Genomic DNA, 57,671 nt, shown 5'->3' on the forward strand with positions numbered 1-57,671 from the left:
CTCTGGAACGTCTGGGTCGCTAATGCGGAGCCCTGGGATACTAGTCATCAGCCATGGCTCTAGAGAGCCATATTGGGTGGAACAGGTGGATCAGGCAGTTGCAAAGCTTCAATTGCTGGAAGAAATGCCGGTAGAGGTTTCATTTTTGGAAACGGTTAAAGGAAGATTGATTCAAAATGGGATTGACCGTCTGGAAGCCTTGGGGGTAACAGATTTACTGGTTATTCCTTTGTTCGTGTCGTCAGGCAGTACGCATGTAGATGAAATTAGCTATGCGCTGGGAGTCAAAGCTGCGCCAGACAAAGAAACAGATTTGGAGCCGTTTCGATTGAAGGCACGTGTGCATTTTGGTAGCCCATTGGATGACGGCGAAGATGTTGCCCGCATGGTGTGGGACAAGGTTCGCCCGTTGTCGGTCGATCCTGCGCGCGAGGTCATTTTACTCGTAGGACACGGCAGCGCGCACAACGGCTTTCTTCAGCGCTGGGAGCAAGGGATTTCCTCGTTGGCTCGTACGGTGCAAAACGTGAGTGGCATCATTACGGACCACGCTTTGCTAAATCCTGAGGGTGTGCATGACAAGGCGGCGTACTGGAATCAGGAGCGGGGGCATGATGTTATTGTGGCACCGCTGTTTTTGAGTTCGGGATATTTTACAAGTCATATGATTCCTAAACGCTTACAGGGGCTGGATTACCGTTATTTAGGTGATCCTTTATTGCCGCATCCTTTGCTCACAAGCTGGATGGACAGACAGATTCGTGAACTGATGCAGAATATGCAGAAGCAAGCAAGGATCGATAATAAATAGACGGAATTCGGGCGCTAGTGTCTCAACCTGAAATTCCCTTATTTGGATAGTGACTGGCTTCTTTTATTGTAAAAGAGGCCTTTTTCCAGTATGATGATATTTTGTACAGACTGAATGTGATGAACTGCGATGTGAATATAAATATCATTAAATATACGGGTGGCGTAACGGAATGAAAAGAGCTAGATTAATCTACAACCCGACCTCTGGGCGTGAGGAAATGAAGCGTCGCCTTGCGGATGTCTTGCAGCGCCTGGATGAAGGTGGTATTGAGGCCTCTTGCCATGCAACTACAGGGGAAGGGGACGCAACGCGTGCCGCAACAGAGGCCGTTGAGCGTGGCTATGATATGATTATTGCCGCTGGTGGCGATGGTACATTGTATGAGGTCATTAACGGGATGGCTGAAAGGGAAAACCGCCCGCCTCTGGGTGTGTTTCCTCTAGGAACGACGAATGATTTTGCCAGAGCACTGGGCATTCCCAGGCATTGGGAGGATTATTGTGACCTCGTTATTCGTCAAAATCCGAAGCCGTTGGATATCGGAAAAGCCAATGACCGCTACTTTATCAACATCGCAGGCGGTGGAACTTTAACCGAGCTTACATATGAAGTTCCAAGCAAGCTCAAAACGATGATTGGCCAATTGGCCTATTATTTTAAAGGTATGGAGAAGATGGTCAGCCTTGCTCCACAGGAGCTGATCATCAAGGCATCGGGTCAGGAAGTGATCCACGACGAATTTATGCTTTTCCTAATCGCAAATACAAATTCGGTCGGCGGGTTTGAAAAGCTTGCTCCTGGGGCGACAATAGATGATGGACTGCTCGATGTCATCGCTGTGCGCAAATGCAATCTGGCGGAAATGATCCGCTTGGTTACACTTGCGCTGCGCGGAGAGCATATGCAGGACAAGAAAATCGTTTATTTCAGAACAGATTACATGGAAGTGACCTCACCTGGCTATGTTCAGCTTAATCTGGATGGCGAATTAGGAGGCACCTTGCCAGCGACCTTCCGAAATTTACCGCATCATTTGAATGTGTTCCGGTGAGGAAATCAACGGAAATAGTTCTGTTTTTGTTGATTTGAGCAGTTCGATATACAGAGCGTAGAGAAGATCGTTGTTTTTTGTAGGAAACATATCGGTCCTTGCCGTTCTCCGTGGGGAGTAACGGCATTTTCGAGTTGATGTTAAACGTCGTCTAGATGACGATTTGAATGATATGGCTGATTGAAGATAAGTGAGAAAAGAAGAACAGAAAGAAGTGACAACCATGACAAATAACCGTAGCGGACGTGGAAAAAGCCGCCGGAATACAGCAACAGCAACTCCAGTTCCAGGAAAGCAGCACAACAAGACCATGCAGGCGAAAAAAGACAGAGAACTGGAACAGTCACCAGTTGGAGCTGGGAATAGAATGCTTCGGGCTGGAACCGAAAATAAAAATGGAAATACGGACGATTTTCCTCGGAAAAAAGGGGAGAATGAACGAAAACCTCGTCGTTTTTCCAAAAATGAACGGAGTAACGACGGACGGAGTCAGGAAGCTTCCAATCGTAAACGGTCTAGTGCAGAGCGTAGCGATCTGCCTGTGCAAAAGAACGATGAGGCCGTGATAGACATCATCGGCATGAACCATGATGGCGAGGGTGTAGGGCGTGTCGAAGGGTTTACGCTGTTTGTTCCAGGCGCGTTACCGGGTGAAAAGGTACGGGTCAAGGTGCTGAAAACGAAAAAGCAGTACGGCTATGCCAAGCTGCTGGATATTGCGCAGGCTAGCCCCGACCGAATTGCAGCTCCGTGTGCCATCTATGATCAATGCGGCGGTTGTCAGCTCCAGCATATGAGCTACGAAGCGCAGCTGGGCTGGAAGCGGCAACATGTGGTGGATGTGCTGGAGCGTATAGGAAAGCTGAGTGTGACTACGGAGTCCAGTGAGCGTACTGCAGAGGTTTTGGCTGACTCTGCGGATGGAAATGCAGACCACATGTCGCGTGTACAAGGCGTAGTTGTGCATCCTACACTCGGTATGAGTGAGCCGTGGCGGTACCGCAACAAAGCACAGGTGCCGATTGGTGTCGCCGAGGGCGGGCTTGTCGGCGGTTTCTACGCACGTGGCAGCCATCGCATTGTGGATATGAACACCTGTCTCATTCAGGACGAGCGCAATGACGAAGTGGTTGCACGTGTCAAAGAGATTGGCCGAATGCTGGGCATCAGTGCATATAATGAAGAAACCGGACGCGGACTGTTGCGCCATGTCGTGGTGAAGACCGCTTTTCGCACAGGTGAAATGATGCTGGTGCTCGTCACGAATGGACGAGATATTCCGCACGCAGATGCGTGGATCGGCAGTATTCGTGAGCATATCCCACACGTGGCAAGTATATGCCAGAACGTGAATACGAAGCGAACGAACGTTATTTTTGGCGACGAGACTCGTGTACTGTGGGGGCGTGACGTGATCTACGATTACATTGGAAACGTCCAGTTTGCAATTTCCGCACGATCCTTTTATCAGGTGAATCCCGTACAAACGGAAGTACTGTATAGTAAAACCGTTGAGTATGCTGGACTCACGGGCAAAGAAACGGTTATTGATGCGTATTGCGGCATCGGTACGATTTCTCTGTTCCTCGCTCAGCATGCGGACCAGGTGTATGGGGTCGAGATCGTCAAAGAAGCCATCGACGATGCACGGAGTAATGCGCTATTGAATGAAATGCGTAATGTGAAGTTTGAGGTAGGCGCATCCGAAGATGTCATTCCTGCATGGAAAGAACAAGGCATCACCGCCGACGTTATCGTCGTCGATCCACCCCGCAAGGGCTGTGATCCACGCCTGCTCGACACCATTCTGGAGATGAAGCCAGAACGCGTGGTGTATGTATCCTGTAACCCAAGCACACTGGCGCGGGATTTAAGGATACTGGAGGATGGCGGGTACAGTACAGTGGAAGTACAGCCTGTAGATATGTTCCCGCATACGGTTCATGTGGAAAGTGTTGCTCTGTTGGTCAGAAAAGACTAATAGTTGAGGTGTATTGGCGTTTGAAAAAGGTAAAAATCAAAACAAACTTACTGATAAAAACATCAATAAGATTATCGAAACGTACCGAAATCGTGTAGATGTTGATAAATATGCTCACGTGGCATCACTTTAAGAAATAGAGCAAGATAAACAAGAAATCGCTGAACTTGAAGCCAAAATCAATGGACAGCTGAAAATTTTGGGTATTCATGTGTAGAATTTGACGAAAAGGGTCAAGGATATTATTCCTCGGCTCTTTTTTTAAACCATTCGCATGGGAATGGCGTAGGCTGGGGGAAGTTATGCCGTACAGTATTTCTATGAACTGCGGCGCAGTACGTTATAGAAGATGGCAGGGAGGGGCGGCGCTCTTCCTTTTTTTGCGAGCTTTTGGGGAGTATGCTCTTCTATTGAGTATGATATACTCATTTAGATGTCTATGCTTAACATATACTGCTGTTTGAACTACGTTGCTTAAACATGTTATATGTGAAGAAGAAGCAAGGACATGAACAGGTTAGCTTTACCATTTTGGGACCAAAGATTTGTCCTGGTAATTATAGAGGAGTTTTTGATATGATGAATAATTTTTGGCGTGAGTTGCCACGACCTTTTTTTATACTGGCACCGATGGAAGATGTGACGGATGTTGTGTTTCGCCATGTCGTAAGTGAAGCAGCCAGACCGGATGTGTTTTTTACGGAGTTTGCGAATACAGAGAGTTATTGTCACCCGGAGGGGAACAAAAGTGTACGCGGGCGTTTGACTTTTACAGAGGATGAACAGCCTATGGTGGCCCATATCTGGGGAGATAAGCCGGAATATTTCCGTGAAATGAGCATTGGTATGGCGAAAGAAGGCTTCAAAGGCATCGATATTAATATGGGTTGCCCCGTAGCGAATGTAGCCGAGAATGGGAAGGGAAGCGGTCTGATCTGCCGTCCCGAAATCGCAGCGGATATCATTCAGGCCGCCAAAGCCGGGGGACTGCCCGTCAGTGTAAAAACAAGGCTCGGTTTCACTGCCGTAGACGAATGGCGCGACTGGTTGACCCATATTTTGAAACAAGACATTGTGAATTTGTCCATTCATCTGCGGACAAGAGAGGAAATGAGCAAAGTAGACGCTCACTGGGAACTGATTCCGGAGATTAAGAAACTTCGTGATGAGGTGGCACCAGATACACTGCTGACCATTAACGGAGATATTCCGGACCGTCAGACTGGCTTGAAGCTCGCTGAGCAATATGGAGTGGATGGCATTATGATTGGGCGTGGTATTTTCCAGAATCCATTTGCGTTTGAGAAGGAGCCGAAGGAACACAGCAGTGAAGAATTGCTTGAACTGCTGCGGCTTCATCTAGATCTCCATGATCATTATTCAGCACAGGAGCCACGTTCGTTTAGCCCTCTCGCCCGCTTCTTCAAAATATATGTCCGTGGATTCCGAGGGGCAAGTGAACTCAGAAACAGCTTAATGAACGCCAAATCAACAAGTGAAGTGCGTACATTGCTTGATGAGTTTGGAAGCAAGGATCATGATGAGGTAGAGGAACGAGGAAATTAAATTGCCAAGTTAGGGACGGGCTGTTAGCAGGCATTGAAAACATAGGAGGATATATGTCCTGGAGTAAATTGAAGCAACAACTGGAGAGCTTCCTCTCTCCTGCGTTAGACGGAAGGGTCGAATACCGATCTACCAGTTACCGTTATTTTCCTGATAAATCTGGAACTTGTTATATAACTGTAGATAAGAAGAACATACTCAATATGAACGATATCACTAGTCCAATCAAGTGGTATCAGACGGAGTTGGAAATCAAAAATGATCCAGATATCCAAGTTCCTATCAGCAATGAAGAAATTGAAGCGATCAGAAAAGATACTAATGGGAATGTTCCGGAGGATCGTCTACAAGTAATAGCAAGAGGTAGAAAAATATCAGAGCATGCAAAGGAGCTTTTGTCAGCACAGGCCTTATTAAGCAAGTCTAATTTTAATGTTGTAGCTAATAAATTTTTAACTACTTCTATAGAGGACAGCTTAGAGAGTAATGACATCTTATTGAATATTCTAGCTTTAGTGGACAGACGAGTAGGAAAAAAGCGAATTTTAAACATGTCTGAGAAGATGAAGTTAAAGCATCCGATTGTGCAGTATTTTTATGAGTTACGGCGCAGTACGTTATGAAAAAAATAACTTTCATTAATGGGGACACTTCGTGTCAGGGTTGTTCTTACTGAAAACATGAATGAAGACTTGAAAGAAATCGGGGAAAAGTGGAGTGGAAAACAGGGCGAACCGGCTTCCATTATCATGTCTTTTCCCTGTTTTTTATATCGGGCTATACTGCATCGATTCCTACTTTGCAGGCTGGGTATCCCATTGCGAAATTGGATACGAGCCTAACGAAGGTGAATGAAACGGTTAAGGGAAATTCGCGGCTTGTGTACGACTCCATGCTGAAGGGGCTGCGTCAGGCTGTAGAACATGAGATCAAAATTGGAATTGGAACGGATGCCGCAATGTCTTACGTCACTCACTATGATATGTGGCGGGAACTAGACCACTATATGAGACAAACGAAACTGAATGCGGGTCAGGTCATCGAACGGGTAACAAAGTCTAATGCGGAGATCCTAGGCATTGATCATCTTACAGGGAGCATTGATATCGGAAAACAGGCAGATTTAATCGTGCTGGAGCACAATCCTTTGGACAATATAAAAGCTTTGTCGAATGTAGCTATGGTTATGGTGAGAGGCAATCTTATACAAACACCATCGGTGACCCGAATTCAGGAAGTGGACGAGCTGCTGGATTCAGTTTGGTAAAATTAAACCCACCCCGTAAATTCCAGTATAGACGCTTTCGCTGATTGTGCTTCGGATTGCGCTCCTTTACGCCATTCTTTAGGCGGCTCTCCGATAAGCTTGGAGAAGCATCGATTGAAGCTGGAAATGGAACGATAACCGACTTGCTCGGAGATGGAAAGAATGGAGTCATCTGTGCTTTTTAACTGCTTGCAGGCTTCTTCGATTCGGGTGCTGTTTAGGAAATAGAGAGGGGAGGTTCCCATAATCTCATGAAATTTTCTGCGAAAATGAGTTGTACTTAAATGGCACAGGTCAGCCAAAAAATCAATGTTAACAGGTGTCATATAATTTTTAGTGATATACTCCAAAGCTGGAGAAATGGCAAAATCACTTTTCCGGCTATGTACTGTTTCTGCATCTTTCAATGATTCATTCCTGGAGTGAATTCTGAGAAGTTCTATATAAAGGGATAGCAATAAGCCGTAGGCGCTTTCCTGGTAGTAAGGATTCTGTTGTTGTAATTCCTCTACGATCGAAGTCGCAAGTGTATACACCTTGGGATGCTGCTCCTTGTTTAATATACAGTTCGTTCCCTTCATCACCCACAAATTGGGCTCAAAGTTTCTGTAAGCGCTTTTAAAAGAATGTTGGAAAAGGTCTTCTGGCGAAAAAAAGATATAAGACCAAAGGCTGGCTGTATTTGGCGAACTATACGTGGTGTGAGGAAGATACCTAGGAATGAAAGTTACATCCCCGGCTTTGAAGGGGACAGTTTCTCCTTTGATCTCCATGAAACCGCCATCCGAATAGCAAATACCAATCTCCAAATGGTTATGAAAATGGAGGTGCTCACTTTTAATATCTGAAATCTTCCAACGTTCACCGCTTAACAGCAAGACAGGGAAGTTTATAGGCAAGCTGTAGTGTCGGTATTCTATAACGGGCTTCTTTTTTCTGGGCATATTCGATACTCCCATAACTTGGATTTGAGTAGATTATAGGTGAACGCTATGTCAAGTTTAGCCAGCAGGTATACATATAAATGGTTGAAATTGCGCAGTTTTGTTGCGAATGTGCTTAGATTGAGACTATTTTACTGCGTACAATGGAATAAGTAAAGCGTTTCCAAAACAGTGGCGAACCGCTCTCAAGCGCCTTTGGGGGCGTGTGCACTATGAGAGGGGAATAACAATGCTTCAATTAACTTATGACAAGGAAGAGATATTAAGAGTTATTGATAAAGTCGTCAGAAAAACGATGGCGATGGATTTAACATGGGATTGGCCCTGCGGTGTGGCTTATTATGGTGTATCCAGAGCCTATACCCAAACAGGGAATAAAGAGTATCTAAATATGCTTGCCCAGTGGGCAGATGAATACATCGAGCTGGGTCTGCCGCACTGGACGGTAAACACATGTGCCATGGGCCATATGCTGATCACATTGTATGAAGAAACAGGGGACCAGAAATATTGGGATATTGTGATGAGCAAGGTGGATTACATCCAAAACCATGCTCTCAGGTTCGGAGACCATGTTCTGCAGCATACGGTATCCGTTGCTAATGATTTTCCAGAACAGGCATGGGCAGACACATTGTTTATGGCGGCATTCTTTCTGCTTCGTGTAGGAACCAAATTAAAGGACGAGAAAATGATCCAGGATGCCTTAAATCAATATTACTGGCATATCAAATACCTGCAAGATCCTAGTAGCGGCTTCTGGTACCATGGCTACAACAATGTCAAACAGGATCACATGTCCGGATTTTTCTGGGGAAGAGCGAATGCTTGGGGAGCATATACCATGTCGCAAGTCAAAATTCATTTGAAAGACTGGTATTTGTATCCGCCGTGTATGGACGTGGAGTGTTCCCTTCGGGATCAACTGGCGGCATTGAAAGGTGTTCAAACAGAGAATGGCTTGTGGCGGACGGTACTGGATGACGAGGAGTCCTATGAAGAAGTATCTGCATCATGCGGTATTGCGGCGGCCATGATCAATAACGGCAATCCACTGCACACCAAATACGTGCAAAAGGCATTGAAGGGCATCTTAAACCATATTAGCGAAGACGGACGGGTACTGGGTGTATCGGGCGGCACAGCGGTTATGAAAGATCGGGAAGGGTATCGCAATATTCCTAAAGACTGGATTCAGGGCTGGGGACAAGGCTTAGCGTTGGCTTTTCTATCCGATATGTTGAATTAGGAGGGATCGAAGTTGTCTAAACAAACAACGGGGGCCTTTACGCTACCAGGAGAATCTGGTTATGAGGCGCTGACCCTGAAATTAGCTGAACGATGGGGCGCTGATGTCATCCGTGACAGTGACGGCACGCAGTTGTCCGATGAGATTATAAACGCTGGATACGGCATTTATTCTACAATCTGTATCATCAGAGATCATAACGAGTGGGCGTCCCGCAACCTGGATAAGCTGCAGCAATGTTTTTTAATTACAAATCCAAAGGTAGCTGTACAAGATTATGTATCCATCTATCTGATGGAGGATTTTTTTGCTGAACAGTTCAAAGTGAATGATTCCAAAGAAGCGTTTAACTATTGGCAGGTTTTTGACAGAACGACCGGAGAGGAAGTTCCAAGAGAACAGTGGAATTATGAAAGGGAATCCGGAAATGTGGTCATTACCGGAATTGTTCCTTGGCATAAATACACGGTAAGCTTCATGGTCTACCGGATCTGGGAAGAGATTTCCATGTACAATCACACCACGAATCATTGGGACAAAGAGCATTTAATGCAGATTGATCCCATGTATACAGAAACGCAACAGTATCTGCTGGATTGGATGGAAGATTGGTGTCTTCATCATAAGGAAACCACAGTTGTCCGGTTTACCTCCTTATTTTATAACTTCGCCTGGGTTTGGGGCAGCAATGAGCGCAATCGCCATCTGTTCTCTGATTGGGGGTCATACGATTTTACGGTAAGCTCAAGAGCGCTGGATCTATTTGCCAAGAGATATGGGTATTCGATGACTGCCGACGATTTTGTGAATGGCGGGAAGTATCGCGTCACACATATCCCGGCTGAGCAACGAAAGCTGGACTGGATGGCATTTATCAATGATTTTGTAATCGAATTTGGCAAGAAATTAATTGACATTGTGCATAGGCACGACAAGCTGGCCTACGTGTTTTATGATGACAGTTGGGTTGGCATGGAGCCTTACAATGACCGTTTCCAAGAGTTTGGTTTTGACGGATTGATCAAATGTGTGTTCTCAGGTTATGAGGCGAGGCTGTGTTCAGGTGTGAAAGTGAATACGCATGAGATTCGGCTGCATCCATACTTATTTCCGGTTGGCTTAGGCGGGCTTCCTACCTTTATGGAGGGGGGCGACCCCACGCTAGATGCCAAAAAGTATTGGATTAATATCCGACGCGCACTGTTGAGGGAGCCTATTGACCGGATTGGACTGGGGGGATATTTGCATCTTGTAGAGCCTTACCCGGATTTTTGCGATTACATCGAAAAGATTGCCAATGAGTTCAGAGAAATCAAAGAACTGCATCATGAAGGCAAACCCTATCACATCAAGACGAAGGTAGCTATTCTGCACAGCTGGGGAAAATTGAGATCGTGGACCTTGTCTGGCCATTTCCACGAAACGTATATGCATGATTTGATTCATATCAATGAGGCTTTATCCGGATTGCCGGTTGAAGTTCAGTTCATCGATTTTGAAGATATCCGTCAGGGTATACTACAGGACTGTGATGTAGTCATCAATGCAGGCTCTGCCGGTTCAGCATGGAGTGGTGGGGAGTACTGGAATGACAACAAGTGTGTGGACTTACTGACGAAATGGGTTTATGAGGGTGGTACCTTTATTGGCATCAACCAGCCCTCTGCGGTTGAAGGCCACGACAGCTTTTTCAGAATGGCACATGTTCTCGGACTGGATGAGGATACAGGCTCCAGAGTAGGTCATGGAAGATGGGCATACGAGGCTAGGGATGAGCATGGTTTGGTGCCTGAGGGAGCCAGTATAACGCCAAAGAATAGCATTTATCTTACCGATGGGTCAGCTGCGGTAGTGGAGGAAACGAGTGGTATGATAGCATTGTCTACTCATGCCTTTGGTAAAGGAAAGGGGATCTACCTTCCTTCTTTCGAATTCAGCTGGGAAAACACAAGGTTGCTACTGAATATAATTCGGTTTGCAGGCAATGAGTTACATGAAACGAAGTACATTACAGATAACCTATATACAGAATGTGCTTATTATCCAGAAAGTAAAATGTTGGTTGTTATTAACAATAGTGATCAACTGCAAAGAACGACGATTGAAACGGACTATGGCAAACAAACCATGGAGTTAGAGCCGTATGACACCATGATCACCCATATCGGCTTAACAAAATCGGTATAGAAACGGAAAATAATAAGAGTAGCGGTGTCAAGCCCTCCTTTTTTTAAGGAAGGGCTCTTTGTTTTAGCACCTCCAGAAAATCCAGCCAATTTACCGGGGATTTTGTCCATTCAAAAGTATCTACTCCATCATTAACTATAAGTAAAACAATGAAGGAGATGATTTCTTTGAGAAAGGCAACCTTAATGAAAATTAAAAATGCGGAAGCCAAGTTGGGAAGAAAGTTAAAAAAAAGAAGTCACGTGGTTATGAATCTTAAAAAAGCCATTCGTGTAACTCAACTTGGAGATGGATTTGCGCGTTTCACTTTCGCTGCGGTTACTATCCCCCCAAATAGCTTTAGAAGCACTACGATTAACGGTAACGCCTACAATCTGATTAGCGGTTCATGGATTTTCTCTGGAAATCAGCAAGGATTTCTTCTCGATAACTATTCTGCGGCCGAGGACAGATGGTTCTTTACTGCATGGAATCCAACTGGAACCACAAGAACGGTATCCTATGCTGTTATCGCCAAACGGAAGCCATAATTCCAATGTCATCGTTAGCAGGGAAAAGGAGCTTGAGGCTTCTTTTTCTTGCTAAATGTAGAAAAAATTTTAAACAAATCTTCGATGATCTTATAATTTTTGATAGTGGTTTAAGAGGTGCTCAACTCTCTCCTTAATAATCTGTTTTAAAGATTCAGGCTTCACTGATTGTACATAATGACCATATCTCATAAAGTAATGAGCGATAAACTCCTCCTCTCCAGGATTGTAGAATCCTTTTATGACTGTTTTATGACCCTGCTGTATTTTCATAGAGGGATAATGTTCTTTATAAAAAATATCCTTGGCTTGTTCTACAATCTCTACTTCAAAGTCGATGCTCTTCTCAGTTTGATACATCTCTAATGAACGGCTAAGAAGTTCGTCTATAGAAAAGTGAGAATTGATTTCCTCCTCTTCTACCAAGGTGATTCGATCACATCGGAAAACCCTATATTTATTCGTATTTAACTCTATTCCAGTAGCGTACCATTGGCCAAACTTAGCGGAAATCTTAAAAAATTGAACATGGTAACTTTTGTTCTGGTTATTTTTTGAATATTGAACCTTACAGTACGTCTCATTAAGAATACTGGTTAGTATTTTGTCCAAATAGAGACTAACATGATTATGTTGATATATTTCAAATTGTAGAACCTTTTTCATTTTATGAATCTGGTTTATTTGTATTTTAGAAAGACAGTGTTCAAACTTTTCATTGAGTTTATTAACACTTAAATGAAATGGTGTAGATTGATAAGCTTCTAACGTCAACATTGCAAAGTACAGAGCATATACTTCATCCATCGTAAAAATAATAGGGGATAACAATCTATTTTTTAAGATACCATATCGTCCATGTCGGCCATGTTCCGAATAAATAGGCATACCTAATTGTTCTAATGAACTAATATCACGTAAGGCTGTACTTTTTGAAATATGGTATTTATCCATGAGATCATTTAAATTAAAGTACTCTCGACTGTTTAAGTACCTAATCATGTCATTTAATCTTTCGGATTTCTTCATACATAAATCTCCTTATAAAAGGTGTCATGTTTTGAACCCTTTACATATGATAATAGGTTCAAGGTGATATATCAAATCTATAAGATATCTACCTACAAGCATGATATAAAAGGAGATTGAACCCATGAGTACAACACTGGAAATAGCTATTTTCTTATCCATGAACGGAAAAGCAAAGGAAGCTATAGCTTTTTACAAAAAACATTTTAACGCCGAGGAACGATTTCTCGTTACTTATCAAGACATGGCCAAACGTGACAGTTCAATACAGCTTACTGCTGAAAATAAAGATTATATTTCTCATTCTGTCTTATCGATCGAAAGAACAAAGGTTATGATAGCAGAAGAACCCATGAATCCCAATGAGGAATATACCGTAGGGAATAATACTTCATTATGTATTCAAAGTGCTGACATAGAAGAAATTGAACATTTTTATCATAGTCTAATAACAGATGATCGAGTGAAAATCATTGTACCTTTATCAAGTAACGTGTTTAGCCAAGCCTATGGTATTATTGAAGACCCATTCGGTATTCAAATACAATTCATGTTTGATCATCGGTTACAATAAAAAAGTAGGCTGAAAGGTACAACAGCATGGTGAAATGTGGATAATAAATGGATAGAAGTAAAAACTAAAATGGAAAAATCCAAGATACCACAGCAGAAAAGGAGACACTATGACAGAGAAAAAAGAAATAGCAAATAAAATAGGGTGGAACTTCGACAACAGTTATTCTCGTCTGCCGGAATCCATGTTTACGAAGCTCAATCCAAATCCTGTTCGCTCACCAAAGCTGATCATTTTAAATCATCCGTTGGCAGTCTCACTGGGTTTGAACGAAAATGCGCTGCAAAGAGATGACGCCGTAGCAATGTTGGCCGGCAATCAGGTTCCCGAAGGTGCTACGCCTCTTGCTCAAGCTTACGCAGGACATCAATTCGGGCATTTTAACATGCTAGGAGACGGGCGTGCTCTACTGCTCGGCGAGCAGATCACTCCCTTGGGTAAACGGGTTGATATTCAGCTCAAGGGCTCAGGCAGAACGCCGTACTCTCGTCGTGGTGATGGCCGAGCGGCACTTGGGCCGATGCTCCGCGAATACATCATCAGCGAAGCGATGCATGCGCTAGGTATCGCTACCACCCGCAGCTTGGCGGTGGTAACTACAGGTGAGGCGATCATCCGGGAAACTGAGCAGCCCGGCGCCATTCTGACTCGTGTGGCTGCCAGTCATCTTCGTGTCGGCACCTTTCAATATGTCTCAGCATGGGGCACGTCCCAAGATCTGCGTACTCTGGCTGATTACACATTGGAACGACACTATCCAGAAGTTGCCAATGACGAAAACCGTTACCTTTCACTGCTTCAGGAAGTGATTAAGCGTCAGGCGAAGCTGATCGCCCAATGGCAGCTAGTGGGTTTTATTCATGGAGTGATGAACACCGACAATATGACCCTTAGCGGAGAAACCATTGATTATGGTCCTTGCGCCTTTATGGATACCTATAATCCTGAGACGGTGTTCAGTTCCATCGACATGCAGGGCCGCTATGCTTATGTCAATCAGCCGCATATTGCTGCGTGGAATCTCGCGAGATTTGCAGAGACCCTCTTGCCGCTGCTACATGACAACAGAGAGCAGGCTGTCCAACTGGCCGAGGATGCAATTTCAGATTTTGCAAACATGTTTCGCCATCATTGGCTTACGGGAATGCGGGCCAAGTTGGGGATCTTTAACGAGGAGCTAGAGGATGAATCCCTGATTGAGGATCTTCTTAAAATCATGCAGAAGCATCGCGCGGACTACACCAATACCTTCCGTGCTCTAACTTTAAACAAACTGGAGGATGCGGATTTGTTCAGCACTGCGGATTTTACCCAGTGGAACAAGCAGTGGCAGGCGAGGCTGGACAGACAACAGGAATCCGAAGCCTCCTCGCATCAGCTGATGCGCAGCAGAAATCCTGCAATCATCCCGCGCAACCATCGGGTAGAAGAAGCACTGGAAGCTGCGGTGGAACGAGAAGATTACCGTGTGATGGAGAAACTCCTTGAAGTTCTTTCGGACCCTTATGCTTATTCTACTGAACAGGAAGTTTACTCTACATTGCCTGAGGAACCCACTTGTCCTTACCGAACCTTCTGTGGTACCTGATCTGTAGTAGTCATGTTGAACAACTGGCTGATAATCTATTTCATGCGTTGGTGGAGAAGAACGACTTTCTCTCACCAACGCATTTTGCTTTTATTTTGAACCTGTTCATTTACAGATGAGATCCACCACTTGCATCAATCAATTGACCAGTGATCCAACGGCTATCCGATGAGGCAAGAAAGGCAGCTATATCTGCAACATCCTCAGGCTCGCCCCAGCATTTAAAGGTCGAAAGGCCAGCGGCAAATTTCTGCCCGTTGGGATCTTGTAAGGTTCCGCTATTCATCTCTGTATTGATAATGCCAGGTTGGATGGCGTTGACTGTAATATGACGGCTCCCAAGTTGATGAGCCAAAACGCGAGTCAGTGTGTCGATTGCCCCCTTTGACATGCTATATGCAAAAACACTAGGGGAGGCCACGCGTGTAACAAACGATGAGAGATTGATAATGCGGCCTCCATTTTTTAGACGCGGCAAAGCTTGCTGGGTAACAAAAAGAGGTGCTTTGACATTCATGTTCATGACTTCGTCAAAAGATTCTTCTGTTGTCTCTTCTAGGGGGACAATTTGACCCATTCCAGCGTTATTGACGAGAATATCAAACCGATTATCGCCTGTACGTTCCCGAAGCGCTTCATCCAATTTCGCATATAAATCATAAACGCCGTTCAGGGCACTGAAGTCAGCACCGATCGTAAATGCAGCCCCTCCAAGTTGCTCAATTTGATGAACCACCTCATCTGCTTCTTTATGCCTTCTTCCGTAATGCACTGCGACAATGGCCCCCTCCCGAGCCAGACGTAATGCAATGCCACGACCGATTCCTCGACTTGCACCAGTTACTAAAGCGATTTGACCTTTTAACTTACTCATGTCTTCATCTCCTTGTTTGGAATTCATGCATAGTTATAGCACAAGGTAATGTTTGAAATGTTGCTCTTTCATTCGGAGTTCATGTTTTGCACTGTAGGGATACAGGTTTTAAATAAGCTTAATATCGTGATATTTATCATTGAAAAAATACGCATGTTTAACGCTCTAATGCATTACATTGAATTGACCAATGTTCAGAAAAATGAATCTCCTTCCTTTCCATTTCATGTCTAAAAATGTCTGCTAATTAGCAGTTGTATTTAGACGTTTTTTGTCATACAATGCATCTAATGCTACGGACTCGGTCTTAGAAACAGTAAGGTTTGGACGGCAAATAGGACGTGGTTGACTTTGTATATTTACGAATCGTGGAACTACTGTGTAGTCGTTCGATCAACCACGTCAGTCTGAAAATTAATAATGTTTGGAGGCAGTTTTCCGGATCATTAGCATTTGATGACGAACATATACGAAGGGGAGCGTTCTTTTGGAATCGAAACAATTAACAAGAGGGCTGAAGCCACGGCACGTTGAGTTGATTGCGCTTGGAGGCACGATTGGCGTCGGCTTGTTTATGGGATCGGCAAGTACGATAAAATGGGCAGGTCCTTCGGTGCTGTTGGCTTATCTCTTAGCTGGGATTATTATGTTTTTTGTCATGCGGATCATGGGGGAAATGCTGATTCTTGAACCGGTGACGGGCTCATTCGCTACCTTTGCTCATAAATACATCAGCCCTTTGGCCGGTTTCTTGACCGCTTGGAGCTATTGGTTCTTATGGGTTACTGTAGGGATGGCGGAGGTCACTGCGATTGGGGTATATGTGGCCTACTGGTTCCCGGATATCCCGCAATGGTTGCCGGCTTTGGTAGGTGTAATTATTATTGCGCTGGCCAATTTGGCGGCTGTGAAATTTTATGGAGAATTTGAATTCTGGTTTGCGATGATTAAGATTATCGCAATTATCTTCATGCTAGTGGTTGGTACGGGGATTATCTTTTTTGGCCTCGGTAACGGCGGACAGCCGATAGGTCTATCCAATCTAGTCAGCCATGGTGGTTTTTTTGCAGGAGGGCTAAAAGGGTTCCTATTTGCACTCTGTATTGTAACGGCGGCTTATCAGGGGATTGAGATGGTGGGCATTACAGCGGGTGAAGCAGAAAATCCGAAAATGACCCTGCGAAAAGCCATTAAAAACATCATCTGGCGTATTCTGATTTTTTACGTAGGGGCAATCTTTGTCATTGTTACGATTTATCCTTGGAACCAAATTGGCGAGATTGGCAGCCCGTTTGTTCTGACTTTTGCCAAGGTAGGAATTGTGGCTGCTGCGGGTATCATTAACTTTGTTGTACTCACAGCTGCGATGTCAGGTTGCAACAGTGGTATTTATAGTGCGGGCAGAATGTTATATACATTGGCTAAGAATGGACAAGCTCCTAAGTTCTTTGGGAAAGTTTCGGCAAGCGGCGTCCCTAGAAATAGTATAATAACGACCATTTCTTTGCTGCTGGTAGGGGTATTATTTAACTACTTAATGCCTGATTCCAAACTGTTTCTGTATATTTATAGCGCCAGTGTTCTCCCAGGTATGGTACCGTGGTTTGCATTAGCCATTAGTCAATTTAAATTCCGGAAAAAGTGGAAAAACGAAATGGAAGGTCATAACTTTAAGTCTCGGTTTTTTCCGATTAGTAATTACATCACCATTATCTTTCTGTTGCTCGTAATTGTTGGAATGTGGTTTAACCCGGACACACGCTTATCGTTGATTGTCGGGGCAACATTCATGGCGATCGTCGTTGTTGGATATTTTATCTTTGGTATAGGAAAGCGGCAGAGAATTGAAGAGTTAGAAAAAAACGAATAGGCTGCTCAAGATGTAGTATTTGCCGAGCGTAATTCAGATTACCTGAGTTGCGCTCGGCTTTTCTTTTTATATGAAGAGGAATAGAGCAATGGAAAGGCTGTAAGTGAGGTGAAAAAGTGTGTGGCTAACCTGTTCGCACTACAAGGGTGAATATAAATACAAAGAAAGTGAGAAGGGAAACGGAGAAGTTCATTATTGCCATACTCTTACGATGAGCCTTAAATTCTGAAATGCCGGACAATAAAAATACAAGTCCTATAAAAAATTGTGCGATGGTGTATGCGTGCTTATAAGTATCCGGGTATGCGAGGGATAAAAGGGACGAAACCATAGCAATTACAGCAAATATTAAAGTGAGAATTCGGTAGATATCCATTTTCTTGAACATAGATAAGTGCACCCTTCCTTAAATAACGCCAAGTGTATTATCTATTCTAAAGGTCAGACCGTGGGACTTCAAATAAATAGAAAAAAAAGAGTGGGCAGAATGCTGCTAGATAAAACAAGAACCATTCGGCTGTGTGTGAAGTTCCTAGGTCATGAGCTTCGTTTTTTGTTTTCGGGTTAGAAATTATAAGCGTGCAGGAGTAGTACCGAGGATCGCAGTATTCTAAAAGTCAACAGGAAATTTGCCCATTTTCAGCGTGATAATCACGTCTTTAGTTCAGAAAACAACGTATTACTATAAAACAAACCGAGCTTAATCAGGAGGATGGTCCAGTATTCCCTCATTTTTATTTCTGATAAGATGAATTCCATATTATTGAAGATACCATTGGCCTGCGAGGATACATGTGAAGCTTAGTCTATCGTAGGTATGGATGGCAGAATGATACACCAAGAAATGAGGAAAACATCAGATGAAGGTAAAGAAGTATATTATTTTGATGACTGCTGTCATGAGTTTATCTGCTATGCTGGCAGCATGCGGTGACTCCAAGAAACAAAATGAAGGTGAGGCTACGACTGGAGCGACTATTTCTACAGTTGCCACAGCTACACAGACACCCAAAGTGGATCAAGATGTTGCAGGACAAGTGAGTGCGGAAGCTACTGCGAGCAGTACAATGGACAAAGCGACAAAAGCTGGGACCAACACAAAAACGTATGCAGACATGGCTAAAGAAGCAACGAAACTCGACCAGCAAGCAGGCCAAATAGGACTAAATACAACACAAGAGCAGCTCCTTTCCTTTGCGGATCGTTATGGGCTGGTACGGGTGCCAAACCATCCCATTCGGCGGGTTTCCGATCCAACCGGAAAACATATCAACATCGCAAATTACAGCGACTCTGTTGTCAATTTATATACAGAAAAGCCAATTCACCCGAATACGGATGAGTTTATTCATGAGGCTTATACCTATTTTACAGAGGGAGTTGCTCCGGGAGAGACCTACAAGAAATGGGAGGAAACTTCTAATACAGAAAGAGGGCTCATCAAAATGCTCTACCTGTCACGCGAGGGACTTCTTATTTTAGAAGAAGCGATGAAGACGCATGATTACTCTACTCCATCAGTCCAAAATACGCTGGGCTTCTTTAAGGTTGCTTCGAAATTTGAGTCTATGATGCCTGTTGCACAGACGCCCACAGACATCAGTTTGTACAATATGTATGATCAACAAGTTAAACCAGAGTGGAAGAAACTGAGTGATATTAAAAACCCTGCGGCGAATGAAAAGGCCTTTGCTGCCGCCTATCAAAAAGCAAGAAACGAGACCAATAATCTCATGGGGTTGTTGAACATTATGGTGTCTACGGAAATGGAAAAACGTCTCAAAGCAGCAACTGATCCGCAGAAGACAGAAAAATAGAAAAGACATAATTTATCCACACTTACTTCTAATATTTAACTGTTAGTAGAATTATTGAAAAGCTATAATTCTAATGATGATTTGAGTGTACTTGAAGAAAAGAGGTTGTGGGTATGATGTTGAAAAAATGGCCAGTAGTATTCATGATAGGTATTATCATGCTGGTATCCGTAGGGTGGAACAGTGGAATATCTTATGCAAAATATTATTACGAATACTCTTGGGATCAGTACAAGGGGACTGAAATCAAGACCTACAGGCTGACACCGGTAGCCGGTAGAGCTGGATTTATGGATCAGGAAAAGGCCTTTGCTGTGATTAGCAAAACCCCGAATGTGTATGGAAAGTTCAGTGGCTATCGAACAGAGAAAACAACTGAATTTGCAACCAAGAGTGTAACGGATGAGGTTTATAAATATGCAGTTGTTGATTTTAATACCGACAAGGAGCCAGAAACTGTAGAATACATTAATCCAAAAGACGGAATTCCTCATACATGGAACGGAACCGATGAGATTCGAATTTTTATGAGAGGATCTGAGGCAGCTTCGTTGGCTGAGCTGTTTTATGAGGGAACTCCAAGTGAAGAACGCTATCATTTTAATGCTGACGATGTATACTTAGTTGCATTCTGGTCCAGCGCAGCAAAACCAATCACTGGAATGTCTGCTGAAGCACTAGTTGAGGAAGGCCCCTCTACGCTTATAAACCGAGAGTGGGTAGCTCAAATAAAAGACAAAGATCCTGCTGCTTATCCACAAAACGGATCTTTAAAGGGCTACTTTTATATTTATAAGGGCTCTGAGTTGAAAAAGGATTAGAAAGAGAAGACAGAATTTAATAAGTGCATCTTACACAAAAAATGAGATAACATTTTGTATTCAGACGAATGCGGATACAGGTGTCATCTCTTTTTTTGTTTGTATACATGAATAAAATGATAACCCAAAGGTGATAAATATTTAATTACCAATGAAAACCATTGTTTAGTGATAGGGAATTACGGCTTAAAAAAACATGCTGAATGAGCAGGACAGCAGATTGCTCAAACCACTTTTTTTGCTGGCTTTATTCAATCCTAGGGAGATTATTCCGATAAACCAAGTATATACAGTTTGGTGTTAACAGTAATGAAAAACCGTTTGAAAACAAAAGAGATTTATTTTCAAAGTTGATATGAAGGTACAGGTGAAAGTGGCCCAGTGCCATCTCGTAAAGGAGGTGTAATGATCTCAAATAATGAACTGTGAAAAAAGGTTGAAACAAATTAGGCATTACATGGCTGGTTTACTGGCTGTCTGGTTGTTCTGTATACATAGTGCGCCTGTTTTTGCGAACAGAGCCTTTAACGATATCGAACATTCCTATGCAGCTGATGCGATTGAGGCCATGGCTGCTCAAGGTTATGTTACAGGTTATCAGGATGGGAGCTTTCGACCTTTACATTTTATCTCGCGTCAGGAATGGGCAAGCATTTTTGCTAAAACCTTAAAGCGAACATCGAATAACAGAGGCGTAACTTCTTTTCGGGATGTGTCACCATGGGCCTTACCTTATGTACAGGCCTTGCAGGAAGAGAGCATTACGAAAGGGATTAGCGATCAATTATTTGGTGCCAGGCACAATATGACCCGTCAGGATATGACCGTTTGGTATGCCCGGTATTTTGGTGTTACTGATGATACCCGATCTGCTGGAATATCCAGTTTTGTGGATCAATCAGATATATCAGACTATGCACAAACGAGTGTATGGCTAATGGAACGGTTGGAGCTGATCGAGGGGGATACGAATCACTATTTCCATCCTAAAGAGTCTGTGAGACGGCAGGATGCCACGCTGGTTGCTTATCGGATATGGCTAGGCGGTGACGGTCTGAGAGAACGTGCCAAACGTTTGCTGGAGTCATTAGGAAATGGAGCTGCAACGATGCCTCGGGCGACCAGCCAACAAGAATCGCAGAAGATTGCGGTCGATTTGACACCGGAAATTAGGCAACAACCTGTGAATTCGGAAATTGAGGAGCCTAAAAGGCATCGCCCAAGACCTGATTCACCAGTCTCCCCGGTGACACCAATAGAGCCGAAACCGGAACCGCCAGTGACACCACCGAAACCGAAGCCGGAACCGCCGGTGATACCACCGAAGCCGAGACCGGACTCGCCAGTCACACCACCGGTGCCTTATCCCAAACCACCAGTAATTCCAGTAGATCCATCGGATCCTTCTTCGGATTTTCTGGTAGATGAAGTCGTAATCAAGGCGCAGGAGCTGGTAAATCAGCCGGAAACGTACCCTTCGTATCAGCTATCCTTTCAGCTCTACCATAAAGGGCGTCCAGTAAGCATTCCTGCTGCCAGCGTCACAAGTGTTACGTACACATTTAGTGATGAGTTAGGCGTGTTTGATATACAAGGGAAAATCGCACATCCTGAAAATATTCCGGCTGCGGACAGCTTCATTCCTGTAGAGATGAAGGTCACTATTGCCAAACCTTATCAGGTCCTTACAGCTCAGACCAAGCTGATCGTGAAAGGGAAGACTCCGCCGGCAGAGCCACCGAACGTAATCAGGTCCGTATACTTGTCTACGTATACTATTTCAGAGGCGGCTGCTTTAGATCCCGCTGCTTGGAAAATGTCCTACGTATTTCATAATGCTAAAGGAGAGGTTATAGCTCCTGAAATGCTGCCGTCCGACTTGATACTTCGGGTAGAGGATTCCAGAGGAATATTTGACGAGGATGGAAAGATTGCCAATCTGCATTTGATTCCAGCAGTGAACTCAGCCATTCCATTAAAAATTGTGGTTGAGTCACCATCCCAGGGGATTCACTTCACATCTGATGCGGAATTAAGGGTAGAACCCGGAGAACGCAAGAAGCAATATTTTGCTGTCTCCATCATGCTGCAGGGAAGCGTGACTACCGTAGACCAAATCAAGCAATCTCGTCAATTGCTGATGGATCACTTTGGTCCCAACATCAAAGTGACGTGGGCGATGGAAAACGGATTTGTTTTTGTGGAATCGAACCGACCGCAGCTTAAACAGGTTCTGGATTACGTCGATCAGTATGGAGATGAAGTCGGGATACTGGCCGGGTATCCGAACCAGCAGAAGTTTCCTGTTTGGGAAGTAAAGATGGATGAGTGGCTGTACATGTACCGTTACAATGCATTCAATGAGCTACACCAATCTGGTTCGATGGGATCACCATCCGTGTTTGAAAGCATGGATACAGACCAATATCGGAAGTATCTGCCGAAATCATTGACCAGCTTTACGGTGAATCCTGAACAGACTCAATGGTTAAAAGATCACTATCGAATTACATCCGCGATGGGATGGTCGGCTACACAATATAATGTCAACGGCATGTATGGTGAGGGCTCACCTTTGATGCCTTACTGGTCTAATAAAGACAATCCGATTGTTCCCGCACAAGGAATTACTGATAATAGCGGTACCGTATTCATGAACTCGGTTACGATTGATCCGATTGGATCACGCTATACCAAAGATTCCTCACGCTGGACTCTTCATCCGGGTGACCCCTATGTGACGGAGACGGATGCGGCACCACAACTGTATATAGTACAGCAATATTTGGATAACCCTTATCAACGTATAAATACGGTAAACTACTTGTCCATTATTTTGGACATTAACGCACTTGCAAACACCCATAACATGGGTCCAATATGGGAGAACTTTGTGAATCATTTCCCGCTTGATCGCAAGGTCGAGATTGTGGGTGTGGACGGGCTGAAACAGGTTTATGAATCGGTAGCAGGATCCAATAATGATCATACCGAGTTTACGCTCATGTTTAGAGGCTCAGGTATTAAGACGGCTATGGATTCCAATAATTCACCAGCAAATCTGCGCTATTTGTGGACTGAAAATGCCTCACAGCGGGTTATTTTATCCAAAGAGGATGGGGATGCGGAATGGTCTATTATTGACTTTACCGATTATACCCAAAAACCGGTTCCGAAGATGGATTACAACCTGGATGGTCACACGGACGTAAGCTATGTCACCGGAAGGAACTTCAAGCTAAGTCCAACGGCTCCTTTAACAGCAGATGAAATTCAGCGCGTGAAAGCTCGTTTGAAGGACATCTATTTCGTGGAAGAAGTGAACTATCAGTAAGCGTATGAAGTGATAAAACTTGTAGGACCTGAGTTTTATGAAAAGAGGGCGCCCCATAGCCATGGAAATGGCTGTGGAGCGCTCTTTGCTTTAAAGAAGGATATTCCGCGTTTTACACCCACTCCACAATCTGATCTACAGGTCGACGAGTTTTGTCGCGCGGCTCGTTCAGGCGGTAGCCAAAAGCCACCATGCAAGAAATACCGAAATGCTCGGCATCCATAATGCCTTCTTCGGAAAGGATGCGTTCAATTTCTTGTTTATTAAAACCCTCGATCGGGCAGGAATCAATGCCGATTTGAGCTGCGGCAGTCATCATATTGCCCAGTGCGATATAGGTTTGTCGGCATGCCCACTCGAACATAGCTCTTTCATTTTCCTCAAGCGCAAAATCTGATTTTAGGAAGGCATCATATACCTTCTCTTTGCCTTGCATCACTTCAGCAGGTAATTGCTGCACGTTTTCCATCATATTCTTGATATAATCGGATGAAGCTACCATATCTTTAGGCAATCTGGAGAGAATAAGTACGAAATGGCTTGCTGTTGGTAGCTGTTTTGTGGCCCCCCAAGAATAGGGTAGCAGTTTCTCACGCATCTCTTTACTTTGGACGACAACAAATTTCCAGGGTTCAAAGCCAAACGAGCTTGGGGATAAACGACCGGTTTCAAGAATAAACTCAAAATCGGAATCGCTAATTTTCTTATGACTATCAAATTCCTTTGTAGCATGTCTGAACTTGTATGCAGCTAAAATTTGATCTTTAGTGGTTGTTAGGGTTTCCATCGTGATTCCACTCCTTATGGATGTGATTGAAATTGACGCTTATCAAGTGCATGACTAATATTAGAATATATATAATCGTTTTGGAAGTACGCACATTAATGTGCTGTAGTATATAAAATGATACCAAGGAGGAGAAGGGCCAATGCGCAATCGGAAAGGCGGCTTTGGTGAGTGTACCGCTGGAAATGATCAGGCGTGTCCTGTTGAGTACACGTTGGATGTGATTGGGGGCAAGTGGAAAGGGATTATTTTATACCATCTCATGTATGGGACTAAGCGATTTAGTGATTTTCGGCGGATCTGTCCGGGAATTACCCAGCGTATGCTGACACTTCAATTGCGCGAGCTGGAAGAGGATGGTGTCGTTCACCGTGAAGTCTACCAACAGGTTCCGCCTAAGGTCGAATACTCTCTCACCGAATTTGGAGAAACACTGATCCCGATTATTAACTTGATGAAGGATTGGGGAGAAGAATATAAAACAAAACAGCGATCACCAGCAAGCAGCCTCCAGCAACCTAGCCCCAATGTGTAGGTTTTTGAGACGGCTTCACGAAAAGACCTGGCCAATATTTTGGCAGGTCTTTTTATTTTAGTAGTGAAATAATACAAAGTTCGCTTTTTAGTTGACAGTAAGGATGGCGCTTGATATATTTCTTACGATATTGATAATCATTATCATGTTGAGATAAGGCTATTCCATATTACATAGGAGGCTAATAGGTTGAGGAACAAATCGATTTTTATGCTGGCTACTTTGATGCTTGTATTGGCTGTATTTATCAGCGCATGCGGCGGAAATAACACTGGAAATAATCCCGCTTCAACTTCAGGAGATAAGCAAGAGTCGGCTTCTACTGGAGAGACAAGAAGCTTTAAAACGGTTAAAGGGGATATTCAAATTCCCGCTAAGCCGCAGCGTATTGTAACGGATTTTTACGGCGGAGAGCTGCTGTCCGTGGGTGCTAACGTGGTGGGTGTAGAGCCGACTGCGTTTCAAAATCCTTTTTTGACCGATTTGCTAAAGGAAAAAGGAACCAAAGAGGTGGGTGATCCGACCAATTTGGAAAAGACGCTGGAACTCAAACCCGATCTAATCGTGGTTATGAAGGATACCAATTATGAGGCTTTGTCTAAAATCGCACCTACCCTGTACATTCCGTATGGTACGACGACTAATATCTATGATACGGTCAAGCTGTTCGGCGATATCACTGGGGAAAAGGAGAAGGCTGAGCAATTTATTGCTGCATTTGATAAAAAGGCTGCTGAAGGCCGTGCTCGTCTGAAAGGTGTTATTGACGAAAAGGCAACTTTCGGTTTGTATGAGCTGACAGACAAAAATGCACTTTGGATCTTTGGCGACAATGCGGGACGAGGCGGACAAGCTGTATACAATGCGCTCAAACTGAACATGCCGAAGAAGACAGCTAATTCCAAGGAACAAACCATACAGCTTTCAATGGAGGTACTGCCGCAGTATGACGCAGATTACATGTTCCTGACTACGTATGATCCAGACAAAAAGGGAACCGCGCTTAAGCAACTGAAATCGTCCGCTGTGTGGGGGAATCTGCCTGCGGTGAAGAATAATAAAGTGTTCTTTAATGATTTTGATACGTACTATCGCTACGATCCGATCGCTATTACCGGACAGATTGATATGGTTGTGGATATGCTGGTTGAAAGAGAGAAAGAGAATAAAGCTAAAAAATAGGTGTGAGATTCACCTGGAATAAGCACTTCACTACACGGACAACAGACCGCGGTGAGGTGCTTTTTTTGTTGAATTACTGAATAACGAAAAATGACAACACAAAGTATAATAAGCAAATATGTGATCTTTCAAGGAGTAATATACGCAAATTAGAAAGGAGGGAGTCTATTGGAAACATTCTCAACAAATGAAATCATTCAGGCTGATCTAATGGAAACATTTCATCGATTTTTCGGTTTAAATATAATTGAATCTGTGCCCATCCAACGAGGGTGGTTAAATCTAAAATGGAAAATCGCCACGAACAATGGGACTTTTTTATTAAAACAATATAATAAACAAAGATATAAATATTATAATTTTGATGATCTTTTGAGGGCGTTTTCTCAACAAAAAAGATTGCACGGGCTTGGTCTGGCCTGTCCACGGTTATTAAATCATGAGGGGCAGGTTTTTATGGAATCTGAACGGAGAGAACGCTTCCTAGTGATGGAATTTTGTCCAGGTACACTGGTTGCACCAGGGAAGGCTAATGTTTACCAATTATATGAGCTAGGCAAGGCAACTGGAAAAATGCACTGCTTGTTAAACGACGGTACGCTTAGGAGCAAAAATACCCCGAAACTTGTGCTTTCCAGCCGTAAGGAACGTTTAGCACATTGGGATTCAGTATGGAAACAAGCGAAGGAAGCTGATAAAAAAGAGCTTTTGGCTGATATCGAAACTCAGCGTAAAGCAACAGAAATGGTTAATATCGAGATGATAGATGCACTTACGCCCGGTTGGGCCCATCGTGACCTTTGGGCGGACAATGTCCTGTTTAACAATGATATGCTCAGTGCAATTCTGGATTTTGATCGACTAGATTATGACTATCCACAGTTGGATATTGCCCGAGCAGTCATGTCTTTTGCTTGGGATAAGCAGTTAAAACTTCCCCTTGTTTCAGCATTTATGGCGGGGTACAGGGAAGAGCGTGCGATGATAGAGGACAGTTTAACAAGATCATTACAATGGCTGTGGTATATGGAAAGTGTTTGGTGGATCAACGTCAATATGGACGAACATTCTGTGCCTATCCGATTCGCTAAAGAAATGAACTGGCTTGCTAGAAATTATAAAGTTCTGCCTGACTTATTAGCAGATATGTAGAGCTTACAGAGATAGAAAACAAAGCGTCAAACAAAACGAGTAAGACTTCCTGCATACTATACGCAGTATATAGAAACAAAAGACCAGTCCAACATGAATCATGTTCGGACTGGTCTTTTATTTACTACTTCGTCGTAATTACGATAGTATCTTCTTTTTGTATCCAATCTACCTTGGCTCCCAGTGTTTCGCTGATGAGCCTCAATGGAAGATAACCAATACCGTTCACCATGAAGGGCGGATTGGTGAGTTCTACAGATTTACCGTTCACTTTTGTTTGGCTGGTTTTGAAATTTATTTCTAGAGAGACGGGATGGTCTCCTGCCTTGGACTGATTCATTTTCGCTATTTTGCTGTTGTAATCATATGTGACCTCTGCCCCTAGTTTGTCAAATACGGAGCGGAGGGGAATAAATGCCTGGCCGTTGCGGGTAATCACACCGTTACTTAGAGGGACAGGTGTACCATTGAGACGGACGAGAATCGGCTTTTGCACAGGAACTGGCGTACTATAAAGAAATTCATAGTCGCCTATACCGAGTTGCGCGTGTTTGTTAACGCCCCACCCCCACAGGTCGCCGTTTGTTTTTTGCATGATGATGTGCCGTGGGCCTGCTTTGATGCTTTGAATATTTTTGGCAAGTAATGTAAAGGAGACATTGGAGGATAACTTTTCGCCATCTAGAGATGCAACATATACATTACCAGATGTGGTTAGAGCAAGGATGGAGCGTTCAACGAAAAAGGCGTCTTTAACATCCTTTACTCCTGTTAGCAGTATAGGAGTATTAGCATTGTGGTAGGTTGTATTGTCTAAGGCACCTGTAACGGTAGCCCCCCAGAACCATAGCCGACCTTGCTGATCAATCGCGAGATTGGAATACCTATTGGCCTTGATTGTCTTGATGCCTGATAAGGCATGAATTTGTGATACGGATAGAGTTTCGGACGGAGCTACATTTTTATCAAATTCTTTGGGCCACGTCCACACGGTACCATCTTTTTTTAAAGCTATGTTTTTAGCAATTGCCGTAATATCCTTTAATGATGAAATAGGTTCGAAGCCCTGCAATGCTTTTGTGTTTTTCCATACACTTCCGTCTTTTCTTAGGAATATCCAGCGTTCCTCATAATCCGGTCTTTCCTCATAGTAACTATCTATATGGGCAACCTCGTCGATGCCAGACAGGGTTCGAAAACGACTAAAGATATTTTTATCTCCGAGTTGATCAGCTGAAAATACATTCCCTTCGTTGCTAAGAGCGAGCATATGATCACCCAAACTACTTACAGTTGCGAGGTTCTGTAGTCCTTCCAGAGGAACAAATTTCACGGATTCAGAAATATTGTTTCTAGGCACATACCAAGCAGAGTGGTCTTGCAAGGTAAATACCAGATCGCCTTCGTTGATAATATTAGAGAATGTTTTTACAACGTTTGGCTTGCCCTCTATACGAGTCGGTACGGATTGATTATAGCCCCACAGCCACAAGCTTCCATCGGATTGAATCAGACTTCCGGAATCATAGGAGCGAATATGGGATGTGAAATCATCTCCGGCCGCCCATACCCTGGGACTGAGCAGGAATAACGTGATTATACTGAGTAATAGAGTACGTCTTTTCATACGATTTTCCTCATTTCTTGATCAATGTGTATAAGAGAAAAAATGTTCTTAAAGAATATCTCTTATCCATAGACGAAGAAAGTATAGAAAAGTTTTCCATAAGTAATAAATTGCAATAAAATAACCCCCAAACCCAACGATTAAAGATGGGTTTGGAGGTTATTTGTAATTAGCAAATAGGCAGAATATTTTGGTTATTACAGCTTGTGCACAGTTATGAGCTGATTAATTAGCAATTCGACTGCGCACAGTCAATAAGGTTTGCTCTTTAATTTGTCCGATTTCACGGAGGAGTACGGCTGTTTTGGCTTCGTAGGATTGTTTGACATCCAAGTCCTTGAGCGAGGTAAGGTTAATATCAATGGTAAGCAAGGCCGATTGAGCGGCTGCTTCAAACAAAATCGCGCCGATGCCCAGATCAGAGATCACATTTTTATTGGATATTTCAACAATGTTGTAGGCTTGTGATAGTCCGTCCCGGCATACTTCGAGCAGGCGCATAGGGACCTCAATGGCAGCAATCACCGCTGTTTGTAAGGAATGGGTACGATAGCGCTTTTCTTCGTCTGTTTCTTTGGGCAAACGCAACGCGGTCATGTACTGTTCAAAGGATTGGATGTCTGCGGCCATCAGTTCCTCACAATGTATAGACAATCTCTCCATGCTGCTAATGACTTGCGCGAATTGTTCACGGAAGTGCGCGTATTTTTCTCCTTGTGAAAGGTTGGCGGTCATGGAGGTCATAGCTGCGCCTAGTGCTGCAGCCAGCGCGGATACACTTCCTCCGCCGGGGGTAGGCGCTGCACTTGCAGCTTCTTTCAGAAAATGTGCGATGGACTGATTCCACGACAGTTCACTCATGAATAAACCACCTCTCTGGAGTAATGTTGCAGACGTATCGCTTTGAGCAAGTTTTTGTACAAAATGGCGGTCGTTAAGGTACCCACACCGCCGGGAACGGGAGAAATAGCATGTACCTTTTCTACAACGTCCGGAGCAGCGTCACCCACGATTTTTCCCTCCAGCGTCTCATTAATCCCTGCATCCACGAGAATCAAACCTGGATGCACCATATCCTGCGTAATCACATCAGGGCATCCAACTGCGACGAAGGCAATGTCTGCATGGTTCAGATGCTCTGCAATATCACGTGTACCTGCATGACAGGCGGTGACGGTGGCATTTTCTCTTTGCAGCATGTGGAAAAGGGGAAGTCCCACCGTCTGCCCAATGCCCACGAGCGTGACATTTTTGCCTGCCAAGGAGTGGCCGTAATGCTTCAACAGTTCAATACAGGCTTGAGGTGTAGCGGGGTACAGCCCTGCGTCACCCGTAACGGTAGCCAGCTTGTTATCAGGTGTAATTCCATCAATATCCTTGTAGGGAGCGATGGATTGTTTAATAACGGAGGCGGAAAGATGTTGAGGAAGCGGGAGTTCCAGCATAATGCCATGTACATGGGATGCATCATTTAGGGTGCCGATCAGGTGCAGAAGCTCGGCTTCACTTACATGACGATTAAAAGTATGGAGATGAAATGAGATGCCCAGCTTCTCTGCTATTTTTTGCTTGGTCCGTGCATAGTATGCAGATGCCGGATCACCTTCTACCAACAGGGTTGCCAGATGGGGACGGTGTCCTTGTTGTTTCATTTGCTCTACTTGGGAACGGATCGTTGCATACACTTGCTCAGCTGCTTCTTTGGATTTCATAATAATAGCCATAGTCCGAGCCTCCTCTGAATTTATCGCATAATAGAATCAACAGGGTGTCATGGTCTTAAAAAACGAAAAAAAGTATTTGCACAAGGTCGTCAAGACAGACGAATCCTCTGCAAATACTTCTCCCAGGCGAACGGTACGCTTTGTTTGTATGCTCCCTCGTGGTTGATTCCACTGACTTCGCCAGTCACATACAGCGTTATATATCTTACATTTTAACAAAAAAACAGCAGAAAGGAAACCCGCGAACATTTGGCAAACAGGTATGGTTAGTTGTCTATATGACAAATGTCATATGCCCGAACTGACGTTTATGACTACAGCAGATACAGCGGTCTCCTTATACTGAGCTTAGATCAACATGTACGCCTGACAGGATCAAGGTATGGGCTGCATTTTAAAGGAGGATCATAATGGGTATGACACAACTCCCGTTAGCTCAATTGAAAAAAAATATGGCTCCCTACGAGAAAATAAACACGAAATCCAGCGTTCTGCAACTTATCAATACCTTGGGGCCGCTAATCCTATTGTGGTATGCCGCTTATCTTAGCCTAGCGGTTTCTTACTGGCTTACGCTTCCAATTACCATTATTGCGGCAGGGTTTGTGGTACGGACGTTTATTATCTTTCATGATTGTGGTCATCAATCTTTTTTCAAAAGTCGCAAGCTGAACGATATTGTGGGAACGATTACAGGGATTATTACGCTCTGCCCTTATCACCAATGGAAAAATAGTCACGCGATCCACCATGCAACCAGCAGTAATCTGGATAAAAGAGGCACAGGTGATATGTGGGTGCTCACGGTAGAAGAGTACACAGCGGCTTCCACATGGACACGGCTGGCCTATCGTATATATCGAAATCCTTGGGTTATGTTCGGGCTAGGTCCGATCTATACTTTTTTGATTTCCTATCGGTTTAATGTCAAGACAGCCAAACATAAGGAAAAAATAAACACTTATGTGACGAATATATCCATCGTTGCATTGTATGCGCTGTTGTGCTGGGCTATTGGCTGGCAGGCATTCCTTCTGGTACAGACGCCTATCTTTTTTGTCTCTGGTATGTTGGGAATCTGGCTGTTCTATGTGCAACACCAGTTTGAGGATTCGTATTTTGAGCATGATGAAGAGTGGAGTTATATTAATGCGGCTGTAGAAGGCAGCTCTTACTACAAGCTCCCTAAAGTATTGCAATGGATTACGGGCAATATTGGTTTTCATCACGTTCATCACCTGAGCCCGAAAGTACCAAATTACAATTTGGAGAAAGCTCATGAAGCCACACCGTTGCTGCAAAAGGCGACCACGATCACGGTGAGTAGCAGTCTGCAATCTTTGAAATTCCGACTGTGGGATGAAAGTACCAAAACCTTTCTGACCTTTAAACAAGTAAAGCCGCTGCTTAGCAAACGTGTTGGCGCTTCAAAACCCATCCCTACACCTGTTGTAGGCACGGATAGAAAATAGACGTTGTACGGAAATTGGTATGTTAAGATAGGGATATCTAAAGTAGAAAAGGGTGGCAGGATGCAAAAGTGGTATCAGATTTTCCAAAGAAATACGGGACTTAGCCCTTATGTGTGGGTCGTCTTTTATATCCTGCCCTTTTACTATTTTAGCTCTTCATCTACAAGTCATATTATTCTGGGTACCGCGATTATTTTGGTGTTTTTTGCTTGTTATGTACTGGCTTTTGTCTCCCAAGGCTGGCTCATATACTTCTGGACCAGTGTGCAGATTGCTATATCGATTACGATGACGCTGCTATTTAGCTATATGTATTTTTCCATATTTATCGCTTATCTGATCGGTAATATTAAAAGTAAGGCTGCATTTACGACCCTGTATATTATTTTAATGGTTATTACGATTGGATTAATCAATTATGGGTTTGTTTCTCAGAATCCTGTTTTTATTAAGCAGATTCCTTTTATCTTGCTCAATCTGATCGGTGTGATCCTCCTTCCGATTACAAATTTTAATCGCAACAAGAGTGATCGGCTTCAGGTCCAATTAGAGGATGCCAATAAGAAAATATCGGAATTGATCAAGCTGGAGGAACGGCAAAGAATCGCGCGTGACCTGCACGATACCTTGGGTCAGAAGCTGTCACTCATTGGGCTGAAGAGTGATTTGGCAGGCAAGCTACTGGACCAGTATCCGGAACGGGCTCATGTCGAAATTAACGATGTTCGTCTCACGGCAAGAAGTGCGTTAAAAGAAGTACGGGAAATGGTTACTCAAATGCGCGGCATGAGACTAGAGGATGAACTGCTACGTATTCGGCAAATTTTAAAGGCTGCTCACATCGAACTGACCTTGGAGGGCGACCCGAAGCTGGAGCATACGTCATTAATGAATGAAAATGTGCTGAGCATGTGTATGAAGGAAGCCGTAACCAATGTAGTGAAGCACAGTGGAGCTACCGCTTGCTCCATCACCATTGAGCCGTCTCGTAAGGAATTGACCCTGCGGATTCAGGATAATGGAGTTGGTATTATGGGAGAAAATGCAGTCTTTCGGGGACATGGTCTGCAAGGCATGAAGGAAAGGCTCGAATTCGTGAACGGATGTATGGAACTGCTTTCCGATCAGGGAACGACCCTGGTCATTAAGGTGCCCAACATCACTGAAAAGCCGAATGAGGAGGTGGGGCCATGATTCGAATCGTTATCGCAGAAGACCAGCGTATGTTGCTGGGTGCTCTAGCCTCCCTGTTGGACTTGGAAGAAGACATGAAAGTAGTCGGAAAAGCAAGCAACGGGGAAGAAGCTATAGAGCTGGTGAAGCAACATCAGCCAGACATATGCATTATGGACATCGAAATGCCGATAAAAAGCGGATTGGATGCGGCAGAGGAACTCAGAGGCTTGAATTGCAAGGTGCTTATTTTAACAACGTTTGCTCGCCCCGGGTATTTTGAACGAGCGATTAAGGCAGGCACACACGGTTATTTACTCAAGGACAGTCCCAGTGAAGAACTGGCTTCCTCCATTCGCAGCATTATGGCAGGTCGGCGTATTTACGCTCCAGAACTGGTTGATGATGCTTATGCCGAGGTCAACCCGCTAACGGAGCGTGAAAAGACCGTGTTAGCGCTTATTGCTGACGGAAAGAACACCAAAGAGATTGCTGGTGAACTGTTTTTAACAACAGGGACGGTGCGAAATTATATTTCAGTCATTCTCGATAAGCTGGGTGTCAGCAACCGAATTGAGGCGATTACACGTTTTAATGAAAAAGGTTGGTTCAAATGAGAGACAGGCAAAAATATTAAGCAGAACAGGGACGCTATGAAGCCAAGCGTAGCTGCTCTGTTTTTTTGTTTTATCCATAGATTTGCTATGCCTCTAGCGTACTTCCTTGTGATACAATAGGATAGTTGTCCATAGGATGGACCTGGAGTACAAGGAGGAGCAGAACCGCATGAAACAAGCCCCATTTATAGCCGTTGAAGGGCCGATCGGAGCAGGCAAAACGACGTTAGCTTCGATGCTTTCAACCGAGCTACATTTGCCGATGATCAAAGAGATTGTCGAGGAAAACCCGTTTCTCGATAAATTCTATCAAAATATAGATGAGTGGAGCTTTCAGTTGGAAATGTTCTTTCTCTGCAATCGGTATAAGCAGCTAGAGGATACTGGTCTGCAATACATCGAGAAAGCCCAGCCTGTAATTTCAGATTACCATATCTATAAAAATCTGATTTTTGCTGAACGTACACTTAAGGGTGTGAAACTCGAAAAATATCGCCAAATCTATCATTTGCTCACAGATGACATGCCCAAGCCTGACATTATCGTTTATATTAGAGCAGATTTGGATACCTTGCTGGGCAGAATTCGTAAGCGCGGACGCTCCTTTGAACAGGAGATGGACCCTGCCTATCTGGAGCAATTGATTACGGATTATGATAAAGGCATTCAGTTTCTCGCCGAACAGTCACCTGCCCCTCGTATATTGACCGTAAACGGGAATGAAATTGATTTTGTAGAAAACCAGGCACAATTTGAACAAATTGTTTCCGATGTAAAGGAGCTTATATAGTGAATAATTACAACATTCCTGCAAATGCCCTGATTACGGTAGCGGGTACGGTGGGTGTAGGTAAATCCACGTTAACAGGTGCTTTGGCCAGTCGTCTTGGTTTTAAAACCTCGTTAGAGCAAGTCGATCATAATCCGTATCTGGAGAAGTTTTATCACGATTTTGAAAGATGGAGCTTTCATCTGCAGATCTATTTTCTCGCGGAACGCTTTAAGGAGCAAAAGAACATTTTCTTGTCTGGTGGAGGTTTTGTGCAGGATCGTTCCATTTATGAGGACACAGGCATTTTTGCGAAAATGCATGCCGATCAGGGAACAATGAACCCTACCGATTATCAAACATATACTAGCCTATTTGAGGCGATGGTCATGACCCCGTTCTTTCCACACCCTGATGTGCTGATCTATCTGGAAGGCAGCCTGACCTCCATACTGAGTCGGATCGAAGAACGCGGCCGCGAAATGGAGATTCAGACCGAGCGATCCTACTGGGAGCAAATGCATCGCAGATATTCCGATTGGATCAACGATTTTGATGCCTGTCCTGTACTGCGTCTCAACATTGATGAGTACGATGTACACGACCCTGCTTCCATGGATGCCATTTTGGCAGAAGTGGGCAAGGTGATCTCCAAAAAGTAGAGATATAACCTCAAAAAGCATACAAGGACTGTGGTACAATCAGTATAAATTAAGCTGATAGACCGCAGTCCTTTTTAATATGTGGAAGCATGGGAGATGACAAGCGGTATAGTGGACAAGTCTTGGCTGGAATGCGAGAATAGGAACATATATTAATTGTAATGACTCACGGGAAAGGATGGGATACTGTGATGCGTTTTGGTATCGTTGGAACGAATTGGATAACGGAAAGATTTATTCAAGCTGCGATAGAGACAGACGAATTTTCCCTGACCGCGGTGTACTCACGAACAGAGGAGAAAGGCCAAGCCTTTGCTGCCAAATATAACAGCCAGCCGGAGGTTTTTACAGATCTGGCACAAATGGCTGCAAGTGATCAGGTGGATGCCGTATATATTGCCAGTCCCAATTCTTTACATGCGGAGCAAGCGATCTTATGTATGAACCATGGAAAGCATGTGCTGTGTGAGAAGCCTTTTGCTTCTAATGCAGCAGAGGTGCAGAGTATGATCGAAGCCGCGCGCAACAATGATGTTCTGTTGATGGAGGCCGTTAAATCCACGCTTATGCCCAACTTTAAAATTATAAAGGATCATATGTATAAAATAGGCCGGGTTCGGCGTTATTTTGCAAGCTACTGTCAATACTCTTCACGCTTTGATGCTTTTAAGCAGGGCAAGGTGCTAAATGCCTTTAATCCGGCTTTTTCGAATGGTTCCTTGATGGATCTGGGAGTGTATTGTTTGTATCCAATGGTGGCATTGTTCGGCAAACCGGATGAGATCCGGGCGGTGGGTGTACTGTTATCCTCTGGTGTCGACGGCGAGGGCAGTATTGTGATGAAGTATCCGGATATGGATGCTATCGTCATGCATTCCAAAATTACAGATTCCTATTTGCCTGCCGAAATTCAGGGTGAGTATGGAACGATGGTGATCGACAAAATCAGCCAGCCCTATGAGGTGAAAATTCATTATCGGGACGGCACGATTGAGGATTTGACCAAGGCTCAGACGCGTGAGCCCATGTATTATGAAATTCAGGAATTTATTGATCTGATCAAGAGTGGGGAACGCAACAGTTCCATTAACTCTTTGGAGTGTTCGCTGACAGTCGCTGAAGTGATGGAGGAGGCAAGACAACAATTTGGTCTTCGTTATGAAGCGGATTTGAAAAATACCTCTGCACATTAGTTGGCTAGTGATTTAACAAAACCCTTACTAGCTTTCCAAGACTCCGCGACTGCTTCTTATATGGGGCAGTCTAGTTTTATGTGTCAAGAGTACCTAGAACATGAATAAGGCCTACCGGTTTCGCAAATTTTGCAAACATGCGGTAGGCCTTTTTTGGTTTATATACCTAACCTCATTTTTACAAAGCACTACATCTCAGCAAATAACGTATTAACAAATGATTGTTATGATCATATTTATAACTTTTACATATTAACTGCACAGAGGAGTGTACACATGTTTAAGAAGTTTCAAAAGTGGTCAGCAACATCAATGTCTGTTGCTCTTGCGCTAGGTTTGATTACGGGCCTGTCAGCCTTACCTGTTCATGCTGAGTCACCAGTGAACACAGATCAAGGTATTAGCAAAGTTACAGCTACATTTTATGGAGACACCAAAGCCTCCAAAGGATTTACCTGGTATACTTCAAAGCTTTTCACGAAGAGCACTGTTCAAGTAACCAAGAAAACGGCTTCTGAAGCTGATTTTACGAATGCTCTTACATTTGAAGGCACTTCCTCTCCATCGACCAATTCTCCAGAAGAGCTTGTCCATAAAGCTGTAGCTACAGGTCTTCAAGCGGACACAGCTTATTATTATCGTGTGGGTGATGCAGCGCGCGGGATATGGAGCGAAACAGGTACGTTTCAAACGGCTCCTAAGAACGGTGAATTTACCTTCATTGATTTAGCTGATACACAAGCGAAAAGCGAAGATGAAGCCATATTGTCTTCACAGACGCTCGAAAAAGCACTTCAAACCGTAAATAATGCTCAGTTTGTAGTTCACAACGGAGATATCGTAGATACCGGTACCAAAGAAGAGCAGTGGAACTGGTTGTTGGGACATTCACAAAAAAGTCTTTTGAATACAACCATTGTTCCTTCAGCAGGTAATCACGAGGATGAGAACTACGCTTTTTATGATCACTTTAATATTAATCAACCAGCGGGTTCTGCTACTAAAACAGGAGCGTACTACTCCTTTGATTACAGCAATGCTCACTTTATTGTACTGAACTCCAATGAGGACTCAGAGAAATATGCCAATTTTTCTGAAGATCAAGTTGAATGGTTAAAGAAAGATGCTGCGGCAGCCAAAAAGGCAGGTGCAAAGTGGATCATTGTTAATATTCACAAAGGTCCCTACACTACCTCTAACCATGCAACAGATGCTGACATCATGGATAACAATGGAGTTCGTAACCAAATCGCTCCACTCATGGACAAACTTGATATCGACTTTGTCGTGCAGGGGCATGATCATATTTATGCTCGGACGAAACCAATCAACCAAGAGGGTAAAGCAACAACGCCAACCAAATTAAAAGATAGATTAAATGAAAAGACGATTGAATATAGTGTGAATCCGGATGGAAGTATCTATGTCATCCCAGCAACTGCTGGCCCTAAAGTTTACTACAAGAACCCGAGTGAAAAGCTTGGAGATAAGTACTATAACCTCTTTGAATTAGCTGAAGAGAATCATGCGGCAGTATATGGCCCAGATCCGAGTGACAATCGTAGACCTGTACGAGGACAGGTGCAGAATTTTGTTGGCATCACTGTCGACGAAAATAAACTTACAGCCGTAACGTACGAAATTGATCAAAACAAAAATGATGCCAAACCTTTTATTGTGGATCAATTCGGAATCATCAAAAAATATCAGTAAAATTGATTAATGGTTTCTAAATGATCATAAAAGGATATCCTACAGTCTGTTTGGCTGCATGGATATCCTTTTTCATTTTCTTAGGGACTTTCTTATAGAGACGTCTGATGTTGTGCTTGTAATACTTACGCCCTGTTCGGAAGCGGGTAAACCGTACATAATGCTATTAAGAGATCCAAAGTTTAAAAATAGAATGCTCACTTTTACATATAGAAATTTTCTTGCAAAATATGGAGGGATAAAACGATGGCTTATCAAGAAATCAATGGAGTACGCGTATGGGGAGCACCTGATCCGGGGGCATTATCTCAAGCCCGCACATGTGCCGAAAATGGTAATGTGATTCAGGCGCTACTGATGGCAGATCATCATAAAGGCTACAGTCAGCCCATTGGCGGTGTGATGGTGTATGACGGACAAATTTCACCTTCAGGTGTAGGGTATGATATCGGCTGCGGAAATAAGGCGGTAAGAACCAAGCTGTCTGCCGCAGACATTATGCCGCGTATTTCAACCGTGATGGATGAGATTGCACGTCAGATTTCATTTGGCGTAGGTCGTGTGAATGAGATTCAGGTGGACCATGAGCTGTTTGATGACCCGGATTGGGCGGTATATGCAGCGATTGGGAAGCAAGAGCATGACAAACTGAAGTCCTTGGCGAGAGAACAGCTGGGTACAGTAGGAAGTGGCAATCATTTTGTTGATGTATTTGTAGAGGAAGCGACAGGACAGGTCTGGATTGCCAATCATTTCGGCAGCCGGGGCTTTGGGCATAAAACAGCAAGCGGGTTTCTAAATTTGGCCGCAGGACGGGAGTTTCTCGGAAAGGCGCCGGGAGAACATATGGATCAGCCGCCTGTACTACTGGATATGAACAGTGAGCTGGGGGATATGTACTATCGTGCAATGCGCCTTGCCGGACGTTATGCTTATGCAGGACGTGACCATGTGATAGAACAAGTGCTTGGTATTATGGGGACCGAAGCGGACTTTACGGTGCATAATCACCATAATTACGCGTGGAAAGAACAGCATGATGGACGCGACACCATTGTGGTCCGCAAAGGCGCAACCCCCTCGGCCCCTGGTCAAATGGGCTTTATTGGAGGAAGCATGGGGGATATCTCGGTGATTGTGCGTGGGAAAGATTCGGTAGAAAATCGGGATTCCTACTATAGCACAGTCCATGGCGCAGGTCGTATTATGAGTCGTACCCAGGCAGCCGGTAAAATGAATTGGAAAACCCGTACGCGTAGCGGAGGGCAGATTACGGACCTACAGATGAAGGAGGCTGTTCGAAACTACGGTGTCGAGCTGCGCGGAGCAGGTACAGACGAAAGCCCGTTCGTCTACCGCAAACTGCGTGAGGTGCTGGACGCTCATTCCGAGACTGTTGAAGTTATGCATGTGCTGAAGCCAATCGGGGTATGCATGGCTGGGGCCAATGAGTTTGACCCATATAAGGATTAATGAAAAGAGAAGGAAGAATGGTGTGTACCCATAAAAAAGACGATGCCCGGCAGAAGTTTCATTCGCTGAGCATCGTCTTTAAAGTACATATATGCATATATAATAGAAGGAACTCATGGCTTGATGTGCTTGTTAGCAGCTCTAAATCTTACAGTTGATCAGCAAAAAGCTGTTCTTTAATATAAGCGACAGGCATTTCTTGCCCTGTCCATAATTCGAAGGCAAGTGCGCCCTGCCACAGCATCATGCCCAGACCGTTAATGGCGGTTGCACCTACGGACTCAGCTTGTTCCATCAGTTTGGATTTAGCTGGGCTGTACACTACATCGGTCACGATCAGGTCGGAACGAAGCATGGACACATCCTCAATGACACTTTTGCCTTCCAGCGGTTTCATACCCACACCTGTACCATTAGCGAAAATATGACTTGTAAGAATCTCTTCACGCAGCTTCTCTTGATCCTCTAGTGCATAGATATTCGCCTTGACTTGGGCATGTTTCATCTCTTCATTAATAATACGAACATTCTCTTCCGCCCGGGCAAAGAACTGGTCATTACGAGCGAAAATTGAAATTTCAGCGAGGCCAGCTCGAGCGGCTTCAATAGCAATCGGTGTTGCAGCACCGCCTGAGCCGACGAGTGTCATTTTCTTACCTTTCAGATCAATGCCGTGCTCCTGCAAGTTACGAACATAACCAGATCCATCTGTACTGTAGCCTTTCAGCTTACCATCCGTATTCACGACAGTGTTGACGGCACCTGTAAATTTAGCGCTGTCGTCCAGCTCGTCAAGGTACTGTAAGATGGCTGTTTTGTTGGGCATGGACACATTGTAGCCGCGTATGTTTAGAGCGCGCATCCCCCGTACCACTTCTTCGAGTTGTTCATTGCCTACTTCAAAGGCCATATATGCGTTGTTTAGCCCCAGTTTCTCAAACGCAAGATTATGCATAGCCGGGGACAAAGAGTGTCCGATCGGTGTAGCTAGCAGTCCGATTAATTGTGTTCTTCCGTCAATACGTCCAGCGTTTTTCATAATAAGCCTCCAAGTGATCTGTGTAGTTTAATGAAACACTTTTTTATATCGATAAGCAACAAACACGGCCAGCAAAATACTGACTACGGCAATCGCAATATCTAGAATGAATACCGAGGTAATTCCCAGACTTTTGGACATGCTCCCGGTAGCTAAAGGCATCAGGATGAACGATAGGCTGGCTGCTATGTTTACGAGAGAAGTCGTAGTTCCTTTGTTCTTGCGGAAAAATTCCGTCATGACCGTAAGGGCAATTTGGAAGATACCCGCAGTAGACAAGCCGATTAAGAATGAACTGATCAAGGTAGCGACAGGATTGTGCCATACAATTAAAGCGAGCAAAGAAAGCAGGGCAATAAGCGGATACACAATCATGACGGTAATAGGCTTAATGAATCTACCAAGTACCACAGCCAACAAAATAACGGAAACTAGTGAACCTATACTATAGTAGCTAAGCAGCTTAATAGCGCTGGCTTTGTCCATGCCAAGAGCTTCTTGTCCAAAGGTAGGAAGCCATAGCTGCACGATCATGAACAATACAGTTGAAGTAAAACCGATAATAATCAGAGACAAGCCTTCTTGCCAAAACTTAGACTCGCTGTGGAACGAATCCGTTGATTGACCAGCCTCGGCTGGAGCCTTTTGTTCCTCTGCTTTGTGGTTGGGGAAAGCGGTCATCGACAAGAAAATTCCGTTCAGCAGATAAATTCCTGCTGGAATAAAGAAGGAATATCCATAGAACATATCGTGATTAATAAAAAATGCAATCATGAACGGAATAACAATGGCACCGATCGAGATGGATGCTTTGACCAGGACGGTTGCAGACCCGGCTTTTTTTCCGAACCCTTCAATGAGTGCGGGATAAGTCCCCGCATCCATCATTGAGTTGCAGAGCCCTGCGATAATGGCAAACACGAATGCCAACGTGTAGTTAGGTGCAAGCGGAATACCGATTAGGAAGATTAAATAAGCAAATGATGCAATAACAATGAGTGGTTTCCTTCCATATTTATCTGACATTTTTCCGGCTACTCCGAGAGCGAGCAGTTTACCGATTCCAATCGCTGACACCAGATAGCCGATGGCTGCTTTATCCGTGTTCAATTGCACGGTCAGAAAGCTCATATTCGACGAGAGAATAACATTAATCATACCCAGAAGAAAATAGTTGATATAAAGCCCTGTTGCCATTCTGATATAAGGATTTTTCATAAGTGTAACTCCCAACTTAAATTTTAGATCAATGGCCTAGATAGGCATCGTCCAGGTCTATTAAAGTACGCCCACAAACAAGTGAAAATATTCACATAATGTCTATGTTTTAATTATATAAGGGGTGTTATTATAAATCCAATGCATATTTTTATCGTTTTTCATAGTTTAAATCTATAATTTAAAATATGAATTAAAGAGGGAGTGTACATTCTTATGAATCTGAAGCACTTACAATATTTTCGTGTACTTGCAGAGCTGGAGCATTTTACCCAGGCAGCTGCGCGGCTATGTATCACTCAACCCAGTTTAAGTCATGCGATTTCAGAATTAGAAAAGGATTTGGGTGTTCATCTGTTTGAAAAGCAGGGGAGAAATATTCGACTAAACAAATACGGGCGATTTTTTCTGAAATATGTGGAGCACGCGATGGATGAATTGGAAAAGGGGGAGCATAACTTACGGGAATTAGTGAGTCCAAGCCATGGGAATATAGATTTGGCGTTCATTTACACGTTAGGTTCACACTTCATTCCAGCAATAATCCAAGCTTTTTCAGCTCAAGATGCCCGTAAAGACATTTCCTTTTCGTTTCACCAAGGGAATACGAACGATATTATTCAAGGTCTGAAGCAGGAACACTATGACGTGGCGTTCTGCTCTCACGTGGAAAATGAACCAGAAGTGGAGTTTATTCCGCTGGCTCAGCAGGAACTGGTGGTCATTGTTTCCCCTGATCATCCGCTGGCTTCGCTGGACCAAATTGATCTTAAGGATACAGCGGATTACCCGGTGATCTTCTTCAACAAAAAGAGTGGGATTCGGCCCATTATTGAAAATTTGTTCGCCAAGGCAGGCGTTACGCCACAGATTATTTGCGAGATTGAAGAAGATACGGCAATGGCAGGACTGGTGTCTATCAATTACGGGATCGGAGTTATGCCCCGCATTTCATCGTTAGATTATTTTAACGTCAAAACATTGCCTATTGTAAATCCAGAATACGAGCGTTTTATCTACCTAGCCAGCATTAAAAATAGATACTTATCCCCGGCAGTAGTAGAGTTTCGGAACTTTGCCCTAAGTTATGGCAAGGAGTTTTATCTGAAAACGCATCAGCGTGTCTAAGCCGGATTCTCGCAATTTTAAACTTGATAAATTTTAAATTGTGTTCTATACTTCATCATCGACACAAGCAATGTGAAATGATTCACGTTTTGATACTACAAGACTTACTTACAAAAGCAGGTGAATTCATGATGAAACGTTCTTCTATTCCAGTGGCGACAGGTCTTTATGTGAACTATCTTTTGTTCGGCATGTTTAATATTATGCTGGCGTCACACATGTCCTTTTTAACAGAGCATTTGCATACAGATCAGGCAGGCATCAGTCTCTTGGTTTCCGCGATGGGGTTTGGCAGACTGTTTACGCTGTACATATCCGGAGTGCTCTCCGACCGCTATGGTCGCAAACCGTTTATTGTGGCCGCAGGGCTGCTGATGGCCGTATTCTTGGTCGGTATACCGCTGAGTCCCACCTTTGAGATGGCGATGGTACTGGCTGTGCTGGCAGGTGTAGCGAATTCTTTTCTTGATTCAGGTACTTATCCAGCTTTGATCGAGGCTTTTCCCCAATCCTCTGGTTCGGCTACAGTGTTGGTGAGAGGTTTTATATCCATTGGGGCGGCATTTTTACCGCTAATGATTATCTTTTTTATGAATCACGATATTTTTTACGGGTTCTCTTTCCTTATACCAGCACTGATATTTGCATTGAATGCGATCTACTTGTTCAGAATGAAGTTTCCAGACATGCGCGTACAGCCCAACAAGGGGCAAAGTGGCGGTACTTCCGTATCTAGCGCCAAGCAGACGGGGAATTTAAAGGCAAATGATCCGAGTAAACCGCGGTTTTGGCAGGAAGGTGTGTGTCTTATCTTGCTTGGATTTACAGGACCTACCTTGCTGTATATTGTGCAGTTATGGCTGCCTACTTTTGGGCAACAGTTTATCGGCATGACGGAATCAGAGTCTCTGAGGCTATTAGTTTATTACAATATGGGTTCGCTGGTTTCCGTATTTGTATTGGTCATTGTATTGAGAAAATGGGTTAAACCTGTTCATATCATCCTTATTTATCCTTGCATTTCCTTGTTGGCTTTTGGAGCGCTTCTTCTTTTCAAATCTGGGGCTGCCGCCATTATTTGTGCGAGTGTCATCGGGTTTTCAATATCGGGTGTACTTCAGCTGACGTTAACCGTAATGAGTGAATTTTTTAGTCAACGAAAAGGACAGATTACCGGGTTTATTTATACCGCAACTTCGCTGTCCTATACACTCATTCCCGTGTTTACAGGCTTTCTTTTGAAGCATTCTCAGATTTCCAGTGTGTTTATGCTGGCTATTATTGTGAATGCACTTGGAATCGCACTGGCGGTGTTTGTTAATTTTCGCTACAGTGCCGTTTTTCCTGCAAAACGAGAATTGTCTCCTCAAATCGTACTGGATACGAAATAACTAGCGACTGAACCTAATCATCTGCATGCTTATTCAGAATGCGTTATACTATGAATTATTGTGAATGTTCGACTTGAAACTGTAATTGGGGAGTGAGATAGATATGGGAAAAATCGTAAAGATAAATGATGTACGGATCGGTGAAGGAGCGCCTAAAATATGTGTTCCCATGGTGGGAGAAACGTTGGAGCAGTTGAAGGAAGAGGCTGCCCATTTACGAACACTCGACCTGGATATCGTAGAGTGGAGAGTCGATTTTTTCGAGCATGTGGAAGATCTGGAAAAGGTAAAGGCTGCCTTACATGAAATTCGGTCTATTTTAGCCAATATTCCACTCGTATTTACGTTCCGTAGCGCCCGAGAAGGTGGAGAAAAGGAAATCAGTGCGGCAAGTTATGTGGAATTGAATCGTACAATAGCCGCAACGGGGCAAGTCGAACTTATTGATGTAGAGCTTTTTAATGAGGAAGCTGATGTGAAGACACTGGTAGAAGCAGCACATAAGCATAACGTGTATGTGATTATTTCTAATCATGATTTCCAAAAAACACCATCGAAAGAGGAAATTGTGTCCCGGTTGCGTAAGGCACAGGAATTGGGCGGCGATCTGCCTAAAATAGCGGTGATGCCAACTAATACAGCCGATGTACTGACCTTACTGGACGCCACACGCACTATGGCAGAAGAGTATGCTGATCGGCCAATTATCACAATGTCGATGGCGGGAAAAGGTGTCGTGAGCCGTCTGACCGGAGAACTGTTTGGTTCAGCTTTGACTTTTGGTGCTGCCAAGAAAGCTTCCGCGCCGGGACAGATTCCTGTCACTGAACTGAGAGAAATATTGCAGGTGCTGCATAGCCATTCTTAAAAGACGCAGGTATTGCTCGCTAGTGAGCAAGTTATCCGCAATGAACACAAAGGAGGACCCCAAGCGATAAGCATTGCTGGGGCCCTCCTTTGTGTAACGCTTAATTCAATCCCCGAGTTGGTTCATACAATTCCCAACCCAGATTCAGCGTTTGAATAATATAGTCTGCGACTTCTTCCGCATCCAACTGATCGGTATCGATCTTGGAGTGATTCACCGCGTAAATGTCCTGTCTGGAACGGAAAAGATTTTCAATTTCCTCCAGCGTCTTGTTTTGCAGATTAGGGCGGGTGTCAATCAGCATCTTGAGCCGATCTTTCCAGGAGTCCCAATTTAAATCCAAGAAGAACACAATGGAGGAAGCCAAACAAGCCTGCTTCACCTCTTCCTGTAAAAACGCACCACCGCCAACAGAAATGATTTTGAGGCGTGTATTGCTGCACAACTTCAAAATATGTTCTTTTTCAATCTCGCGGAAACGCTTCTCTCCGTAAGTTTTGAAAATTTCTGTTGTAGGCATGTTGTACTCTTGTTCAATCTCCTGATCAATATCGACAAAATCGCGATACAGTTTGCGCGCTAGATGGGAACCGATCGTTGTTTTGCCTACGCCCATAAAGCCGATGAGCACAATATTTTGTTCTTTTAATGGAATCTCACTATTGTTTTGCACGATAACCACTCTTTTCTCACCAGTAATGTTGAGATGTAACGCTTCAAAGCACTAAATACATTATACGTTCATCAACCGTGTCATTCAATAGTATAGAGCACATCAGCAATGAGGTATACGATAAAAGAGACTCTGATTACCAATGGAGTGATAAACAACATGTAAACGAGATGAGGTATTCAAGTGTTATTTAATGCGTAAATGGAAGAAAAACAAACTTGTACAAGTATAAAAGAGGCAATATTGTGTACTTAATTGAAAAAAAGGACATATTTTGCCGAAAAACGTATTGAAATTATTGGAAGTAGGAATATAATAGAGTTATGCAAATTGTAAATGTAATCGCTATATTTACAATTTGTGATTGATTGAATTTATAAAAATGAAGCTACTTTGAACCAAAAACCAAGTATACATATGCAAATAGTTAAATATCACTTTACGGACATGTATCGGTCAATGGGTTCATTGTACGAAGGTGGTGATACGGTCTACGCGCTTGCGCTCTAGTCAACGGAGAATTGGAGATAAGAATAAAAAACAATCTACGAGAGGGATGAATTGAAATGAAAACAAACACAGCTAAAGTATTGAAAAAGGGAATGAGTATTGCTTTATCCGGTATGCTGATCGCATTATTTGTCGGCAATTATTCTGCTCATGCAGCTCCAGAGGTCGTTCATAAGACCATACTTGTAAAAGCCGGAGAAGTATACGATGGTAAAGGCAAGACCGTAGTGGCTGACCCCGATACCTTGGGAGATGGAAGCCAAAAAGAGGCTCAAAAGCCTATCTTCAAGCTTGAAAATAATGCAACGCTGAAAAATGTGATCATCGCCGCGCCTGCTGCGGATGGTGTGCATGTATATGGCAATGGCACCATTTCCAACGTAACGTGGGAGGATGTCGGTGAAGATGCATTGACGCTTAAAGAACCAGGCACAGTGAATATTACAGGCGGTGGAGCATACCATGCATATGATAAAGTGTTCCAAATCAATGCCGAAGGCACAATTAACATTAAAAATTTTAGAGCCGATGATATCGGTAAGCTGGTTCGCCAACTTGGGGGCTCTACTTTTAGAGTGAATATGACTTTGGATAACTCGGATATTTCCAACGTGAAGGATTCGATCCTGAGATCCGACGGTCCTAACAGCAAAGCTAAAATTACGAATACTCGTTATCATAATGTAAAACAATTGTTCAAAGGCTTTAAATCTAGCAACACGAGCGAGTCCGGCAATACTAAATACTAATCGTTAGCGTAGGATAGGAGTACGGATAGGAAAAGGGGCTGTCCAACAGGTCGTATGATCTGATAGGACAAGCCCCTTTTTGGTACGTTGAGTTACCCAAAAGATGATCTGGGCTTCGTTCAGAACAAGGACTATGTTATGATCGTGCTATTACATTTTATACAAAAGAAGTTGGGTGGCTATGAATCTATTTCATCAATATGTGAATGTAGACGGTACTTTGAATGATACGCTGGTGCGCGATCGTGAAATTTTATATACAGGTACGAATGGCCGGCATGTGGAACGTTTTTACGTGTCCTCCTCTGAAAGTTATATATTTAAACCACTAACCAATGACGATCAGAAGGGGCACGAGAGATGGGTGTACGAGCATGTGCTTCCCGCATTACCACCCATCTATCCCCAATTGCTAGCTTGGTCTGATGCAGACGCAGATGACGGAGGAGAATGGATGGTATTTGAGGACCTTGGTCCGTTACATCATGTTCACGCAGACAAAACCCTATTGGAAGCTGTAGGACTTGTTGCAAGGTGGCATGCTTTGCCACTGGATTATTTTGCAGGAATGCCATTGCGGGGACCGAAGCCGCTCATTCAGGAGATGGTTTCTGAACTGCACATACGCAAGCCAGATATATTAGAGCTTTGCAGCTCACTCGGTTTTTCCAAGCAACACATGCAGCGTATTTATGTACAACTGGAGCATCTATCTTTTTCACACCAGCTTGTACTGTCTCATGGTGATCTTCATCCGGGGAACTATGCGCTGAGTGGGGAGCAGTTAAAGGTATTGGATTGGGAGCATGTTCATCTAAACACACCGCTGTGGGATGTATATCACCTGATCGACATGTCCCATCCGTTATTCCCCCGACATATGACGTCTGAATTGCGTATTCGTATGCTAGACACCTATCTGGAACAGCTGGAGCTGTTGGGGATACAGGTAGATCGAACGGCATTTATACAGGAATATGGTATGTTTGCTGTGGTATTTTCGCTTTGGATGCTATTACTAATCACAAGTGATTTGCAAAGGATTAAAAAGGAGCTGCATAGAAATAGCAACAAATGGTCAAAAGAGCAATTAGAGTCCCAGTTGGATGAAACGTTAGCTTGTTTAAACCAATGTACAGCGATGATGGATTGGGGACAAGTCCAACCATGTAAGCAGTGGCTTTAGTGGGCTTAAGGCATAGATTCTATATAGTTAGCCAAAGAAGGTAGGGAAATAAATCCATGAAAAAAGTCGGTTTGGTCATGAGAAAAATACAATTTGCTGAAGCGCAGGGTCCTCGTATTTTTGCAGAACGTCTGAAGCAGATCGGATTGGAACTGGGGGTGGATATCGTATTTGTATCACCGGAGCGCCATGTAAGCAGCCATGACTGGCTTCCGGGCTATGAGCACGAAAAGGGTGACCTGGTCAATTATGACGTCGTGCTGGATCAACTGCACGAGCAGCAGATTGAGCACGTTATTTATACGGTATCTGGCTTTACCTATTTGAATATGTTTTTTAAAAACAGCGTGCTTTTTCCACATAGTTTTCCAGACCCGGCACTGACAGGCTATGAGATGATGAAGCCTTTTTATCAGATCGTGGACAAGGCTATCGTACAGACTGCCTTTCTCAAGCAGGAGATGGCCTCGAAGTTTGGCGTAACCGATGTGACAGTCATCCCGATCGGATTTAATGAGCGGTTGGTGGAAAAGCATTTTGATCCCTCACAAGTGGTGGAGAACCGGGTGATGTGGATTGGTAGAGATGAAGAGAATCGGCGTCCGGATCTGGTACTGGAGTATGCGCGGCATAATCCTGATAAGGATGTCTATATGGTATTTGGTGGTGAACGCTACAAGGAAAGCATGAAGAAGTACGACATCCCGGACAATGTAAAACTTCAATTTGCGCTAACGCAAGACGAGGTGTTTGCACTGATGAACACGGCGAAGGTGTATTGGAGCTGCTCCAAATTCGACACGTTCGCGATGCCGCTGACCGAAGCGCTAGCCATGGGGAAAATCGTCGTCAAGCCTGAGCATCCTTGCTATGGGCACATCAGCTCTACACATTCATTTTCGGGGAATGAGAAGAACTGGTTCGAACTGGTCAATATGGCTGCGGCTTCACCTCGCCGGGTTTCGACAGAAAACCAGGCATACGCCATGGAACAGTTTTCAAGTCAGGTGATGAAGCAGGGATATAGGGATTTTTTCGATGGTTGGTTAAGCTGAACACCGAGACAGGTTGCGTGGATTTAGACCTTAAAAAAGGGACTTTCGCTCTAATGAACGAAAGTCCCTTTTCTTATGACTGTATCTCTGCTATCGCTTCAGTATGAGCCGTCTTGCGATCCATCATGTAGCTGACCAGCATCAGCAGCAGACCGCCGACAGTAATGAGTGATGCAACCCATGGAATGGCGGACAGCCCCATTTGGTTAATCACGACTCCCCCGATAAAAGCACCACCTGCGTTACCCAGATTCAATGCGGAATGGCTGGAGGTAGAGGCTAGCAAAGGAGCCTCATAGGCCAGATTCATGATGCGAACCTGAATACCCGGCATGATGCCGAATGCAGCAATCCCCCAGATGAATACAGTGATAACGGCCAGTACCTGGCTTTGAAGTGTAAACGTCAGAATGGCCAGAATAATGGCCAGTACAGCATAGTTTGCAATCAAGGAGGGAAGCAGCTTCCAATCTGCGAGCTTGCCGCCAACGATGTTCCCAATTGTGACGCCTAGGCCGAACAGGACAAGAATCCAGGTAATGCTGTGTTCGGCAAAGCCACTAATATCCGTAAGCATGGGCGTAATGTACGTAAAGACAGTGAACAAGCTACCACAGCCAACTGCACCTGTCAGCAGCATCAGCAGCACTTTTGGATTAAATAAGCTCTTGACTTCTTGCTTGAGACTGGAAGGCTTGTCCTGCTGAATCACCGGAATGTAACGAATAATTCCGAAGAGAGAAATCAAGCCGATCACAACAATGGCTCCAAAGGAAGCGCGCCAGCCGAGCTGCTGTCCGATAAAGGTGCCGAAGGGCACGCCAATAATGTTCGCTACCGTCAATCCGGTTAGCACCATAGAGATGGCTCCTGCCCGCTTATCAGCACGAACCAGCCGGGCAGCGATCAAGGAACCTGCTCCCAAGAAGGTTCCGTGCGATAACGCAGTAGCCATACGGGCCGCAATCAGCAGTTCGTAGTTAGGAGCAATGACGGAAAAAAGATTGCCTAAAATGAATATAGACATCAGCAGACACAACAGCTTTTTTTGCGGAACCTTATGGGTTAATACAGTAAGCACAGGTGCGCCAATGGCCACACCAAGCGCGTAACTGGTGATTAATTGCCCGGCTTGCGGAATCGTAACATGAAGATCATGGGCTACATTGGGCAGAAGTCCCATAATGACGAATTCGGTCATGCCGATGGCGAAGGCACCAAGGGTTAACCATAGCAAGGAGGGGGGGAAGCGATTAGCTGTCATATTTTCTTGAGTACTCATAAGTTTCTTGTATCCTCCTGAAAAAATAGTAATGCGAGTATATCATTCCAGGCAACATCTGGCGACCCATTTTGCAAGAATTTTACATACTAAGTTGATAAGGTTTGTGTAATTTACAAAAGCGACAGGTTGGAAGGAGCCAATTATGTTATTTTGGTAGTATGATATGAAGATAGGAAATGACGTTGAAGGAATGATCCGGGGAGGATATAACAATGACACTTAAAGTGGTACATAGTATTACGGACTTAATCGGAGATACGCCTTGTGTGCGGCTGCAACGGCTCACAGGACCGCAGGATGCGGAAGTGTATGTGAAGCTGGAGTATTTTAATCCAAGCGGCAGTGTTAAAGATCGGGCGGCGGGCAATCTGATTGCCGAGGCGGAAAAGGCGGGACATCTCAAGCCGGGAGGCACCATTATTGAGCCAACCAGTGGCAACACGGGGATTGGTCTTGCGATGAATGCGGCAGCTCGAGGTTACCGTGCGATTTTGGTAATGCCTTCGAATATGACGAAGGAACGGATCAATATTTTAAAAGCCTATGGGGCTGAGGTCGTACTGACACCAGCGGAAGAACGGATGCCAGGAGCGATTCGTAAAGCTCTCGAACTGGGGGCAGAAATTGAAGGGAGTTTTATCCCGCATCAGTTTGAAAATGAAGCAAATCCCGATATCCATCGTACAACCACGGCACTTGAAATTTTGGAGCAGACGGAGGGGCGGTTGGATGTGTTCGTCGCTTCTTCGGGAACGGGCGGTACCATTACGGGTACAGGTGAAGTGCTGCGCCAGCATTTGCCGGATCTGCGGATTGTTGTGGTCGAGCCCAAAGGTTCGCCCGTACTGTCTGGGGGAAAACCCGGTCCGCATAAGCTGGTGGGAACGAGTCCGGGCTTTGTTCCCACCGTGCTGAATACGGAAGTGTATGACGAAATCGTACAGGTTTCCGATGAGGATGCGATTGCGATGACACGGGCGATTGCTGCACAGGAGGGAATTCTCGTCGGGCCCTCCAGCGGGGCTACAATATGGACGGCCCTTCAGGAAGCCCGGCGTTTGGGAGCAGGTAAACGGGTGCTTTGCATTGCCCCGGATACCGGAGAGCGTTATCTGAGCATGGGGATATTCGGATAAAAAGATGCGAATCGGGACCAAAGTGATACACGACCGTAAGTAAGTGGTAAAATAGGTGTGTGATAGCGGTTTCACGCACTATTCGAATGTAGATGAAGCAAGGAATACTTTGAGGGTTCAAGGAGGAGCAGCATGAAAATTATGCCTTTACAGAAACGAGGGATCTCCGATAGTCGGCTGGTACTTGGCTGCATGCCTTTTGGTGGAGAATGGAGCCATGCACCGTATACACAGGAGCATGTCGTTGAAGCGGAGAGAGCTGTAGAAGCTGCACAATCCATCGGGATTACGATGTTTGATCATGCGGATATCTATCGTATGGGAAAAGCGGAAGAAATTTTCGGTCGGATTTTAAAGGGACAGCCCGGATTGCGTGAACAAATCGTAATTCAGTCCAAATGCGGCATTTTTTTGCCGGATGGCACGCTCCCAGGCCGTTTTGATTTCTCATATGATCATATTATGGAGTCCGTAGATGGTATCTTGAAGCGTCTGGGTACTGAGTATTTAGACATCCTGCTGCTGCACCGTCCCGATCCGCTGGTAGAGCCGGAAGAAGTAGCGAAGGCGTTCAGCGAGCTTAGGACATCCGGCAAAGTCCGGCATTTTGGCGTTTCCAATATGAATGTAAGCCAAATTTGTTTTCTGGAGCGTAGCCTAACGGAGCCGCTGATTGTTAATCAGCTGGAGATGAGCCTGGCACATCTGCATTTTATAGATCAGACCGTACACGTGAACCAGCAGGCAGGGACGAATGTACATTTTGGCGAAGGATTGCTGGAATATTGCCAAACTGAGGATATTCAGCTCCAGGCTTGGGGACCGCTGGCGCAGGGACGTTTTAGCGGAGGTTCTCTGGAAGGAGAGCCTGAGCACATCCGTAAGACGGCAGAACTAGTGCAGAAGCTGGCTTCTGAAAAGGGGACGACACGTGAAGCGATCGTCCTGGGCTGGCTGATGAAGCATCCGGCACGGATTCAGCCTGTCATTGGCAGCGCCAATCCTGAACGAATCAAAGCATGTCAGGATGCAGAACGCCAGAGCGAGCTGATGACCCGTGAGGAATGGTATCAATTGTATGTCAGTGCACGCGGACAAGCCTTGCCATAACTCGTTTAACAGGCCCTCCTTTCGTCTCATTAGCAGACGGAGGGAGGGCCTTTACGTGGATTCATCCTATATTTCTTCAGCAGCTATTCCTCTTCGTATCGTGCGAGGGCCTTGGCTGTTGTTTCCTTCATTCGCGAAATTAATCGAGAGCCTTGAACGACCTTGACACGTTTGCCGAGGAAGCGGATTTTGGATAACACATATTCACATTCGTCTGCCTGGAAAGTGAGCGTAATACGATAGGTATCTGCTTCCTGATCATATTCGACCTCCTTTTCAAAACAGGAAAAAGCATATAAAATACGAGACATTTCACCGTTATATACAGGAATAATTTCGATGATGCCCTGTTCTTTGCGTGACTCCAGTATACCGAGTATTCGTTGGGTAAACGTCTCGGCTTCTTCAGGTAGGATCTCATCCTCCGTAACGGTTACGATGTTGGACAGTTTAGTGGACATAAATGCGCGGTGGCGACGATTATACCACAGCAGACTCCATTCTTTTTTGACCATGGAAAACTCCAGCTTGTATGGGAATCCGGATATTCGCTCATGCAGGCGTCCGTTGCGCAGTTTGTAGGTCATACAGATGCCTGAACGGGATCGCAGAATGGAACGCAATTCACGCAGGAGTGGATGATAAACCGAAGCAGCAGGAACCCCTGCTTTTTCGCGCAGGCTGCCATCAGCCTCCAGAGGCTCGTCGTCTGCAAGTAATTGCCGAAGCTTATCAAGTGTAGAGGGGGTAAAAGCCTCTGTCGCTGCCGAGTCTGCAAGCATGGACTTAAGCCAGACTCTTTCCTGCGATGTGGTAGCAAAAGCGCCCGATTCATCCAGTCGTGAGACGATCTGATAGTTAAATATTTTCTCGAACAGGCTCATAATAGGCTTGCAGCTCCTTCCATTCCTGTCTGAATTCCTTACGCAGCCGCTGGGGTTCCAATACCTCACAGCTTGATCCGAAGCTGCGAATCCATGGTTTGATCTCAGTGATTCCATTCACTGTGATTTCATAGATAAAGGATTCACTTTCTTCCTCCGTAATCGCACCCCATTGTCCCTGTGACAGTACACGTTCCCGGATAAAGTTGCGCTTTGCACCCTCAGGATTAAAAAAACGTACCCGTACCTTCACGGGACGCCCCGTATCAACAAGCCAGCTGTACCGCATTTTTTCTTCCAGCACGGCTAACAGGTCGGCATAAAGCTGCTCTGGGACAGGCTTGCCCTCCACCAATTGAGTCATGCCCTCCATACGAAACTTCATGATTCCTTTGCCGCCTACATGACCAAGCACATACCAACGTCCGTATTGATGATCATAGATGACTTGCAGGGGTAGAATGGTATGTTCACGGCCTTCGGTCTCTTTTTCAAACCGTGGGTTTGTGTTCTGTGACCCGTACATGCTTCGTTTGGACGCCGAATAATATAAAAAGCTTACACAGCGACGTTGCCGAATGGCATGCAGAAGCGGATGAATATGGGCTTCGTCCAGAATGCGTGAATAATAATGGTATTTATATAAAAAAGGCTCTGCCATCTCACGATCTCCGAGCTGACGGCGCATGGCTTTTTTAAGATGATCTCGTAACAGATATCCCTGCACAGAGGGGAGCTGGGTGTTGGCCATAATGTCCACAAAATCATATAAGTCCAGTAATTCCTCGTCCGTCAGTTCTGTCACCAGATCATTGCGGACAGCATAGCGATAGGGCCTGCCGCCAGGCTCCTTACGAACCACGCCGACTTCGACCAGATATTTCAGATCAGAACGAATTGTTTTCTCATCTGGCAGTGAACTGTCGGAAGGCAGGCCATTGCAGCAAGCATCCAACAGTTCCATGGTAGTCATAGACTGTGACTGTAGCGCTGTCAGCAGAAGGGATAAGCGGACGCTTTCCGATTCCTTGAGCGATTTGGCCCGAAACAGGAATAACAGCAATGGATCAGCGGATTCGTAATAATTAAAGCGCAGCATCTCATTAAAATCATGTCCCTGTTCCGCAGGCAGCTGCTGTTGTACGGATTGGACGATTTCCTTGAGGCGCCGGATCGTTTTATCAAAGGTATGTACCGAAATGCCAAGTCTGTCTGCAAATTGCTGCCGATTATAAGCGCCGCTTGTTAGTGTGAGCATACGCAGGAATTGAATTTCTTTATCAAAACTCTCTCTCGCCATGATGCATTCCTCGTTTCTGTAGCCGTTCTCCGAAAATAAGTATCCCTTTATTCTAACAGGGAAGGGATGCAGGAAAAAGGTAATTTATTCATCTTTGTAATACTTTCACCATGTTCATGACTTCCAAAATAAAGGATTATAGGGATATAAGGTAGCACGATAAGTAAGAAGCAATACATAACAGAAGGGTGATGCAACATGTTTGGACGATTCAAAAATGAAGTGTTATATCCATGGGTAGGTAAGCTTTCGATTTATGAAACGATTAAGCAGGGACTGGACCCTCAGGGTAGGCTTACGGATGATCATTTGCCAGATGATGAAGAATACTGGGCAGGTCACAAGATGCGTTGGGTGGCAGGAGGGCTGGATGGAGCGTTTGGGCATCACGGCGCTGGCGGAGATGGAGAGACTGACAAAATTAAGGATCTGGCGCAGTTGTTGTCCAGACAATGCCGGAAGCCAGGGATGAAGACGAGACGTGAGACGTATGTACGCTTGATGGAGGAAAATGCACTCAGCCTGATTGATCCGCTGCTAGATGCGGTGCGGGAGCATCCAGCAATTCAGCCGGATCGATTGTATGAGGAAGCACGTTGGCTGGCTGAACACGGAGCACATCGTAATGTGGTGAAGTTTGGTATTGCATTGCTTGGATTGCTGGAGACGGATCAGCACCACGAGCTTATTTTAACACTAGCCAAGCATGATGAATTCACGCTATATGCGGCTGTAGCTATCCGTAATATCTCGGAGCAGGCCAACGAGCAGTTGTATAGGTTAGCGTCACAGGTACATGGCTGGGGACGTATTCACGTAGTAGAACGGCTGGAGCCGACACGGCAGGAAATACGTGATTGGTTATTACGGGAAGGATTCCGTAACAATGTCATGTATGAGTATCTTGCTTATGAGTGCGCTCATAAAGGCGAACTGCATACAGCCATCGCTGTACCGCACATTGATCAGGAGTTGTTTGACGGGGCGGGTGATATTCTATCAGCTTTGCTGGCAGCAGGCGGACCTGCGGAAAGTATAGATGATTATGAGCATGCCGCTATGGTCATAGGCAACTACCTTCGCCATGCTAAGGCCATGTGTACGACTGTGAAGCATTTTACGATCATCATGGATATTGCAGATTTTCTGGGTGAAGAAGACGATTCATGGGAGGCACGTTATGAGCATGAATGGACGCCGGAATTGCGTAAACGTTACGCGTCGATATGCCAGCAGATGATGGACGATCCACAGTGGGTAAAGCCGGTAGAACAGGAGCTACAGCATGCAAATTCACCGCATCTCCACTATGCCATTCGTGTAGCTCGAATGCTAGCACTAGATGTATGGCCCGTGCTATTTGATCAATTAAGCCAATACCCAGTCAAGCCTAATCTGTACTTTGAACTCATCAGGACAGAGGATGAACAACGAGCTCGTAAGCTGGTGGCTTTTGCAGAAAAGCGCTTGCCTCTGGAAGAGATTGCTTCTGGTCCTGCTGATGCGCCAGGCTTTGGACCGGAGTATGAAGCGCATCAGTGTCTGGGTATTTTGCTTCAGCTATTGTCTTCTTACGAAGGAATGGGGCAAGAGCTAGTTGCTGCCGGACTCTGGAGTCCGGTGACCTCCAATCGTCATGCAGCGCTTCATGTACTCAAGGAATGGCCTTCTGAGATGTGGGGTGAGGAAACGACAGAGCGTCTTCGCCGCTTATCGGTAGCTGAAACGGAGGAGTCGATTAGAGAACAGATTCGGGAATTACTTTAATGATAAGGGAGGGAACAACATGACAGATGTGAAGCATGGGCAGGGTTTCATTCAACCGGAAATGCGCGAAACGATTTTGCGTGAGCTGCGGGCGTTGGAGCAGGAGGAACAGGTGCGCATTGTATACGCCTGTGAATCAGGCAGTCGGGCATGGGGGTTTCCTTCACAGGACAGTGACTATGATGTACGATTTATCTATGTAAGACCCATAGAATGGTATTTATCTATTTTTGATAAGCGGGATGTGATTGAACGGCCAATCAGCGATTTGCTGGATATAAACGGCTGGGATTTGAAAAAGGCGCTCAATTTGTTTCGCAAATCCAATCCGCCTTTGCTGGAATGGCTGCAATCTCCGATTCCCTATCTGGAGCAGTATTCAGTGGCTGATCAGATTCGTGCGATCTCGCCGTTAACCTTCTCTCCGAAGTCCTGTATGTACCATTATCTGAATATGGCACGAGGAAATTATCGGGATTATTTGCAAGGTGAACAGGTGAAGATTAAAAAGTATTTTTACGTGCTGCGCCCGCTGCTGGCCTGTGGCTGGATTGAACGATACAACAGCATGCCTCCGATGGAATTCGTAGACTTGCTGGAGGAATTCATTCCGGCTGATACCGAACTTTATCAGGTGATCGAACATTTGCTGGAACGTAAAAAAGCGGGCGAGGAGCTGGATGTGGAGCCACAGCTTTCGGTGGTGAATGATTTTATCGAGCAGCAAATTGCTTACTTTGAACAGAAGGCGCCTTTGCTTCAGCATATGGAGGGCGGACGAGATCAGCAGTTGGATG

Annotated in this window: 51 protein-coding genes, 1 pseudogene and 1 riboswitch (2 of these 53 cut by a window edge); of the genes and pseudogenes, 38 read left to right on the top strand and 14 right to left on the bottom strand. The window is 44.5% G+C overall.

Features of this window, described 5'->3' with window-relative positions; translation table 11 throughout:
* From PPM_RS04450 to PPM_RS04480, 8 genes and pseudogenes are all read left to right on the top strand, one after another.
* Nucleotides 1–23, top strand: partial view of a YerC/YecD family TrpR-related protein gene (locus PPM_RS04450; RefSeq protein ID WP_007428885.1) — the end only. Its footprint begins 268 nt before the window's first position; the window shows 23 of its 291 coding nt (coding positions 269–291); its start codon lies off the left edge, out of view; its stop codon occupies nucleotides 21–23.
* Complete coding sequence (locus PPM_RS04455) at nucleotides 23–811, top strand: sirohydrochlorin chelatase (protein WP_014599496.1); 789 nt, start codon at nucleotides 23–25, stop codon at nucleotides 809–811. Before PPM_RS04450 ends, PPM_RS04455 begins: the two co-directional genes overlap by 1 nt.
* 172 nt (nucleotides 812–983) lie before the next feature.
* Nucleotides 984–1,865: a diacylglycerol kinase gene (locus tag PPM_RS04460; protein ID WP_013369524.1), complete on the top strand. Its 882-nt coding sequence runs from the start codon at nucleotides 984–986 to the stop codon at nucleotides 1,863–1,865.
* Between the two features lie 223 nt (nucleotides 1,866–2,088).
* Nucleotides 2,089–3,846: a 23S rRNA (uracil(1939)-C(5))-methyltransferase RlmD gene (gene rlmD / locus PPM_RS04465; protein WP_013369526.1), complete on the top strand. Its 1,758-nt coding sequence runs from the start codon at nucleotides 2,089–2,091 to the stop codon at nucleotides 3,844–3,846.
* 19 nt (nucleotides 3,847–3,865) lie between these two features.
* Nucleotides 3,866–4,063, top strand: a pseudogene (locus tag PPM_RS28345) (N-6 DNA methylase); the annotation flags it as partial.
* Between the two features lie 359 nt (nucleotides 4,064–4,422).
* Nucleotides 4,423–5,412, top strand: a complete 990-nt coding sequence (locus tag PPM_RS04470) for a tRNA dihydrouridine synthase (protein WP_013369528.1) — start codon at nucleotides 4,423–4,425, stop codon at nucleotides 5,410–5,412.
* Nucleotides 5,413–5,465: 53 nt separating this feature from the next.
* Entirely contained in the window at nucleotides 5,466–6,035 is a 570-nt protein-coding gene (locus PPM_RS04475) for a hypothetical protein (protein ID WP_013369529.1), read from the top strand.
* An 89-nt stretch (nucleotides 6,036–6,124) separates the two neighbouring features.
* Nucleotides 6,125–6,679: an amidohydrolase family protein gene (locus PPM_RS04480; RefSeq protein WP_013369530.1), complete on the top strand. Its 555-nt coding sequence runs from the start codon at nucleotides 6,125–6,127 to the stop codon at nucleotides 6,677–6,679.
* Nucleotides 6,680–6,681: 2 nt separating this feature from the next.
* Here the strand turns inward: PPM_RS04480 and PPM_RS04485 are convergent, their stop codons facing one another.
* On the bottom strand, nucleotides 6,682–7,623 hold the full coding sequence (locus tag PPM_RS04485) for an AraC family transcriptional regulator (protein ID WP_013369531.1): 942 nt from the start codon (nucleotides 7,621–7,623) through the stop codon (nucleotides 6,682–6,684).
* A gap of 229 nt (nucleotides 7,624–7,852) precedes the next feature.
* Between PPM_RS04485 and PPM_RS04490 the strand changes: the two genes are divergently transcribed.
* The 3 genes from PPM_RS04490 (at nucleotide 7,853) to PPM_RS04500 (ending at nucleotide 11,589) form a co-directional block, all read left to right on the top strand.
* Entirely contained in the window at nucleotides 7,853–8,872 is a 1,020-nt protein-coding gene (locus PPM_RS04490; RefSeq protein WP_013369532.1) for a glycoside hydrolase family 88/105 protein, read from the top strand.
* 12 nt (nucleotides 8,873–8,884) lie between these two features.
* On the top strand, nucleotides 8,885–11,059 hold the full coding sequence (gnpA, locus tag PPM_RS04495; protein ID WP_013369533.1) for a 1,3-beta-galactosyl-N-acetylhexosamine phosphorylase: 2,175 nt from the start codon (nucleotides 8,885–8,887) through the stop codon (nucleotides 11,057–11,059).
* 158 nt (nucleotides 11,060–11,217) lie between these two features.
* On the top strand, nucleotides 11,218–11,589 hold the full coding sequence (locus PPM_RS04500) for a hypothetical protein (RefSeq protein ID WP_014599498.1): 372 nt from the start codon (nucleotides 11,218–11,220) through the stop codon (nucleotides 11,587–11,589).
* A gap of 90 nt (nucleotides 11,590–11,679) precedes the next feature.
* Here the strand turns inward: PPM_RS04500 and PPM_RS04505 are convergent, their stop codons facing one another.
* Nucleotides 11,680–12,618, bottom strand: coding sequence for a helix-turn-helix transcriptional regulator (locus PPM_RS04505; RefSeq protein WP_013369535.1), 939 nt, complete (start codon nucleotides 12,616–12,618; stop codon nucleotides 11,680–11,682).
* A 124-nt stretch (nucleotides 12,619–12,742) separates the two neighbouring features.
* On the opposite strand from PPM_RS04505, the gene PPM_RS04510 reads away from it, so the two are divergent.
* Both PPM_RS04510 and PPM_RS04515 read left to right on the top strand, forming a co-directional pair.
* Nucleotides 12,743–13,192: a VOC family protein gene (locus PPM_RS04510; protein ID WP_013369536.1), complete on the top strand. Its 450-nt coding sequence runs from the start codon at nucleotides 12,743–12,745 to the stop codon at nucleotides 13,190–13,192.
* A gap of 109 nt (nucleotides 13,193–13,301) precedes the next feature.
* Nucleotides 13,302–14,780 (top strand): protein adenylyltransferase SelO, encoded by a 1,479-nt coding sequence (locus PPM_RS04515; RefSeq protein WP_013369537.1) that lies wholly within the window; start codon nucleotides 13,302–13,304, stop codon nucleotides 14,778–14,780.
* Between the two features lie 109 nt (nucleotides 14,781–14,889).
* On the opposite strand, the gene PPM_RS04520 is transcribed toward PPM_RS04515, so the two are convergent.
* Complete coding sequence (locus PPM_RS04520; RefSeq protein ID WP_014599499.1) at nucleotides 14,890–15,654, bottom strand: SDR family oxidoreductase; 765 nt, start codon at nucleotides 15,652–15,654, stop codon at nucleotides 14,890–14,892.
* Between the two features lie 487 nt (nucleotides 15,655–16,141).
* Here PPM_RS04520 and PPM_RS04525 point away from each other — a divergent pair, with 487 nt between their 5' ends.
* Entirely contained in the window at nucleotides 16,142–17,524 is a 1,383-nt protein-coding gene (locus tag PPM_RS04525) for an amino acid permease (protein WP_013369541.1), read from the top strand.
* Between the two features lie 124 nt (nucleotides 17,525–17,648).
* On the opposite strand, the gene PPM_RS30485 is transcribed toward PPM_RS04525, so the two are convergent.
* Nucleotides 17,649–17,912: a DUF3953 domain-containing protein gene (locus PPM_RS30485; protein ID WP_043885877.1), complete on the bottom strand. Its 264-nt coding sequence runs from the start codon at nucleotides 17,910–17,912 to the stop codon at nucleotides 17,649–17,651.
* A gap of 472 nt (nucleotides 17,913–18,384) precedes the next feature.
* Here PPM_RS30485 and PPM_RS04535 point away from each other — a divergent pair, with 472 nt between their 5' ends.
* From PPM_RS04535 to PPM_RS04545, 3 genes are all read left to right on the top strand, one after another.
* Nucleotides 18,385–19,341, top strand: a complete 957-nt coding sequence (locus PPM_RS04535; RefSeq protein ID WP_013369542.1) for a hypothetical protein — start codon at nucleotides 18,385–18,387, stop codon at nucleotides 19,339–19,341.
* A gap of 113 nt (nucleotides 19,342–19,454) precedes the next feature.
* A complete protein-coding gene (locus PPM_RS04540) occupies nucleotides 19,455–20,162 on the top strand; it encodes a hypothetical protein (RefSeq protein WP_013369543.1) in 708 nt (235 codons plus the stop codon).
* A 418-nt stretch (nucleotides 20,163–20,580) separates the two neighbouring features.
* The gene (locus PPM_RS04545) at nucleotides 20,581–23,496 is read left to right on the top strand and encodes an S-layer homology domain-containing protein (protein ID WP_043885878.1); all 2,916 of its coding nucleotides are present in this window, start codon (nucleotides 20,581–20,583) and stop codon (nucleotides 23,494–23,496) included.
* A gap of 112 nt (nucleotides 23,497–23,608) precedes the next feature.
* Here PPM_RS04545 and PPM_RS04550 read toward each other — a convergent pair whose 3' ends face one another.
* Nucleotides 23,609–24,283 carry an NAD(P)H-dependent oxidoreductase gene (locus PPM_RS04550; RefSeq protein ID WP_013369545.1) on the bottom strand — a complete coding sequence of 225 codons (675 nt, stop codon included), beginning with the start codon at nucleotides 24,281–24,283 and terminating at the stop codon, nucleotides 23,609–23,611.
* 142 nt (nucleotides 24,284–24,425) lie between these two features.
* Between PPM_RS04550 and PPM_RS04555 the strand changes: the two genes are divergently transcribed.
* The 3 genes from PPM_RS04555 (at nucleotide 24,426) to PPM_RS04565 (ending at nucleotide 27,152) form a co-directional block, all read left to right on the top strand.
* On the top strand, nucleotides 24,426–24,818 hold the full coding sequence (locus tag PPM_RS04555; protein WP_013369546.1) for a winged helix-turn-helix transcriptional regulator: 393 nt from the start codon (nucleotides 24,426–24,428) through the stop codon (nucleotides 24,816–24,818).
* 189 nt (nucleotides 24,819–25,007) lie between these two features.
* Nucleotides 25,008–26,000, top strand: coding sequence for an ABC transporter substrate-binding protein (locus tag PPM_RS04560; RefSeq protein ID WP_013369547.1), 993 nt, complete (start codon nucleotides 25,008–25,010; stop codon nucleotides 25,998–26,000).
* 168 nt (nucleotides 26,001–26,168) lie between these two features.
* Nucleotides 26,169–27,152 carry a phosphotransferase gene (locus PPM_RS04565; RefSeq protein WP_013369548.1) on the top strand — a complete coding sequence of 328 codons (984 nt, stop codon included), beginning with the start codon at nucleotides 26,169–26,171 and terminating at the stop codon, nucleotides 27,150–27,152.
* 124 nt (nucleotides 27,153–27,276) lie between these two features.
* On the opposite strand, the gene PPM_RS04570 is transcribed toward PPM_RS04565, so the two are convergent.
* From PPM_RS04570 to PPM_RS04580, 3 genes are all read right to left on the bottom strand, one after another.
* Nucleotides 27,277–28,779, bottom strand: a complete 1,503-nt coding sequence (locus PPM_RS04570) for a stalk domain-containing protein (protein ID WP_013369549.1) — start codon at nucleotides 28,777–28,779, stop codon at nucleotides 27,277–27,279.
* Nucleotides 28,780–29,004: 225 nt separating this feature from the next.
* On the bottom strand, nucleotides 29,005–29,640 hold the full coding sequence (locus tag PPM_RS04575) for a cyclodeaminase/cyclohydrolase family protein (protein WP_013369550.1): 636 nt from the start codon (nucleotides 29,638–29,640) through the stop codon (nucleotides 29,005–29,007).
* Entirely contained in the window at nucleotides 29,637–30,503 is an 867-nt protein-coding gene (locus PPM_RS04580) for a bifunctional 5,10-methylenetetrahydrofolate dehydrogenase/5,10-methenyltetrahydrofolate cyclohydrolase (RefSeq protein WP_013369551.1), read from the bottom strand. Before PPM_RS04580 ends, PPM_RS04575 begins: the two co-directional genes overlap by 4 nt.
* Before the next feature lie 113 nt (nucleotides 30,504–30,616).
* Nucleotides 30,617–30,701, bottom strand: a riboswitch (ZMP/ZTP riboswitch).
* A 212-nt stretch (nucleotides 30,702–30,913) separates the two neighbouring features.
* Between PPM_RS04580 and PPM_RS04585 the strand changes: the two genes are divergently transcribed.
* From PPM_RS04585 to PPM_RS04620, 8 genes are all read left to right on the top strand, one after another.
* A complete protein-coding gene (locus tag PPM_RS04585) occupies nucleotides 30,914–31,975 on the top strand; it encodes a fatty acid desaturase (RefSeq protein WP_013369553.1) in 1,062 nt (353 codons plus the stop codon).
* Between the two features lie 60 nt (nucleotides 31,976–32,035).
* Nucleotides 32,036–33,169 (top strand): sensor histidine kinase, encoded by a 1,134-nt coding sequence (locus tag PPM_RS04590; RefSeq protein ID WP_013369554.1) that lies wholly within the window; start codon nucleotides 32,036–32,038, stop codon nucleotides 33,167–33,169.
* Complete coding sequence (locus tag PPM_RS04595) at nucleotides 33,166–33,765, top strand: response regulator transcription factor (RefSeq protein ID WP_013369555.1); 600 nt, start codon at nucleotides 33,166–33,168, stop codon at nucleotides 33,763–33,765. Before PPM_RS04590 ends, PPM_RS04595 begins: the two co-directional genes overlap by 4 nt.
* 169 nt (nucleotides 33,766–33,934) lie before the next feature.
* Nucleotides 33,935–34,555 (top strand): deoxynucleoside kinase, encoded by a 621-nt coding sequence (locus PPM_RS04600; RefSeq protein WP_014599501.1) that lies wholly within the window; start codon nucleotides 33,935–33,937, stop codon nucleotides 34,553–34,555.
* The gene (locus PPM_RS04605; RefSeq protein WP_013369557.1) at nucleotides 34,555–35,196 is read left to right on the top strand and encodes a deoxynucleoside kinase; all 642 of its coding nucleotides are present in this window, start codon (nucleotides 34,555–34,557) and stop codon (nucleotides 35,194–35,196) included. The genes PPM_RS04600 and PPM_RS04605 overlap by 1 nt, the downstream gene beginning before the upstream one ends.
* Before the next feature lie 191 nt (nucleotides 35,197–35,387).
* Entirely contained in the window at nucleotides 35,388–36,389 is a 1,002-nt protein-coding gene (locus tag PPM_RS04610) for a Gfo/Idh/MocA family protein (RefSeq protein WP_013369558.1), read from the top strand.
* 276 nt (nucleotides 36,390–36,665) lie between these two features.
* Entirely contained in the window at nucleotides 36,666–38,102 is a 1,437-nt protein-coding gene (locus PPM_RS04615) for a purple acid phosphatase family protein (RefSeq protein WP_013369559.1), read from the top strand.
* A gap of 246 nt (nucleotides 38,103–38,348) precedes the next feature.
* The gene (locus PPM_RS04620; RefSeq protein WP_013369560.1) at nucleotides 38,349–39,575 is read left to right on the top strand and encodes an RtcB family protein; all 1,227 of its coding nucleotides are present in this window, start codon (nucleotides 38,349–38,351) and stop codon (nucleotides 39,573–39,575) included.
* A gap of 148 nt (nucleotides 39,576–39,723) precedes the next feature.
* Here PPM_RS04620 and PPM_RS04625 read toward each other — a convergent pair whose 3' ends face one another.
* Entirely contained in the window at nucleotides 39,724–40,614 is an 891-nt protein-coding gene (locus tag PPM_RS04625) for a shikimate dehydrogenase (protein WP_013369561.1), read from the bottom strand.
* Nucleotides 40,615–40,641: 27 nt separating this feature from the next.
* A complete protein-coding gene (locus tag PPM_RS04630; protein ID WP_013369562.1) occupies nucleotides 40,642–41,832 on the bottom strand; it encodes an MFS transporter in 1,191 nt (396 codons plus the stop codon).
* Between the two features lie 216 nt (nucleotides 41,833–42,048).
* On the opposite strand from PPM_RS04630, the gene PPM_RS04635 reads away from it, so the two are divergent.
* The 3 genes from PPM_RS04635 (at nucleotide 42,049) to aroD (ending at nucleotide 45,219) form a co-directional block, all read left to right on the top strand.
* Nucleotides 42,049–42,960, top strand: a complete 912-nt coding sequence (locus tag PPM_RS04635; protein WP_013369563.1) for a LysR family transcriptional regulator — start codon at nucleotides 42,049–42,051, stop codon at nucleotides 42,958–42,960.
* A 128-nt stretch (nucleotides 42,961–43,088) separates the two neighbouring features.
* Nucleotides 43,089–44,351, top strand: a complete 1,263-nt coding sequence (locus tag PPM_RS04640) for an MFS transporter (protein WP_013369564.1) — start codon at nucleotides 43,089–43,091, stop codon at nucleotides 44,349–44,351.
* A gap of 103 nt (nucleotides 44,352–44,454) precedes the next feature.
* Complete coding sequence (gene aroD / locus PPM_RS04645) at nucleotides 44,455–45,219, top strand: type I 3-dehydroquinate dehydratase (RefSeq protein ID WP_013369565.1); 765 nt, start codon at nucleotides 44,455–44,457, stop codon at nucleotides 45,217–45,219.
* 100 nt (nucleotides 45,220–45,319) lie between these two features.
* Here aroD and PPM_RS04650 read toward each other — a convergent pair whose 3' ends face one another.
* Entirely contained in the window at nucleotides 45,320–45,892 is a 573-nt protein-coding gene (locus tag PPM_RS04650) for a shikimate kinase (protein ID WP_025677396.1), read from the bottom strand.
* Nucleotides 45,893–46,458: 566 nt separating this feature from the next.
* On the opposite strand from PPM_RS04650, the gene PPM_RS04655 reads away from it, so the two are divergent.
* The 3 genes from PPM_RS04655 (at nucleotide 46,459) to PPM_RS04665 (ending at nucleotide 49,392) form a co-directional block, all read left to right on the top strand.
* Nucleotides 46,459–47,151 (top strand): pectate lyase, encoded by a 693-nt coding sequence (locus PPM_RS04655; protein ID WP_013369567.1) that lies wholly within the window; start codon nucleotides 46,459–46,461, stop codon nucleotides 47,149–47,151.
* 181 nt (nucleotides 47,152–47,332) lie between these two features.
* Nucleotides 47,333–48,337, top strand: coding sequence for an aminoglycoside phosphotransferase family protein (locus PPM_RS04660; protein ID WP_013369568.1), 1,005 nt, complete (start codon nucleotides 47,333–47,335; stop codon nucleotides 48,335–48,337).
* A 56-nt stretch (nucleotides 48,338–48,393) separates the two neighbouring features.
* Nucleotides 48,394–49,392, top strand: a complete 999-nt coding sequence (locus tag PPM_RS04665) for a glycosyltransferase (RefSeq protein ID WP_013369569.1) — start codon at nucleotides 48,394–48,396, stop codon at nucleotides 49,390–49,392.
* A gap of 73 nt (nucleotides 49,393–49,465) precedes the next feature.
* On the opposite strand, the gene PPM_RS04670 is transcribed toward PPM_RS04665, so the two are convergent.
* On the bottom strand, nucleotides 49,466–50,674 hold the full coding sequence (locus PPM_RS04670) for an MFS transporter (RefSeq protein WP_013369570.1): 1,209 nt from the start codon (nucleotides 50,672–50,674) through the stop codon (nucleotides 49,466–49,468).
* A gap of 215 nt (nucleotides 50,675–50,889) precedes the next feature.
* On the opposite strand from PPM_RS04670, the gene cysK reads away from it, so the two are divergent.
* Nucleotides 50,890–51,813 (top strand): cysteine synthase A, encoded by a 924-nt coding sequence (gene cysK / locus PPM_RS04675; RefSeq protein ID WP_013369571.1) that lies wholly within the window; start codon nucleotides 50,890–50,892, stop codon nucleotides 51,811–51,813.
* Between the two features lie 132 nt (nucleotides 51,814–51,945).
* Nucleotides 51,946–52,923 carry an aldo/keto reductase gene (locus PPM_RS04680; RefSeq protein WP_013369572.1) on the top strand — a complete coding sequence of 326 codons (978 nt, stop codon included), beginning with the start codon at nucleotides 51,946–51,948 and terminating at the stop codon, nucleotides 52,921–52,923.
* Between the two features lie 83 nt (nucleotides 52,924–53,006).
* Here the strand turns inward: PPM_RS04680 and PPM_RS04685 are convergent, their stop codons facing one another.
* The gene (locus PPM_RS04685; protein WP_013369573.1) at nucleotides 53,007–53,807 is read right to left on the bottom strand and encodes a WYL domain-containing protein; all 801 of its coding nucleotides are present in this window, start codon (nucleotides 53,805–53,807) and stop codon (nucleotides 53,007–53,009) included.
* Nucleotides 53,782–55,107 (bottom strand): helix-turn-helix transcriptional regulator, encoded by a 1,326-nt coding sequence (locus PPM_RS04690; RefSeq protein WP_013369574.1) that lies wholly within the window; start codon nucleotides 55,105–55,107, stop codon nucleotides 53,782–53,784. The genes PPM_RS04685 and PPM_RS04690 overlap by 26 nt, the downstream gene beginning before the upstream one ends.
* A 198-nt stretch (nucleotides 55,108–55,305) precedes the next feature.
* Here PPM_RS04690 and PPM_RS04695 point away from each other — a divergent pair, with 198 nt between their 5' ends.
* Together PPM_RS04695 and PPM_RS04700 are read left to right on the top strand one after the other, a co-directional pair.
* Nucleotides 55,306–56,874 (top strand): hypothetical protein, encoded by a 1,569-nt coding sequence (locus PPM_RS04695; protein WP_013369575.1) that lies wholly within the window; start codon nucleotides 55,306–55,308, stop codon nucleotides 56,872–56,874.
* 19 nt (nucleotides 56,875–56,893) lie between these two features.
* Nucleotides 56,894–57,671, top strand: the 5' portion of a protein-coding gene (locus PPM_RS04700) for a nucleotidyltransferase domain-containing protein (protein WP_013369576.1). Its footprint extends 41 nt past the window's final position; 778 of the gene's 819 nt are visible here — the first part of the coding sequence; it begins with the start codon at nucleotides 56,894–56,896; its stop codon lies off the right edge, out of view.

The sequence above is a fragment of the Paenibacillus polymyxa M1 genome, from assembly GCF_000237325.1.
GTDB lineage: Bacteria > Bacillota > Bacilli > Paenibacillales > Paenibacillaceae > Paenibacillus > Paenibacillus polymyxa_C.

Coding starts and splice junctions, on each gene's coding strand:
- PPM_RS04455 (WP_014599496.1), top strand. CDS start 23: ATGCGGAGCCCTGGGATACTAGTCATCAGCCATGGCTCTAGAGAGCCA.
- PPM_RS04460 (WP_013369524.1), top strand. CDS start 984: ATGAAAAGAGCTAGATTAATCTACAACCCGACCTCTGGGCGTGAGGAA.
- rlmD (WP_013369526.1), top strand. CDS start 2,089: ATGACAAATAACCGTAGCGGACGTGGAAAAAGCCGCCGGAATACAGCA.
- PPM_RS04470 (WP_013369528.1), top strand. CDS start 4,423: ATGATGAATAATTTTTGGCGTGAGTTGCCACGACCTTTTTTTATACTG.
- PPM_RS04475 (WP_013369529.1), top strand. CDS start 5,466: ATGTCCTGGAGTAAATTGAAGCAACAACTGGAGAGCTTCCTCTCTCCT.
- PPM_RS04485 (WP_013369531.1), bottom strand. CDS start 7,623: ATGCCCAGAAAAAAGAAGCCCGTTATAGAATACCGACACTACAGCTTG.
- PPM_RS04490 (WP_013369532.1), top strand. CDS start 7,853: ATGCTTCAATTAACTTATGACAAGGAAGAGATATTAAGAGTTATTGAT.
- PPM_RS04500 (WP_014599498.1), top strand. CDS start 11,218: ATGATTTCTTTGAGAAAGGCAACCTTAATGAAAATTAAAAATGCGGAA.
- PPM_RS04505 (WP_013369535.1), bottom strand. CDS start 12,618: ATGAAGAAATCCGAAAGATTAAATGACATGATTAGGTACTTAAACAGT.
- PPM_RS04510 (WP_013369536.1), top strand. CDS start 12,743: ATGAGTACAACACTGGAAATAGCTATTTTCTTATCCATGAACGGAAAA.
- PPM_RS04515 (WP_013369537.1), top strand. CDS start 13,302: ATGACAGAGAAAAAAGAAATAGCAAATAAAATAGGGTGGAACTTCGAC.
- PPM_RS04520 (WP_014599499.1), bottom strand. CDS start 15,654: ATGAGTAAGTTAAAAGGTCAAATCGCTTTAGTAACTGGTGCAAGTCGA.
- PPM_RS30485 (WP_043885877.1), bottom strand. CDS start 17,912: ATGTTCAAGAAAATGGATATCTACCGAATTCTCACTTTAATATTTGCT.
- PPM_RS04535 (WP_013369542.1), top strand. CDS start 18,385: ATGAAGGTAAAGAAGTATATTATTTTGATGACTGCTGTCATGAGTTTA.
- PPM_RS04540 (WP_013369543.1), top strand. CDS start 19,455: ATGATGTTGAAAAAATGGCCAGTAGTATTCATGATAGGTATTATCATG.
- PPM_RS04545 (WP_043885878.1), top strand. CDS start 20,581: ATGAACTGTGAAAAAAGGTTGAAACAAATTAGGCATTACATGGCTGGT.
- PPM_RS04550 (WP_013369545.1), bottom strand. CDS start 24,283: ATGGAAACCCTAACAACCACTAAAGATCAAATTTTAGCTGCATACAAG.
- PPM_RS04555 (WP_013369546.1), top strand. CDS start 24,426: ATGCGCAATCGGAAAGGCGGCTTTGGTGAGTGTACCGCTGGAAATGAT.
- PPM_RS04570 (WP_013369549.1), bottom strand. CDS start 28,779: ATGAAAAGACGTACTCTATTACTCAGTATAATCACGTTATTCCTGCTC.
- PPM_RS04575 (WP_013369550.1), bottom strand. CDS start 29,640: ATGAGTGAACTGTCGTGGAATCAGTCCATCGCACATTTTCTGAAAGAA.
- PPM_RS04580 (WP_013369551.1), bottom strand. CDS start 30,503: ATGGCTATTATTATGAAATCCAAAGAAGCAGCTGAGCAAGTGTATGCA.
- PPM_RS04585 (WP_013369553.1), top strand. CDS start 30,914: ATGGGTATGACACAACTCCCGTTAGCTCAATTGAAAAAAAATATGGCT.
- PPM_RS04590 (WP_013369554.1), top strand. CDS start 32,036: ATGCAAAAGTGGTATCAGATTTTCCAAAGAAATACGGGACTTAGCCCT.
- PPM_RS04595 (WP_013369555.1), top strand. CDS start 33,166: ATGATTCGAATCGTTATCGCAGAAGACCAGCGTATGTTGCTGGGTGCT.
- PPM_RS04600 (WP_014599501.1), top strand. CDS start 33,935: ATGAAACAAGCCCCATTTATAGCCGTTGAAGGGCCGATCGGAGCAGGC.
- PPM_RS04610 (WP_013369558.1), top strand. CDS start 35,388: ATGCGTTTTGGTATCGTTGGAACGAATTGGATAACGGAAAGATTTATT.
- PPM_RS04615 (WP_013369559.1), top strand. CDS start 36,666: ATGTTTAAGAAGTTTCAAAAGTGGTCAGCAACATCAATGTCTGTTGCT.
- PPM_RS04620 (WP_013369560.1), top strand. CDS start 38,349: ATGGCTTATCAAGAAATCAATGGAGTACGCGTATGGGGAGCACCTGAT.
- PPM_RS04625 (WP_013369561.1), bottom strand. CDS start 40,614: ATGAAAAACGCTGGACGTATTGACGGAAGAACACAATTAATCGGACTG.
- PPM_RS04630 (WP_013369562.1), bottom strand. CDS start 41,832: ATGAAAAATCCTTATATCAGAATGGCAACAGGGCTTTATATCAACTAT.
- PPM_RS04635 (WP_013369563.1), top strand. CDS start 42,049: ATGAATCTGAAGCACTTACAATATTTTCGTGTACTTGCAGAGCTGGAG.
- PPM_RS04640 (WP_013369564.1), top strand. CDS start 43,089: ATGATGAAACGTTCTTCTATTCCAGTGGCGACAGGTCTTTATGTGAAC.
- aroD (WP_013369565.1), top strand. CDS start 44,455: ATGGGAAAAATCGTAAAGATAAATGATGTACGGATCGGTGAAGGAGCG.
- PPM_RS04655 (WP_013369567.1), top strand. CDS start 46,459: ATGAAAACAAACACAGCTAAAGTATTGAAAAAGGGAATGAGTATTGCT.
- PPM_RS04660 (WP_013369568.1), top strand. CDS start 47,333: ATGAATCTATTTCATCAATATGTGAATGTAGACGGTACTTTGAATGAT.
- PPM_RS04665 (WP_013369569.1), top strand. CDS start 48,394: ATGAAAAAAGTCGGTTTGGTCATGAGAAAAATACAATTTGCTGAAGCG.
- PPM_RS04670 (WP_013369570.1), bottom strand. CDS start 50,674: ATGAGTACTCAAGAAAATATGACAGCTAATCGCTTCCCCCCCTCCTTG.
- cysK (WP_013369571.1), top strand. CDS start 50,890: ATGACACTTAAAGTGGTACATAGTATTACGGACTTAATCGGAGATACG.
- PPM_RS04680 (WP_013369572.1), top strand. CDS start 51,946: ATGAAAATTATGCCTTTACAGAAACGAGGGATCTCCGATAGTCGGCTG.
- PPM_RS04685 (WP_013369573.1), bottom strand. CDS start 53,807: ATGAGCCTGTTCGAGAAAATATTTAACTATCAGATCGTCTCACGACTG.
- PPM_RS04690 (WP_013369574.1), bottom strand. CDS start 55,107: ATGGCGAGAGAGAGTTTTGATAAAGAAATTCAATTCCTGCGTATGCTC.
- PPM_RS04695 (WP_013369575.1), top strand. CDS start 55,306: ATGTTTGGACGATTCAAAAATGAAGTGTTATATCCATGGGTAGGTAAG.